Genomic DNA, 56,502 nt, shown 5'->3' with positions numbered 1-56,502 from the left:
GTTGAGAACTTCGAGTGTCACCCCGGCAATACTCCAAACTTGGCAAAGGTAACCTTTGCGTCCTGAATGATCTAATCATCCAAAAGGTGGGCGCCTGTATGGCGCCCATCCTTCTATAATGAGGTGTAAGAAAATGGAAGAAAAGAAGCAGCGTCTTGTGTTGGGAGAAATGGTGTGGCCAGAGGTAGAAAAAGAACTGCCCAACATTAAGGTAGCAGTAATTCCAGTGGGTTCCTGCGAGCAGCACGGCCCCAACACTACCTTCATCACCGACAGTGAGCGGGCCTATGCGTTCTGCAAAATGCTGGGAGACCGGGTGGGAAATAAGATCCTCATTGCGCCCCCAGTGACTTACGGCATTAGCACGCACCATATGCCCTTCCCGACCACCGTCACCCTGCGGATTGAAACAATGATTCACCTCTTGTGCGACATTGCCGAGTCCTTTTCTAAGCATGGGATCAAAAAGATCCTGTTCGTAAACGGACACGGAGGCAACCGCCCGGTTCTGACCTCCGCTGTAACCAAACTACAGTATGAGTACGGAATCGATGCCTATTGGTCCACTATGGGTACCAATTTGGCCAGAGCGCAGATCAGCAAGAAGATGGAGATTCCCTCCATGATCGGCCATGCCTGTGAGGTAGAGACCTCTCAGTGCATGTATCTGTGCCCCTGGGTAGTCCATGAGAATTTGCAGCCAGGCCAGCTGCACACGGAGAGTATGTATTTCCGCAAAGTGCTCAGTGACGGAGCGGGAGCCTGGAACTGGAAGAAGGACGCCTCTGAAAACGGTGCATTGGGAGATGCAAGACGGTCCAGCCGGGAGATCGGGGAAGAAATGACTCAAATCGCCCTGGACTATTTTGAAAAGCTGATTGAGGAGATTATTGCCCGTTAAGAGAGAGGGGGGGGCCAACATGTATCGGTATGTCATTAAGCGAATCCTGATGATGATCCCCGTCATGCTGGGGGTTACGTTTGTTATTTTCTCCATGATGTACATATCAGAGGGGGATCCCGCACGGATGATCCTGGGCGAAGGTGCGCAAGAGGCCGAAGTTGAAGCTCTGAGAGAAGAACTTGGCCTTAACGATCCATTTTTGACCCGATATGTGAACTACATCAAGGGAATTGTCACAGAAGGAGATTTGGGTGTGTCCTATACCACTGGCCGTTCTGTCAGTGAAGAAATTTTTGACCGGTGGCCCACCACAATGCTCCTGGCAGTACTCAGCGTTTTGTTGGCAACAGCGATTGGGGTTCCTACGGGAATCATATCAGCAACAAAACAATATTCAATCTTTGATAATTTGGCCATGGTTTTGGCTCTTGTGGGCGTGTCCATGCCAAACTTCTGGCAGGGTTTGGTGTTGATTTTGGTATTTTCCGTCTACCTGGGTATCCTGCCTCCTTCCGGCTTCTATGGTCCCATGTACTGGATTCTGCCTGCCGTAACCATCGGCACCAGCACGGCGGCTACAATCACCCGTATGACCCGCTCTTCTATGCTGGATGTCATTCGCCAGGACTATATCCGTACAGCCAGAGCCAAAGGCCTCTCCGAACGGGTGACCATTACCCGCCACGCCCTGAAGAATGCGCTGATTCCCATTATTACCGTCGTCGGCCTGCAGTTTGGCCGTGGCCTGGGCGGAGCAATTTTGACAGAGTCTATCTTCTCCATTCCCGGTCTGGGCAAGCTGATGGTAGATTCCATCAAGTCCAGAAACTATCCGGTGGTTCAGGGCGGCGTGCTGTTTATTGCCATCGCCTTCAGTCTGATCAATCTGCTGGTAGATATTCTGTATGCTTATGCAGATCCTAGAATTAAGTCTCAGTATCAAGGACACAGTAAGCGGAAGAAAAAGTCCGCAGGAAAGGCAGGGAAAGCAGCATGACACCCAAAGAGATGATGCGCAGCCGCCGTCGTGCCCAACGCAAAGAAGCTTGGGTTCGGTTGTACCGGAACAAAGCCGCTATGGTGGGGCTGGCTATCCTGCTGATGCTGTTTATCGTAGCCATTTTTGCGCCAATTATTGCGCCCTATCACTATGACGAGCAGAACTATCAAATTGCCAATCAGTATCCCAGTTTTGCCCATCCCTTTGGCACAGATAACCTGGGGCGTGATATCCTCAGCCGTCTGATCTACGGATCCCGGGTCTCCTTGCAGATCGGCTTTATCGCCGTAGGCATCGGTGCGGTAGTGGGAGGCCTTTTGGGTGCATTTGCCGCATTTTACGGCAAAGCAGTGGATAATATCATCATGCGCTGCGTGGATATTGTGTTGGCCATTCCCAGTACCCTGCTGGCCATCTCCATCTCCGCGGCTCTGGGCCCTGGCCTCACCAATGCTATGATCGCGATTGGTATTGGCAGCGCCCCGAACTATGCCCGTATTGTACGTGCCTCGGTACTGACGGTCAAGGAACAGGAGTTTGTGGAGTCGGCCCGCTGTGTGGGTGCAGGAGATCTATACATCATCATCCGCGAGATCCTGCCCAATGCGCTCTCGCCCATTATCGTCCAGGCCACTCTGGGCGTAGCGTCCGCCATTTTGTCCGCTGCGGCGCTGAGCTTTATTGGGCTGGGCATTCAGCCGCCCTCTCCGGAGTGGGGCGCCATGCTCTCTGCCGGCCGGGTATATATCCGTGACTTCTGGCCCATAGTCACGTTCCCCGGATTGGCGATCATGCTTACGATTTTTGCCCTGAATCTGTTCGGAGACGGTCTGCGGGATGTATTGGATCCCCGCCTGAGAAGATAGGGAGGATGCAAGCATGGAAAATCTTTTGACAATCCAAAATCTCTATACAGAATATGCTACCGACCACGGTCTGGTACAGGCGGTAAACGGAGTCTCCCTGACCATCGGCCGCGGAGAGACCCTGGGACTGGTGGGCGAAACCGGAGCCGGAAAGACCACCACGGCCCTGTCTATCCTTAAACTGATCCAGTCCCCTCCGGGGCGAATTAAAAGCGGAAAGATCTTCCTGGGAGACCAGGAGCTGACTGTCTGCTCGGATAAGGAGATGCAGAAGATCCGCGGTAAGCGCCTGTCCATGATCTTCCAAGATCCCATGACAGCGCTGAACCCTGTCATTACCGTGGGCAACCAGATTGCGGAAGTGATCCGGCTGCATGAGAAGTGCTCCCGGGCAGAGGCGGAAGTAAGAGCCAGTGAAATGCTGGAAATGGTAGGAATTCCTGCTGAGCGTTTTCGAGAGTATCCCCATCAGTTTTCGGGAGGCATGAAGCAGCGCGTGGTAATCGCGATTGCTCTGGCTTGTATGCCCGAACTGCTGATCGCCGACGAGCCTACAACCGCTCTGGATGTGACCATTCAGGCCCAGGTGCTGGATTTGATCTCCAAGCTGCAGGAAAAACTGGGAACGGCAGTTTTGCTGATCACCCATGACTTGGGCGTGGTAGCGGAAGTCTGCAAGCGGGTGGCCATTATGTATGCCGGCGAAATTGTGGAGTGCGGGACCACGGAGCAGATTTTCACCCTTCCGACACATCCCTATACAGTGGGTCTGTTCCAATCTATCCCTTCTGTTACCCACCGGGTACGGCGGCTGCAACCTATTGCAGGGCTGATGCCTGACCCCACCGCACTGGGAGAAGGGTGCCCCTTTGCACCCAGATGCCCCCACTGCACACAGCGCTGCCAGGAGAAGCGGCCCCCGATAAAGGACTTGGAAAACGGACACATGGTGAAATGCTGGAAAGAATGGGGGGAGTCCTGTGAGTAGTCCCTTGCTGGAAGTCAACCACTTGAAAAAATACTTTAAAACCCGCTCTGGAATGCTGCATGCGGTGGACGATGTGTCCTTTGTCCTACAGCCTGGAGAGACTCTGGGCGTGGTAGGTGAGTCTGGCTGTGGAAAGTCCACCTTGGGCCGTACGCTGGTGCGGTTGCTGGATCCTACCAGCGGTGAGATCCGGTTCAAGGGTACCGATATCAGCGGCATCAAAGGCAGCCAGCTGAAGGATCTGCGTACTCATATCCAGATGATCTTTCAGGACCCGTTTTCTTCTCTGAATCCCAGAAAGACGGTACGGGAAAGCATTCTGGAGCCGCTGAGACTTAACGGCCGCCACTCCGCGGTAGAGATGGAGGAGCGGGTCAACGAGCTAATGGATACGGTGGGACTGGCGCAGCGTCTGGCATATTCCTATCCCCACGAGCTGGACGGCGGACGTCGACAGCGTATTGGAATTGCCCGGGCATTGGCGCTTCAGCCTGAGTTCATCGTATGTGATGAACCGGTATCTGCCTTGGACGTCTCTATTCAGGCACAGATTCTGAATCTTATGCAGGACGTTCAGGAGGAGCGGAAACTTGCTTATTTGTTTATCACGCACGACCTGTCCGTGGTGCACCATATGGCCAATCGAATTATGGTCATGTATTTGGGGCAGATGGTAGAGCTGTGCAGCGGAGACGATCTCTTTGAACACCAATATCATCCCTATACCCAGGCGCTGCTGTCGGCCATTCCCACGCCCACATTGCACCAGAAAAAACGCATCTTACTCAAGGGGGAGATCACATCTCCCATTGATCCTCCCGAGGGCTGCCGTTTTGCACGCCGCTGCCCCTATGCGGACGAGCACTGCAAGAATGTCACGCCGGAGTGGAGAGAAGTATCGCCTGGACACTTTGCCGCTTGCAACAAGGCAGAAAGTATGTAAGTGAGGGAGAGAAAAGAAATGTCACAGCGACCACTGGTTTTAGTCACACCCTCGGACGTGGTATCCAAGGGCGGATTCCCTGCCCGGTCAGTGAATTGCAACTACCTCCAGGGGGTGGCACAGGCAGGCGGGCTTCCCGTCGTTGTAGCGGAACCCTCCTGTCTGAAGGAGTATATCCAGATTGCCGATGGACTTTTGCTCACTGGAGGGGTTGACATCGATCCTCACTGCTACGGACAGAGTCCCATCGACCCGCCGGAGCACTATGACCAGCCCCGAGACGATGTTGAATTGGAGCTTGCCAAAGAGTTTATCCAGTTGGGAAAGCCAATTCTCGCAATTTGCCGGGGATTTCAGATGATAAATGTGGCCCTGGGTGGGGTGCTGCTCCAGGATATTCCGACTTGGTGCGGTGCAGACCACAGCGGGGGACTCAGACACTCGGTGGAACTGATACCGGGCAGTAAACTGAGCAGCTGGTTTGGAACAGAAATCGAGGTCAACAGCTATCACCACCAGGGAATCCGAGTGGAGGAGCTTGCGCCGCCGCTGCGGTTGAGCGCGTTCTGGGAGTCAAATGAGCAAAAAATTGTGGAGGGGTATGAACATCCGTCGCTGCCGATTTTGGGCGTTCAGTGGCATCCGGAACGGATGTTGGAGGACCCCAAAGCCAATATGTCTGTACTCTTCCGGTGGCTGTTGGAGAACACGCATAGATAATTATATTTCTCGATGCAACATGGTCTCACATCTCAGTAAATGAGGTTCCATATTTATTTAAAATATAACGGGAGAGTGGCATATCAAAAACTAGTACGCAATACAGAGAAAAGGGCACAACCGCAGTATCCTCGCTATTTGCCCTTGTGAGCCGTTGGGCGGCCGCTTTGAGGCCTGGGTGGAGTAGCCGCCCCACGAGGCTAATTGGGGTCGGTGTCGGGCCTAGATAAGGGCGCAAGGCGGAGACGAAAGAAAAGCAGGAGAAAGAGCCGGGGTCGTAAACGCCCCAGCTCGTCCACTTCTGCCCGCAGTGCGGGCAGTTCCAGGCCCTGCGGGGCGGGGTCGTAAAGGACAAAATTTTGCTCTTCCGGGGTCGTGATTCCCTGCGTCCTTAGTGTCAGGGGGATTTGCTCCGGGGTTGGTGCGGAGAGACCTCAAAAATTGCGCCGCAAAACAAAATAAAAGGGCCGTAGAAAATAGTACGGTGTTAACAATGATAAGGCCGAGATCAGTTCAAGAGCGAATTGTTAAGGTTCTGATAACTCTGCCCGTTTGCCCAGGCTATTGTCTGTCAGTTAGGGTATTGTGTGTTGCTGAAAAGGAGGCGACACACAATGAACGATTACATGACCGCTCTGCACCAGCGGTTCTACCGAGAGCCAGACTTCTCAGAACTGGAGGAGGAAATTGAGGAGGCCCGACAAGAGGTGCGGGATTACCTGGACAAGATGCAGTGGCGCAGACTGATGTACCTGGTGGACGTTCAAAACCTGCTGCGGGAGAAAACCTCCCAGGCCAGCTTCACCGCTGGATTCAAGTTGGCCTGGGGGATTGCCAGGGAACTGGAGGGAGATGGCCTGTACTCCTTCCAAAAGGAGGAAGAGCAGCGAGCCTGCGAGACTGTGGAACAGGAGGTGAACAGGGATGGCTAAAAAGCGAGCCAACGGCGAGGGCAGCATTCGAAAACGAAAGGATGGTCGCTGGGAGGGCCGGTACACAGCAGGGCACGACCCGGAGACGGGTAAGGCCATCTACAAGAATGTGCTGGGCAGAACTCAGGCAGAGGTCAAGGAGAAGCTGAAGACTGCCATTAAGGAAACCCAATCTCTGGATCAGAGTAAAGTTGAGAAGTATACTGTAGAGGAGTGGATGGAGGTATGGTTTGAGGACTACGACAAGCTCAAAGTCCGACCCTCCTCCCACCAGACTTACCGGGGCTACATCGACAACTACATCAATCCAAATATCGGGGACATCCCGCTGGAAAAGCTCACCTCTCTGGAATTGCAGAAGCTCTACAAGAAACTGCTGACCAAAGGCCGGGTAGATCGGCTGGAGGCCAAAGAGCAGCCCAAAGGACTGAGCGCCAAGACGGTGCGGAACATCCACCAAATTTCTGTCCTCTGCCTTAAAACTGGCCCAGGAGCAGCGAATCCTCCTCGCCAATCCGGCAGAGAGCTGCGTCCTGCCAAAGGTAGAACACAGAGAAATGAAAACCCTTCCAGTGGAACAGCTTCAATCATTTCTGCGGGAAGCCGGGGAAAGTGGCGTCTTTGAGCTCTACTACCTGGAGCTGGCCACCGGGCTGAGAAGGGGAGAACTCCTCGGCCTCAAGTGGGAAGACATTGATTTGGAACGGGGTGACCTCCGGGTTAAACGGCAAGTGGTGAGAATTAACGGAGTGGTTACCGAAGCACCCCTGAAAACAAAAAACGCCTACCGTACCCTTCCGTTGGCAGAAGATACGGTAAGCGTTTTGAAAGAGCAGAAGAAAAAAGCGGGCAGCAGCCCATGGGTGTTCCCGTCACCCAACGGTGGGCCAATCTCACCGGACAGCGTCCTCCACATGCTCCACCGGGTGCTGAAGCGGGCGGGGCCGCCCAAGGTCAGGTTTCATGACCTCCGACATACCTTCGCTACCCTGGCCCTGCAAAACGGGGTGGACATCAAGACGGTGTCCGGTATGCTGGGTCACTTCTCGGCGGGGTTCACCCTGGATACCTACGCTCATGTGACCAGCGCCGCTCAGCGACAAGCGGCCCAAACCATGGGGAATGTACTCTCCTGCAGTCTCCGAGCCTCTCTAAAGTGATCCAGCCCTTTCCGCTAAAATTTCCCGTATGGGTCACAATCTGGGTCAAAACAAGAGAGGAGAAATAAAACCATCCGAAAAGTGATAAAAAATGAAGAAAGCCGCTGAAACCATGCGATTTCAGCGGCTTGTTGGTTGCGGGAGGAGGACTCGAACCTCCGACCTCCGGGTTATGAGCTGCTGTGGGTTTGTCCATCTGCTGCGGTTCAACGTTTTCCGGGGGTTTTGTGACCTGAAATAGGCCAAACCCTGGAGGTTGTGTGCTTTCTGCTCCGCCCCAGTTTTTCCGGTTCTGGGTCAGATTTTGGGTCAGAAAGGGTGAGAAAAACGGGATACTGGAAGGCACATTTTCCCTTACAATTCCCATTACTAAGTAGTTTCTTTGTAGCCGTTTGAGTGGAGTAAGTGGATCGTTTGCCTTGCCGCAGACAGCCGCCACCACAATTTTTAGGCAGAGGCTGGGGCCCGGGGGTGTCTTCAGTCCCGACAACTCCATGACCTGTGTGGGAGTACCCCAGAGATCCTCGTTCTGCAGAGGGATAAGAACACGATAATCCTCCGCACCTTCCCGGATGTATCCATCTGGGCCTCACTTCTTCTGCCAGTATTCGCGCGGCACTGCGGCCAGGCCGCCAGGCTACACGTGAGAGAATCATTCAGCCGTCTACTTCTTCCAAATTGAGCGCCCGCAGTTTCTCATTCACCCAATCCAAGCTGCATTTTCCATTTTGATAGTTGACCCGCTTTTGCTGCTCCGCCTCCAGGATGGCCCGGGCCTCCCGGGCAATGGCAGAGGCGTCATCAGGCCGAATCACCACAACACCATCCTCATCGCCAACCAGAATATCCCCAGAAAAGATAACCTGATGGCCCACTGCAACAGGGAGCCCAATCTCACCCGGGCCGTTTTTATATGGGCCATTGGGGGTAATTCCCCGGGCATAACAGGCAAAATCCGTCATCCCGGCAAAACTCTCCAGGTCTCGGACGCAGCCGTCGATCACAAAACCGCGGATTCCCTTTTGACGGGCCATGGTGGCCATCAGCTCCCCACACAGAGAGCGGGTCATGTCGCCAAAACCATTGATGACCAAAATATCTCCTTCCTGGGCCATTTCCAGCGCCTTATGAAACATCAGGTTGTCTCCGCCAGGCACCTTGACTGTCAGGGCAGCTCCCAACAGGGGCGTGTGGTTCAGCGGACAAATTTCAGTATCAATACAGGAAATCCGCCCCATACAGTCGGCAATGTTGGCGGTGGGCAGACCGCGAAACTGTTCGACCAGCTCCCGACTTGGACGGGTAAAATTGGAATAGATGCGTTTTCCCACGGGCATAGGTATCTCCTCCTCATTGTATGTGTTTATCGATTGCACTGAATCCGGGTTCGAATCCCTGTATTCAGGAGCTCCTCATCTTTGCCGATGACAAAGCAGTGCACCCCCATTTGTTTCAGCGCATGGATTCGCTCTGGAGTGCTGGCTGTAATAACCGGAACCTTGTGGTGCTCCAAAGCTCTGCGGATGATAAAATTTTCCGCCTCGATGACGTCCGGATGCTCTTTCTGTCCAGGCACTCCCAACTCCTGAGAGAGGTCCGCCCGGCCGGTGGCCACCATATCAATGCCGGGAACAGAGAGTATTTCGTCAATATTTTCCAGGGCAGCCCGGCTCTCCAGCTGAACGATTAGATTTAAATTTGTCTGAGCGTAGGACATATACGCCTCCCTAGTCATCCCTTCACAGCGCATACGGCGGGTATTTCCATCCATTCCCCGCCGGCCCAGGGGAGCAAAGCGGCAGGCCTCCGTTAAAAAGCGGGCGTCGGACACCCCTTCCACATGGGGAAGCATGATCCCGGCGGGCTCCTGTCCCAGCAGCGGCGTTATGGACGCCAGATCCGGCACCCGCACCTGGCAGGGGATCCCCAGCAGCCGCGCTGTCTGCAGCATGGTACGCAGTTCCGACGCATCCATCATCGCGTGCTCACAGTCGATGCGGATAAAGTCATAGCCCGCCAAGGCCGCCAGTTCCACGACCGAAGGACAGGGCAGGACCACAGCCAGTCCAAAGCTATCGAGCCCCGCGTCTGCTCTGGCACTGATCGACTGGGGCGGCATCATAGCACATCCTCCACCCGGGCAGGGAGGAAGTAAAACGGCTTCTCCATCTCCTCCTTGATGATGACCCGGGGCGCCAAGGTCTCCATGTGCCCCCGAAACTCCTCTAGGGCGCTACTGCCCGTAGGGTAATGGGTTGGGATCACCACATCCGGCCCCACATAGGAGACCGCATAAGCGGCCTCCCGCGGTGGCATCTCACAGGGCGGGTAGGGCTCCTTGAAGCGGGAGATCCCCACCGTCATCACATTGGGGTGGTACAGTTCCCGGTACATTCGCATATCGCTGAACAGGCAGGTATCCCCAACATGGTAATAGGTGACCCCTGGCTCCACCTCCACAATAAACCCGAAGGCCGGGTGGGAGGCCTCCACCCCATCGGTGCTCTCCTTCGAGCGGTGGATGGCTTGAACGGTGTGGAACACTGTCTGGTCGTCCAGAGCCCTGCAATCCCCATAGATCGTGCCATACCAGCGCTCTCTTGGGAGCTTTCCCAGTTTCTGCACATGGCGGTTCACATCCTTGCCGCTGATTAGAACTGCTTTGGGCGCATTTTGCATGATCACATCCGCATCCCCAAAGTGGTCCCCGGCGTTGTGGGTGACGAACAGATAGTCAATGTCATAGAAGGTCTCCAGCGGGACTGTGGTCTGGGGATTCCCGGAAATATAGGGGTCGAACAGCAGCTTCTTCCCGTCGCTCCGCTCTACCAGCACACACATGGCGCCAAAGAAAGTGAATTTTACAGGCATAGTTTCCCTCCTCACTGCCGAATCAGGCGCAGGATCGAATTGTCATTTTTTCGGTTAGTAAAGACATAGAGATCGCCGTTCTTGTCCGCCGTCAGGCCATGGGCGTGAATGACAGACCCTCTGCAGCCCAGCTGTGCCTTCACCTGCAGCTCCATGTCTAAAATAGTGACGCCGCCGTCCAGCTCTCCAATGTAGGCATACTGCCCGTCCAGCCAGACAGAGCCGATGCGCATCAGATCTCCGCCTATCACAGCCAGCAGCTCCCCATCCCGGGTAAAGATCTGCACCCGGCAGTTCTCCCGGTCGGACACCCAGATCCGTCCCAGGGGATCCACCCGCACGTCGTGGACCAGCCGAAACTTTCCCGGCTCGCTCCCGGGGCCGCCCCAGGACATGTCGTAGGAGCCGTCAGGGTGGAAGCGGTGGACAGCGGCGTTTCCATAGCCGTCGGCGGCAAAGTACTCTCCCGCCTGGTTCATGACCATGCTGCAGGGTCGGCAGAAGGGGGTGCCCATTTTTTTCACGCTGTCCAGACGGGCGTTGGCCTCCGCCCGCTTGTTCCAGACCGGATCAGCAGGCACCCGGCCCTCCCGCTCCAGCACCTCCAGATAGTTGAAGTCATAGCCGGAGTCCCCCGGCTGTCCCATGGTCCCAAAGTCCCGCACCAGCACTCCGTCCAGTGAAATTTCCCGGATGACATGGCAGTTCTTGCTGGAGTCTGCCACCAGGATCGTGTGAGACGGCGTCAGGAAAATACTGTGTGCCTTTTCGAAAAGGCCCCCGCCGATACTCCTTTGAAATGTCCCATCGGGAGACAGCACCACCACCGGGTGTTCTTTATTCTCCGTGGCCACATACAAATTCCCGTCCTGGTCAAAGCTGCCATTCAGGGTATGGACCCCCTCCAGTTCGGCGGGCCACTTGGCCCAGCCGAATTCCAGCCGGTAGGAGAAGTCTCCGTCCCGCACCTGGTCCCCGATCTCAGCGGGGCGCTCCCGGTCGCAAAGGATCGTTTTCATACGTTTCTGCACCTACCTCTCGGAGCCGAACTGCTCCACGCTGGGGACAGAATCGGTAAACAGCATCCAAACGGGTGTGGGGGTGTCCAGTACCTTCCCAGTATCCACCAGGGCGCCGGTCTCCGCATCGATTCGGAAGAGGGTGATGGTGTCGCTGGACTGGTTTCCGTTGAACAGGTAGTTTCCGCCCGGCTCGATGGCGAAGAACCGGGGCTTCTTCCCGCCGCAGGGCACCCAGCCCACCGGGGTGAGGCGACCGGTTTCCTGGTCGATGGAGAAGGCCCCCAGGTTGTTGACCCGGCGGTTGGAGATGTAAAGATACTTGCCATCGGGGTGGACCACCAACTCTGAGGTCATGGTGTTCACGTCAAAGTAGTCATCCGGCAGGGCGGAGACCACCTGGAAGGGCTCCAGAGTCCCCTGTTCTTCATCATAGCGGCAGGCTATGATGGTGGAGGTGTACTCCGTGTTGATATAGGCCCACTTCCCGTTGGGGTGGAACCACAGGTGGCGGGGGCAGGAGGCACCGTGGCATTTAAGCTGCTGCACCAGGGACAGCTTCCCGGTCTCTCGGTCCAGGCGGTAGCTGTGTACCAGGTCTAATCCCTTATCCGCAATCAGCACAAATCGGCCGTCTGGGGAAAAGGGGAGGTGGTGGGGCCGGGACCAGGGCTGGATCTTCTCATTCAAAGGCCCCTTCTCCCCGGGGAGTACAAAGCTGTCCGTCTTCTCCCCAATAGACCCGTCCCCATTCAGGCGAAATACATTGACAATCCCCTTGTGGTCCCCAGTGACCATAAACTCCCCAGCTGGGTCCACAGACATGATCATGATGTTTTTCCCATCGGTCATGGCCTGGTTGATTTCGGTGAGGGTTCCCCGCTCTGGATCTCTGGCATAGGCGGTCACGCCGCCGCTGTTGCTGTTGACGCAGTAGATGTACCGCTGTTCCTTGCCATACTGGAGAACAGCAGGGTTCAGGGTGGGAACCTCCTGTACCAGTGTCCACCTGCCGCTCTCCCGGTCAATCTGATACACATAGATGCCTACACCGTGGGCGTTCCGATTGCCCTTTGAATTCTCAGTGGTATAGGTACCGATATAGACAAATAACGGTTTCTGACTCATACAAACTTTCTCCTTCTTTTGATATCGGACTGACCAACTTACAGGGGGACCTTAAACGACACCTTCTGGACTTCTTCTGCACATCCAGCGGCAGCCAACTTCGACATGTGGGCCTCGCCGGGGAACAGAATGATAAAGTACCCCTCAGGTACCAGAATGCGGTCCCCGTCACCGTCGTGAAGGATCTGGTCCTTGCCCTCCTGCTTTACAGCACTGACCATGTGCTCGGCATTGTTAAAGCCAATGCGCTCTGAACCGCGGCTCATGTACTGTACATCTGTATACTTCACATGGGATTCCCACTTCCGGGAGCCTACCACCGTGCGGTAGGACAGATACTTCATAGAGATCTCATCTGTGAGTTGGACCGGCCCCAGGGGATGCGCGGTTAGCTCTTCCTTATGCTCCTGCAGGAAGCGGAGCACATGCTCCAGCTTAGGATGAATGGCATAGTAGCGGGATGCATTTTCCAGCTTATCAATAATCATAAAAATTCTCCTTTTGACTCACAATCTGAACTCCGTCTGGTCTGCACAAGGGATGGGAACGGGTCATCCAATGGGGACAACGCCGCAGAGCACGCCGACTACCATCTCTACAAGGAACAGGCCCAAAACTACCGGGAAAGCCATTGCGATTCCGTTTTTAAACTCCACACCGCACATACCGGCAGTCATCCAAGAAGTGGCCTGAACCGGACGGAGCTGAGAGACCACGTCGGCACCCATACACATTACGTACACCAGGCCGGCAGGAGCAAAGCCGAAGGTGGCACCTGCACTGATCAGCAGGGGCATCATGCCGTAGTGGAAGCCATCTGCACCCAGCAGGATGGAGAACACGAAAGCGATAACACCACAGATAATCGCAAACAGGGGCGCCATACCGGCGGGAATCAGGCTGGTGACTACATTGGACATATTGGAGAGCATGTCGCTGTTATTCAGAATCCCGGCGAAGAAGCCGGCGGCAAACATCACCAGGGAGGTGCGCAGGGCGTTTTTGGCATACTTGTCAATGATCGCATTCCACTCTTTTACCGAGCGATAGTTGATGACTAGGGCACCCACCACCGCAATGAAGAAGGTGATGTAGCCAGAAATTTCGGTGGCCAAGAACAGCATAGCGACGATGATCAGGGTCCAGGCCAGGTTGATCCAATACTTCAGGTTCAGCTTGGTGTCCCGGTTCTCCTCCACCACCAGGCCCACATCGCCGCTGTCCGCGCCCTCGCCGGTATCCAGAATGCCAGCGGCGATTTTCTTCTGGGCCCGCTTGCCGTAAATCCAGGCGGTGACCATGTTATAGGCAAATCCAGCCACCAGACAGGGCGCCACAGCCACCGTGATGGTGGCCGGATCCATACCGGTCACCGCGCAGGAGCGGGTGATCGCCCCGCCCCAGGGAAGCAGGTTCATCACGCCGATGGCCTGAACAATGACCAGGTACAGGTACTTCCGGTCAATCCCTAAGCGCCGGTAAATGGGCAGCATGGAGGGAATTGTAACCAGCAATGTGCTGGTAGTGCCGGTATCCAGATGGGAGAAGTGGGCCACAATGGCGGAGATGACGGTAATCACGGCCACGTTGTTTCCCGCCTTGGAGACCAGGAAATTTACAAATGGGTCAAACAGGCCCTGTTCCGTCATAATACTGAAGAAAATGATGGACAATAGGGCCAGTAGCGCGGTGCCCATGGAGGAGGATACGCCAGCTTGAATAAAGCCATTGACCTCCTCAATGGAGTACCCCGCCACCAACGCGACGATGGGGGGGATTATGACGAAGGCGGTAATCGGCGTCGCCTTGTTGGTCAGAAGCAGCACCACGATCAGCGCAATCATCAGATACCCTAGGATTGCATAGCTCATAAAATTTTCTCCTTTCCGTTTTTCCCGAGACCGCACCCAGAAAACCCCGGTCACGGGCTGTTGTCCCATATGAAAAGCAAATTCCGTGCCAACCTGTCAAACCGCATAGAAAAAACATCAGCATGAAAAAACACTGATAAATCAAGGGAAAAAATATCTTGCCTCACAGGCATTGCCGGGGTAAACTAGAAACAGGGCTCGCAAGAATGAAATAATTGAAATTTTCTAATTCATTTTTGACCATATGGAGGAAATATGAACGATAAAATACTGTTTGCCCTGCGAAGAAATTATCACTGTGTACAAACCAGGAAGGTGCTACGGCAGAATGCACTCTTCTATCCCGTATACGAGATTGGAGAGGAAGAGGAATTTTTCTCTTTTCTGGACCGCGCCGTTCAGCAAGGAACTGAAATTTTGATTACCGGGGATGTATATGCAGGAAAACTCCTGAACTGTCTGGACCTCTCTGTGGTCACCATCCGCCGCAGTAAAATTCCGTTTGCGGAGGTGATCCAAAACACACTCCGCTTTTCAGACCGGACAGCCATCGTTTGGCGTGAGACAGACAGTCCCACCATTCAGAGGCTGTGCAGAAGCTATGGAAATGCTGTCTCCTATTTTCCGTATCAACGGCAGGAGGAGCTGGAGGCAGTCCTGCAGAAGGTAGATGCAGAGGGGTTCCGCACGGTCATCGGCGCCGGTGTTGTAAATCCATATGCCGAAAAATATGGGATCCGCGTGGAAAATGTCCCCTATGACGAGTCGGACATTCTCTCCGCGGTACGGCTGGCTGAGCACAACCTCCACGCCTTGGAAGAGCGGCAGGAACATGCGGAAATTTTGAACACCATTCAGGACAATATTGCCGAGGGCATCGTGGCCCTGGACCGGGACGGAAAAATTCAGAGGATGAACCGGCCAGCCTCGGATATCCTCTCCATTGATCCCCGGACCATCAGCAGTATGTCCGTCCAGGAAACTGCCCTGTACTGCCCAGAGCTCCAGCGCCTTCTCCAGTCTTTCGAGGCATTTTATGCCAAAACGCTAGAAATTAATGGAAAACTTTTTGTCCTGGAGGGGCGCCCGGTCTTTGTCCACGCCATCTTTAAATCTGCTATTTTAACTCTGACGCCAGTGGAAAAGCTGCAGGACACAGAGCAGCAGGTGCGCCGCCAACTGCTGAAGCACCACCGTACTGCCGCCATCTCCTTTCGGGACATTGTGGGGGAGAGCCCTGCCCTGACAGACTGTATCCGCACAGCCCAGCAGTATGCCCGCGTGGATAGCCCTATTCTGATTTACGGCCAATCGGGAACAGGCAAGGAGATGTTCGTCCAGAGTATTCACAACGCAAGTCAACGCAAAAACGGCCCCTTTGTCGTCATCAACTGCGCCGCTCTGTCGGAAAATTTGATCGAGAGCGAGCTGTTCGGCTATGAGAAAGGCGCCTTCACCGGGGCACTGAGCAACGGGAAACAGGGGCTATTCGTACAAGGGCACCAGGGGACCGTCTTTTTGGATGAGGTCAGCGAGATGCCTCTCTCCGTACAGGCGCGGTTTCTCCGCGTCCTGCAGGAACATGAAGTCATGCCCGTGGGCAGTCTCAAAGTGATTCCGGTGGATATCCGCGTCATCGCAGCGACCAACAAGGACTTGAAAGCCATGGTGGAGCAGAAAAAATTCCGAGAGGACCTCTACTATCGAATCAGCGTACTTACCATGCGTCTTCCCTCGCTGAAGGAACGTGGGGATGATATTCACCTTCTGATTCAGCATTTTCTCCGGGAAAAAAGCCGGGAACTAGGACTCCAGGTTCAGGATGCAGAGCCGGCGGCAATCCAATACCTCGCCTCACTCCCCTACCCGGGGAACATCCGGCAACTCTCCAACCTGGTAGAGCGCGCCATGGTACTGTGCAAGGGTCCCGTGCTGGATTTAGGCGCTGCCGTCCACGCAGTACGTATGTCCGAGAGCATAACAACCGGTGCAGCGGCAGAGCAGCAGGGCCATCCAGCTCGTGCCTCCATGGCAAGCCTCCAGGAGGAACTCATCCGAGAGGCATTGGAGCGCAACAGCTGGAACCAGGCAAAGACAGCCAAGGAATTGGGCATCAGTCCCAGCACATTGTACCGCAGAATGCAAGCGTTTGGTATTCGTCGCCCTTGAATTCAAAGCTGTCATAAGTTGATATCCTTTTTATAAATTTTCTTTTTCCGGGAGAACTTAGAGAGTTTTAAGAGAGTTAAGGCTATAGATTTATAGTTTTGTGCCGAAAATACTCATCTCTAAAATGCAGTTCTCCGGTTCGAAATGAAATCCCACTGCGCTGGCCGATATGAGGCAACTGCGTGTAGGGGCAGTCAAATTTAGCGCAAGGATAAATCCGTATCCACAACTCACCGCAGTGTGGAACACCACTTGAAACCGTTTTCAGGAGCGGGTCGGGAGAACGATTTTACCCACCCTTGGGTGGGGCAAGCAGAGCGTCTGGCTTGCCGCGAGCGGCAGCCGGACGCCTTGTTGCGGGCAGAAGCCCGGACCCACTTTGCGACCAGAGGCCGAATGACAGAGAGAAGAAAATCGGTTCTGCGATTGCCGGGATTGAGATGCCGTTGACAAAGAGGAACCGCTCTGCGTCAAATGGAGTGAGAACAAATACAAGAACAGCCCCTGTCTGGGCCGTGTGAGCCCCTGTGTGGCCCAATCACGGAAGAGGCAGGATTCCTACCCCTCCCAAAGTCTCCAGACCGGATTTTGGCCGCTGTTCCCGAGAATGCGGAGAGGGGATTCTCGTCTTCCGGCCACTTTTCGGAGGACGAAAAGAAAAGCAGGATAAAGGCCGGGGTCGCCGTTGGCGCCTCCGGTCGATCACGTCTGCCCGCAGTGCGGGCAGTTACGGGCAGTTTCCGGTGTATCAAAAGTGGGGTCAAAATCCGGGCAGTGCTGTCATTTCTGGGGTCACGATTCCCGAACTCATACTGCCGCAACAAAAAACAGGGGTCAATCAAGTCTCCTCCTCCATGATGAGCTTACTTTTGGATGGGATCCCACCCACCTCAGGAATTGCACCGCATGAAACAAAGATAGAGGCTCTTCCCCAAATCGGAAAATGCGACGCTTAACAAAGAAAAGGACAGAAACCGGGAAATGTGAATTGTTTGATAACTCTGCGCTGTGCGCCTGGCCATTTTCTGTTTCTGTGGTATTGTATGTCGTTGCAAAGGAGGCGGCATAACATGGCAAAACGCAGAGCCAACGGGGAGGGCAATCTCCGAAAACGCAAGGATGGCCGCTGGGAGGGCCGGTATACCGCCGGTCACGACCCGGAGACGGGCAAGGCTATCTACCGGAACGTCCTAGGTCGGACCCAGGCGGAGGCCAGAGCCAAACTGAAGCAGGCTATTGAGGAAGCAAAGATCGTAGATCAGACAAAAGCCAAGAAATACACCGTGGGGGAGTGGATGGACGTCTGGTTCGAGAATTACGCCAAAGTGAAAGTCCGTCCCTCGTCCCACCAAACCTACCGGGGCTACATTGACAATCACATCAAGCCCGACATCGGCAAGATCCCGCTGAGTAAACTCCCCTCTCTGGATTTACAGAAATTCTATAAGAAACTGCTCAGCAGCGGCAGAGTAGAACGGATTGAAAGCAAAAAACAGAGCAAGGGCCTGAGTCCAAAGACCGTACGGAATCTCCACCAGATCATCGCCTCGGCGATGAAGCTGGCCAAGGAACAGAAACTGATTCTCTCCGACCCAACGGAAGGCTGCGCCCTGCCTAAGGTGGAGCACAGAGAGATGAAAACCCTGCCGGTGGAGCAGTTGGCCTCCTTCCTGCGGGAGGCGAAAGAGAGCGGTGTATTCGAGCTCTACTACGTGGAGCTGGCCACCGGCCTGCGGCGGGGAGAGCTGCTGGGCCTCAAGTGGGAGGACCTTGATTTGGACCGAGGTGACCTCCGGGTACGGCGGCAGATCGCCCGCATCAACGGCGAGGTGGTAGAGGCCCCCCCGAAAACAAAAAACGCCTACCGCACCCTGCCTCTGGCAAAGGATACAATAGACGTTCTGGATCAGCAAAAAAAGAAAGTCGGGTCAAGTCCTTGGGTATTCCCAGGTCCCACAGGCGGCCCCATGTCCCCAGACAGCGTGCTTCACATGCTCCACCGGGTGCTGAAGCGGGCGGGACTGCCAGGGGTCAGGTTCCACGATTTGAGGCACACTTTCGCAACCCTGGCCCTACAAAACGGAGTGGATGTGAAAACCGTCTCCGGCATGCTGGGCCACTACAGCGCCGGGTTTACCCCGGACACCTACGCCCATGTGACCACCTCGGCCCAGCGGCAGGCGGCGAAAGCCATGGAACATGTCCTCTCCGGCAGTTTATAGCCCTCTCCAGTCCGGAAAAATTCCCGTATGGGTCAGAATCTGGGTCAGATTTAAAAGCCACAAATAAACCTCACGAAAAAGTTACAGAAAACAAAAATAATCCGCTGGAATCAGGTGATTCCAGCGGATTTCTGGCAGGGGGTAACAATTCCAAACCTCTCAAGCATTTTAGCTCTTCCGTGACCACATACAACTGACTTGCTGGTTGGTGTCACTTATGCGCCATGATTTTTCCTGCTGTATTGCGGCGAAAGGTTACACATGGACAGCCCTGCCAATCCTGAGCATTCAAACTCTAAAGAACGGAATAAAGAATGAGAAGAATCAAGGGTTTTATTGCTCTTGAGTTTCTATTTCTTTTCGCTTACTGCTAAGTTTTTTCATTATTCTGTTAGCCTCGACTGAATACAGTGAGAGAAATTTTATTATAAGGCTCAAGAAGCACAAGGTAGCACCACCATTACCAATGCTTGGCCCCATAAGCCCATGTGCATTTATATTTCGAAGATTTGCACCAGCACGTTCGTCCATAATGGACTGAAAAGTAAAAATTATATCTTCATCATAGCATTCATGCAATTTATCTGACTTAAATAATTGTGAAAGAGGCTTATATTCCTCACAGCCATCTTTTATAAACGAAACAGTATCGCCACATAATGCAACCAGATTGCGGATAATATGTTCCATTTGCGGAAGCAAAATATGCATTGCCGCATAAAGTTTTCCGCTCAACCCCCAATAAAGTCCGAATTTTATGATCTCATTTCTTCCGCTGGGTATTACTGCATTCTTTTCTGTTAAAAAGGAAAGATCATCAAGAGATACTTGCCCTGCATTTTTGACGAAACCATATGCAAATTGAAGGCAAATAGTTTCATCCAAGTTTCTGCTCTCTGACACATATTTTACCATGTGTTTGAATAGTGTCTCTGGATCACCTTCTGGGTTTTGTAAATCAAGCGGCGGAATCACTTCGATGGTATGCCCTTCATCATTTAGTTTCTTATTTGTAAAGAGGGATGTTGATAAAAACTTATGTTGATTATCCAAGATCTGCTTTTTCACATCCTCTTTTCTATGGATCATGGATACCAAACCAAATTGAACAATTGTTTCCCTTAATGACAGCTCCTCAAATAATTGAGAAATACGGGTATTAATTGGTTTTGCATCAAATTCAAAGGGAATTGATGCCATATTTGACAAAGCTCTATGCTGATACTCACTAATACAGGCCCTTAAATCCAAAACTGTTTGTCTGTCTGTGGATTTGTTGTATAGCCTACAGGCTTTTTGGAGCAAATCTATTGCGCGGTGTATTCTGGAAGGATCTCCGTTTGCCAGTTGTTTGCCGCGCATCGCATAATATTGTGCCATTTCAGTAGACGCCAATTGAAGTTCCGTTGTGCGCTTCGTTCTTTTTAGAAGTCGGCATAATAATTGGAAAGATGCCTCTGTAATATGGATATGTTTTTCGTTTGCGTAAGATTTGTTGTGCTGATATATCTTCTGAGCAAGAAACAGATATAATGTTTGCTCGTCTGATTCGGCATCATTGTACGAAAGCTCAATGAGCTTTATGGACAGAAACAACGGATCATTTCCGTCCATTTTTTAAGCGCAGAATTAATGGTTTCTCGCACTTGCAAAAACGAAGTAGATTTTTTCCCTAACCTAATGGAAATATCATAAGCATGTTGAATAGCCTCAAAGCAACCCACCCAATTCTCTGCATCAAAAACATTTTCAAACACTGAGATGTATTCTCTTGTGGCACATTCTGCATAGCTGTGGTCAGATGTTTGAATCCATATGATATCTGATAATTGCGCCCGCATCCAATCTGGAGATATCACATTAACTGCCTCTTTAAGTATCTCAATGGCCCCCGAATCAATGTCCTCCATTGCATACGAACGATGACCATCAGATAATTGAATCAGCGGACGGTAATTGCATTCAGAGTGATTATACCCCAGTGAAAGAGCGCCTCCGATGATTGTAAGGGCAGCTTTATCTTGCTCGTTGGATGCTTTTTCAGCCGCATCTTTTAATTGAGATAATACTACATATTTATTGTCATGTCTTATATCTCGTAGCTCCTCCAATACAGCTAAGACTTTTTTTGTGAACAGACAAATCCCTCCCTTAAAGGGTCAAAGGTGTTAAAAAAATACTTGTTTATATTTGTTTATATTATATCTCTTAGAACTATTTTTCGCAATTGCTATAATAGGTTCATATACAAAGGAGGTCGAACCTATGCCGTACACCTACCCGCTGGAGTTCAAAATCAAAGCTATCCGCCGCTATGAAAAAGGTGAGTCCATTCAATCTCTGTGCCAAGAGTTACATATTGCTCAAAGCACACTGTACCACTGGCGAAAGCAGTTTTGCTCCATCACGACTCCGCAGAGATCATACACGCCTAAAGAATTTGATGCTATTTCACGTCAGCTTCAAAAGCTGGAACATATGATAGATGTGATTCGGTTGTCCGGCTTTATCCCAGCCGTGCCGCTTCAAAAACGGCTTGCTACACTGGAGCATCTCTATCATCAACCGGACAACCCTTTTAGTGTACATGAGCTATGCGACGCTCTGGGCGTTGCAAGGGGAACCTTCTATAACCACATTTTCCGTCGTGCAGACCGAAGTAAATATCAGGAGGAACAGAAACAGCTCGAATTAAAAGTGAAGCAGGTATTTGATGACAATGATCAAAGATTCGGTGCATCAAAAATCCGTATGATATTGGCAGAAAGCGGAATCCGTGTCAGTGCTAAGCGAGTCTCTGCCATTATGCAGGAACTGGATCTGCACAGTGTTCGTACCGATGCTAAGAAATTATATAAGGCAAAGCAGCAACGGCAAAAACAAAACTTGCTGGAACGGGTGTTCACAGCAAGTCGACCAAATCAAATCTGGGTAAGTGACCTTACATATTTTAAAGTCAAAAGCTATTGGGTATATCTGTGTGTGATCCTGGACCTTTATTCCCGCAAGGTGATTGGGTATAAGGTATCTCGCCACATGAGCACACGGTTGGCTACATTAACATTTCGGCAAACATTTGAAGAGCGAGGCCGGCCTGACAACCTGACCTTCCATAGTGATAGAGGCTCACAATACATATCTAAGACATTTTCTGAACTTTTACAGCGGTGCGGAGCCAAGCAGTCCTTTTCGGCCAGCGGGCGGCCATTGGATAATGCGGTGGCTGAAGCGTTCTTTTCTTCCTTTAAGCGTGAAGAAGCCTATCGCCGAGAATACACATCAGAAAAACATTTTTGCAGATGTGTTGCAGAATACATTACGTTCTACAATGAGGTGCGTCCCCACCTAACGCTGAGATACCAGACACCGCAAGCCTTCGAGGAGGCTTATTACTTGTCTTATATCAAAAAGTCATGTTCAACTGACAGTGAACCGTAAAAGTTTTGTATTTGCGTTTGACAAGTTTTGATTCATATCAGAAATCTATATAAAAACGAAAGCCTTGATATGTCAAGGCTTTTTACAACGGAGAACCCCGCTTTTCGATAAAAATGTTCGAAAAGCGGGGTTCATTCATTTTGGTTGCGGGGACAGGATTTGAACCTGCGACCTCCGGGTTATGAGCCCGACGAGCTACCAGCTGCTCTACCCCGCGAAATCTTGGTGCCGGAGACCGGGGTCGAACCGGCACGGGATCACTCCCACGGGATTTTAAGTCCCGGGCGTCTGCCAATTCCGCCACTCCGGCGCTTTTCCGCTCTCCGCTTGAAGCTTATCTAGCTTATCATGCTATCGTAAAAATGTCAATAGTTTTTTGAGGGGCGGCAAATATTTTTTCAGTCTCTTAGCGTTAAAAATAAAAATGTCTACCAAAAGTCTACCAAAAAAGGGCGTCGGGGGCCTGGAGTTTCAGGGCCTCGCCGCCCCTTCTGTTTTCATGTGTCTACCAAATGTCTACCAGGGAAACTTTTTGGGTAGAATCTTATGGATTTTTCCATTAATCTTCCCCTTTTTATAACCAATTCCTCCTGTGTCAGAAGTGTTGTACAGGCATAGTGGGCCGAAATGTTCTGGAAAAGGCCCGGTTTGTCAGAAAACAGCGACTTTTGTCAATATAAAAAGGAGGAATATCCAATGAGAAACCTGAAGCGTGCTCTCAGCCTGGCTCTGGCTTCCGTTATGCTCCTGGGCATGATGGTCGTGGGCTCCAGCGCTAAGGGCCTTGACGACTTCAGCGACAACGCTGAGATCGTCAACAAGGACGCCGTGGCGGTCACCTCTGCCATCGGCCTCTTTGACGGCTACGAGGACGGGTCCTTCGGCCCCGAGAACGTAGTCACCCGCGCCGAGATGGCGGTCATCATCACCACCATGCTCTACGGCGCTGGGTTCAACGTGACTCAGTTCGCTGAAACCAGCGTGTTCACCGACGTCCCCGCCTGGGCGGAGGGCTATGTGAACCTGTGCTCCAGCCTGGGCATCGTGGCCGGCGTGGGCGACGGCAAGTTCGACCCCAACGCCACCGTGACCACCGCGCAGGCCGTGCTGATGCTGTGCCGCGCCCTGGGCTACTTCCAGAGCGCCGCTGACTTCGGCAGTGACTGGATGCTGGCCGCCACCGCCAAGGGCACCGCTCTGGGCCTGTACGGCGACCTGAAGCTCGCCGCCAACGAGGGTCTGACCCGCGACAACGTGGCTGAGCTGGTGTTCAACGCCCTGACCAAGGCCGTGCCCGTTCAGTACAACGAGCTGCTGGGTGTGTACTACAACGAGAACCAGGGCATCACCTACTCCCTGGAGTTCAACTACCTGGAGACCCTGGGCTACAAGAACTTCGACCTGGTGTACCGCACCGGCGACCGGGGCGACTATGGCCGTCCCGCCACCACCTGGGGCACCGGTTCCTACATCAGCGACAAGACCACCACTGGCACTGGCAACAAGAACAGCAATCTGACCGACGACGGCGGCCTGCTGCCCGGCCAGGTCAAGATGCTCTCCTCCGATGAGATCATCTCTGTTCCCGAGCCCGCTGACTTCACCTACACCAAGGCTGTGAAGGAGAAGGACCTGTACAAGGAAGTCGGTAAGACCGTGGCCGGCTATGACTGGTACGCTTACAGTGACGGCGAGGAGCTGGAGGACGTGGACGCCCCCAGATCCAACAGCTCCGACAACTACGGCGAGACCGCCAAGGCTGTGGAGACTGAGGTCTACATCGACACCGACGAAGAGACCGTCACCATGATCTACATCCACAACTATCTGGCGGAGGTCTCCCGCGTCGGCGACGACGAGGACGGCGATTATATCACCGTGAAGGTGCCTTACCGCTCTGTGGATGAGGATACCATTTACACCACCGGTTATGATGAGGGCGAGTATGTGGTCGTCACCGTAGACGTGGACGACGACGGCGACTCCTTCATCGCCACTGTGGCCGCTCCCGAGACCGTGGAGGGCAACGTGGAGGCCGTGGAGCGTTCCACCCAGACCAAGGACACCGGCTATGCCGTGATCGATGATGTGGAGTATCAGTACAGCTCCGTCACCATCGGCGACGTGACCGTGGCCGCCCGTGAGAACTTCCGCGACGACCCCGAGCTGAACACCAATTACCGCCTGTACATGGACCGCAACGGCTATGTGATCGGCTACATCGCTACTGAGGACGTGTCCAAGAACTACCTGGTGGTTCTGGACTCCGATATGTACATGAGCACCGGTGAGGCTAAGGTCATGCTGGCTGACGGCACCATCGAGACCGTGAAGCTGAAGGACACCTACAAGGGCAAGGTCGGCGACGTGCCCACTGATGCTAAAAACGGTGGTCTGGAGCGCGCTGTGTTCTCCTACACCGTGGACAGCAAGGGCGTCTACACCCTGGGCATCCTGGACGAGCGCACCGCCAAGGGCGAGACCGGCGTGGCCTTCTACTATAATGGTTCCACTGAGAGCGTTCAGGACTATGACCTGCCCACTCATCCCGCTGATAGCTTTGGGGACTATACCCATTACAACGACGGCACCGTTCTGGACATCGAGAACGAGACCGCCAACATGAAGGATTCCAGCGGCGCCAAGATCCTGGTGGACCTGAAGACCGTGTTCGTGGACGCCGAGGACGAGGTCATCTACACCGGTTATGACGAGGTCCCCAGCTATGACAATGCCAACGCCGCTGTGGTCTATGACAACAAGGACAACGTGGCCGACATCGTCTTCATCTGGGACTACCAGTACAAGTACAACACCGACGACACCTACTTCATGGTCGCCAACTGGACCAAGTACCGCACCTATGACAACGACGGCGAGTACGTCATGCGCGATGTCTATGTGGACGGCACGGCCCAGAAGATGGAGCTGGCCGCGGACGCCGACGCTGAGATCGTGACGGTCGATGGCAACGGCAATAAGAACGGCGGAGCCGGCAACGGCCTGTACCAGGTCGTGAAGATGGACGGCGACCGGGTCGTGGAGATCGAGCCCGTTGACGCGGACGAGAACTCTGCCGGCATCCAGAGCGCTGCCAACACCTACTACGTTGACAAGGGTGACAAGGGCTCCAAGTCCTTCGAGCTGACCAAGGCCGCTGACAATAACTACTTCGGCCGCTACACCTGGGACGACGGCACCATCTTTGTGACCGCCACCCAGGACGGCAGCAACTGGAAGGTCTCCGACGGCTCCTCTTCCGACATCTGGGAGCTGGAGGACGGCAACACCGCCAACGTGGACGAGGGCGACAAGTACAGCTACGTCTATGTGGCCAAGGCCAACAGCAAGGACGAGGCTGAGCTGGTCTACATCTTCAACTACACCAAGGGCGCTGTGGTGAAGATCGACTTCGATATGGATGTGCCCAGCAACATCAGCACCATCAAGGTGAATGATACCCTCGTGACCGGCACCGATATTTCTATCGCTAAGGGCAAGGACGCCGTGGTGGAGATCACTGCCGGGACCAACTGCGAGGTCACCAAGGTCCTGGTCAATGGGGACGAGGTCAAGGTCCGCGAGAAGAACGGCGTCTACACCTTCACCATCGACAATGTGAAGAAGGACACCGACGTGGAGATTGTCACTGCGAACTCCAACGACTTCGGCATTGCCTCTACCTCTACCCACAAGTATGAGAATGGTACCGATGTGCCCGCCGCCAGCCAGGCTGTGATTTACGTCAATGACGTGGAGGACGGCACTGTGAAGTACGGCGAGACCGCAATCGTGGTGGTCGATGGTCAGAACGTCAAGTCCGTGACTGTCGACGGCACTGCCGCCAAGGTCAACCGCGACGGCGACTTTACCTCCACTGTGAAAAACGTTACCGCTGACATCCAGGTCCACGTAGTCTACTTCGATGTCGAGGCGACTGCTTCCGTGGAGATGGACCTGACCAACGCTGTGGTCGAAATCAACGGCAAACGCTATGCTGACGGCGCCGCCATCACCGATCTGGCGGTGGGCGACTCCCTGACCTTTAAGCCCGTGCCTCAGACCCACATGGAAATCACTTCTGTGACCTTCAACGACACTTCTGCCGGAGCTGACTTCGCGGGCGAGTACACTGTGACCCTGGTCGCTGGCGTGAACACCATCAAGGTCGAGGCCGACTACCCTGTGGCTACTTTAAAACTTGATGGCGGTGCGACTCTGCCCAGCAACTATAGTATGGAGACCAGCCTGCCGATGAACGTCCGTGGCGGCAAGCCTGTGGAGCTTACCCTGAAACAGGATGCTGGTCACGGGGCTCCCATCAGCATCAGCAAAGTTACTGTGAACGGCACTGAGGTCGACTTCGAGAAGGTTGACGGTGTCACTGCTGACTCCGATACCTATAAGTCTCATACATTTAACTCCATCAGCGCGTTTGCTGACGCGCTGGAGAAGGGCACATATTACACGGATACTAGTTGTTCCGTTGAGGCAACGCTGGATAGTTGGACTTCTACCAGCATCACTGTGTACCAGCCCTTCACTCCTGTGGTGGAGAAACTTGGCGCTGTCACCATTACTGTGATCATGCCCAACACTGGTGACCTGGAGATTACCAATATCGCTTTTGCCTGATTCAGAAGACTGGATTTGGGAAAAATGTGAGAGCACACTCCCCCGGGTATTTTGCCCGGGGGAGCTCTTTCATTCATTTTATCCTCTGTTCAGAACGAAAAGTCTCACCCAGTGGATTAGAATACTGAACGCCCCTGAATGTGAACTGCGGTCAATCTGTTGCGTTCAGGGCTTACTTTTTCAAGCCATACAGGCTTATGGAGCTTCCGGCGGCCAGCGTGCCGGGCTGTCCTTCCTCGTCAAAGACAGAGACCAGGACGCTTTGAATCTGGACAAACTGGAAGTCTGTGCTACCGGTGGCCCGGCTGGTCATCACACTGTCATATCCGTAGTAGTGTCCTATGGAGAGAACAGAGACGCCGCCGTCTCGGTAGTGGTTCGGGTAGATGCGGGCCACGCCGGAAAAACCCCGGCTGGATTCAAATAAGGCGGCATAGGGTACTCCACGTCCGTTGGGGCCGGAAAAGCTGTGCAGGCCCTCATTGAACTGGAGCCCCGGGGTCCCGTTTTCCGCATAGGTAAGCGCCCCACTCAGCTCCAGCGCCCGGAATTTGGATAGATCGACCCCGGACAGATCAAAGTTCATCTCCGCCTGCTCGGCAGCGAGTGCGGCTGTCCCCAATTTTACCCAGCAGTTTTCGCTCCGCAGGGCCTCCGTGTCTGCGTCATGGGACTGGCTCAGGGCCCTGATCTGGGCGGCCAGCTCCGTCTTGTCAGCCTTTCCGCTCTCCAGGGCGGAGATGCGCCCCTCCGCCGCCGAGAGGGCGGTCTCGTCCGCCTTCTGGCTCACTACGGAGGACAGGTTGGTCACCGTGGATTTGTCAGCTTTTCGCCCCGCCTGCTCCGCCAGGGTGTGGAGCGCTCCGTCCACCCTGGCGTTGTCGGAGTTGAAGTCCACCCGCTCCACCTTGTCCGCGGCCTCCCACTGGGAGAGCCCATAATACTGAGTCTGTCCGCTTGCCATAAAAAATCCCTCCTGTCCTGACTGGGCCCGGCAGATCCGGACCCGCTCAAAACCGGAGGGAAAAGCTGTTTTGTGAGACGTTTCAATACAAATTATGGAAGTGAAGCGGAACTGTGCCCATTTCTGCCCCGCCTGTGCGGAAGCCCCGGTATTGAGAGAGGCGGCCCGATGGCGGCAGCGGTGTGAGACGCTGGTCAGTGCGAAAACCTTGCCTTGCCGTGCCGGTCAGGTCCAGGAGAGCTCCGCTCGGTGACTCCCGTACCGGGGGTCTGGGAAAGACGGAAGAACACCCCATCATCTGTCACGGCTTCGCCATGAAACCTTCCCCCTAAGGGGAAGGTTTTGGGCATGTGCCGGGATACCCGCTTCTAAAGGGAAGGGCCCTCCGGGCGTCCCTGGGACCCGTCCCCGCAAGATACGCCCCGTTTGAACAAGATGCATAAAAAATAGTTAAACTTTAAGTATGCGCCAATATAGCTTATAATTATTCATAGAATATGCACACATTTAAGGGAAAACTGTCGAAAATAATCGTATGACTTGACTCTTTCCTTTTATATTGCACCCCACTATAATTTTCCATATCGTATATTTAAAAGGGGGTAAAACCTTATGAACTTCTCAGAGCTGGATTTTGAGGCACTGGAGGACATCCCGCCGCTGCGCCGGCATTATGATGTCCCCCGGATCTCCATTACAGAAAAGGGAATGGTCTCGATGAACGGAGCCTTGAAAAGAGGGGTGGGTGCACAGAGAGAATTTCGTGCAAAAACTAGCCCAGACGGCCGCTACTTGCTCCTGTGCTCCGAGGAGACGCCCAACATCTGTTTTTCCGCCAAAGGAGGAAATGTGCTCCATCTTGACTTCAAACAGTACCTGGAAGCAAAGGGGATCTCCCTGCCTGCCCTTTACACGATGGAGTGGTGCCAGGAGCGGCGGGCCTGGATCGGCTGCTGTCAGGACCTGCCCGAACCCCCGGCCCTCTCTGCGCTGGATCAGCCCAAGAAAGTCCGAAGATCTGCGGCGAGGAGGAGCAGATGAAACGTAAAAAACGAGATTTTTCGCCCCGGGAACGCCGGCTGATCGATGGATTTATTAAAGATATCTGCCGGTCCATAGGGCTCCCCCAGGGGATCAGGGATCTGCACCAGTGCGCGTGGGAGGCATTTCTCTCAGTCTACCGGGACGCCCCCTTCGCGTTCTGCGGGGACGGCATTTCGGGTTGGAAAAGGGCTTACCTTATCATTCGGGAGGCCCTCCTTCAGGAGAAACGAGACCTCGATTTCTGGCTCTATGAGCAGGAGTCCCTGGATATCCCGGTGAGTCCGGAGATCCCAGTCCCACGGCTCGAGCTGCTGTCCATGCCCCACGGTGATTTTCAAAACAGCGTCTGCCTCCATGACTTTCTACACCGTATAAAGTCCCGGGATACCCGTCTTATGGCCTACGACTTGATGGCTGGAGATACCATCGACGAGATCCGGACATACCGCCGCTGGAGCAGGGATCACACCTATCGAACTTACAACAGACTGAGACTGAGAATGGAGGAGTATTTGAGCATATGAATCTGAAAAAAGAGAAGAGAGACGAAACAACGGCCAGCAGGCACATGAGCTACCTCACTATCCTGGGGACCTATATGACCATCTTTGGGACGGTACTGGGTCTGGTGCTGACGGTACTGGGTCTGGTGCTGTCCTGGGGCCAGCTGCGCCTGGCACACATCGAGTCGGAACGGGCCAGACGGGCCGAACCGTTGTCGTACTCTTTAGAGGCTGTAGACACCCATTACCAGTATGAGATCCAAAAAGATGGGGCGCCCATGTCCATCCCAGCCCCCTCCACCCGCCTACAGGTCAGCCATGGCAGCCTCCACTCCATCACTGCCATCTGTTTTGATGGGACGACCATGCATGAGCTGGCGCAGCTTCCCATCCAGGACAGTTGGGATGGGTGCGTTGTGGATGTCACTATGCCTCCAAAGGCCGTGATCCCAGAGGAGGGGCTGATCCATGACTATTTCTTCCTTTTCCTGGAGCCCACAGAGGGAGAGGGACGGCTGGATCTGATCTGCAATACCATTTCGCTGGAGACGCAGGAGGTGCAGAGCAGGGTATATCACCCCATCTCCCTAATCCAGCTGGGCTATCTCCCCGAGGGGCCGGTGCGGGAAATGCTCTCCGCCTATGCCGTGCTTCAGGAGAGGCTGGGAGATCTGGGCCTAATATCGGCCTGAAAAACAGCACAGGATCGAAGCGCGAGCCCAACAGGACGGGGGCCGCAGGACCAGTGCCGGCTTGCCGGTGGACGGCAAAGCCCCCGAAGGAGGCCGGCGAGCTGTATGGAGAAGGGGTAAAACCGATAGTTTGGCATTCCGAAACGGCGGCAGGAGGACTGCCCAACCGGCCGGCGCATGAATTCGGTGCAAAGCGGTGAGTTGCCCGGGGGCGGCTTTGCCGCCCCCGGGCATTGAAGTCACGAAGGGTGGAGCGACTAAAGGGCGCGAAACTCAAAAGAAAATGCGACTTGTCAAAACAAGCCGCATTTTCTTTTGCAAAGAGCGGTTAAAACCAATATTTCTGCCAGAAACGAAAAATAGCCGCCCGCAGGGCCGCCCACCACCTGCGAGCCCAGCGAAGCGGGTCGCAGGTGGAAAGGAGGAGCAGCAAAATGAGCGCGCTCTGACTTTTCGTGCGAAGCATAAAAAGTCGGAGCAAGCGATATGACGCTTGCTCCGACGTGGCAAGGGGTAACAATCCAAATCCTCTCAGGTCGTTTGCAATTTTTCTTGAGAAGCATCCAACCGGCCTTCTGGCCGGCGGCGCCTTTGCGCCGTACAAGCGTTTTGCCACAGGCAAAACCTTGGCACAGGGCGAATTCACTTCGCCCGAGCATTTCAATCACCGAAGGGTGGAGCGACCAGCGGGAGCGAAACCCAAAAGAAAATGCGACTTGTCGATACAAGTCGCATTTTCTTTTGGTGGAGGCGGGGAGAGTCGAACTCCCGTCCGAAAACGCTTCCCCAGGAACTTCTCCGGGCGCAGACGGTTATTTTGGGAGTCTTGCTCTCCCAGTTCCCTTTCCTGCCGGCAAGCCGTCACGCCGACGGGTCAGGTGAGCTTCATCGTTCATGGCCGGTTCAAAGCTTTGCCGGCGCACGTGCACCACGAAACGACGCCTGTTCCCGGGCCGTGGTCCTCCCGGGTCAGACGACCGCTATTTAAGCAGCGGCGAGAACGGTATCGTTATCGTTCTTTAATTTATAAGTTGCCCGTTTTCAGGTGGTCAGGCGCCACCGCCCGCTATTCCTGCTTCCGCGTCCCCGTCGAAACCGGTACGCCCCCTCGTCGTCACAAAGTCTGCTCAGCTCCGTTTCCGCCTGGCGGCGAAAGCTGCGCTGGCTCCCTTGCTCCTCCTCACCGAACCGGACCCGCTTGCGCTGGGCTCCGCTTCGGATGGCGGCTGCGCCGCCGGGCGAGGAGTTCATATTTTAACCCTGCGGGGCATTCCGCCCCGCAGGCTTAAAATTAAATCAGCACTTCTCCGGCTCGGGATAGTCCACACCGAAGGTCTCCACCGTGACCCGCTTCATGCGCTGGGGGTCACGGGGCTTGTCATTCCAGTCCCGCTTGGCGGAGACAATGGCGTCGGCCACCTCCATGCCCTCGATGACCTTGCCGAAGGAGGCGTACTGGCCGTCCAAATGCGGGGCCTGCTCCACCATGATGAAGAACTGGCTGCCGGCGGAGTTGGGGTCCATCGCCCGGGCCATGGACAGGACGCCCCGGTCGTGCTTCAGGTCATTGGGGAAGCGGTTTTGAGTGAATTCCCCCTTGATCTGCCAGCCAGGGCCGCCCATGCCGCTGCCGTCAGGGCACCCGCCCTGGATCATGAAGCCAGGGATGACCCGGTGGAAGATCAGGCCGTCATAAAATCCCTTCTGGATCAGGTGGATGAAGTTGTTCACGGTGTTGGGCGCGATCTCGGGGTAGAGCTCCGCCTTGATAACGCCGCCATTTTCCATTTCAATGGTGATGATGGGATTGCTCACTGGGATCATATCCTTTCTTATCCCCGCGGAGGGGGTCATCGGTTTCGGCTCTTGATAGCCCGGTCCATCTCCCGCTTGGCGTCCCGCGCTGCGGCGGAGTCACGCTTGTCATAGAGCTTTTTGCCCTTTGCCAGCCCCAGCTCCAGCTTGACCCGGGGGCCCCGGAAGTAGATGGACAGAGGGATCAGGGAGTAGCCGTCCTGCTTGATGCGGGCAAACAGCCGCAGGATCTCCCGCTTGTGCATCAGCAGGCGGCGCTGGCGCATGGGGTCCTTGTTGAAGATGTTCCCCTTCTCATAGGGGCTGATGTGCATCCCGATCACGGACATCTCTCCGTCCTTGACGACGCAGAAGGAATCCTTCAGGTTCACATGGCCCAGACGGATGGACTTGACCTCGGTGCCTGCCAGTTCGATCCCGGCTTCGTATTTATCCTCAATGAAGTAGTCGTGGTAGGCTTTGCTGTTTTTAGCCACGACTTTGACGGAATCGGCCACAGGAACACCTCCTCTCCATCTGCGCCTCCAAATACCTGGGGAGAATATAATGTACCACAGCCGTGGGGAAAATACAAGTGGAATCTGTGAACAGAGGGCCTTTTATTTATCCTTTCCCTGCTTGTCCCGCACATAGATGTCGGTGTTGTTGTCACCCACCTGGCGCACATCCACCTCGAAGCGGTCCAGAGATTTGATCATCTTGCTCAGCTTGGAGAAGCCGTAGTTCCGGGGGTCAAAGTCGGGCTGCTTCTTCATCAGCAGATTGCTCAGCTTGCCCATCAGCGTGTAGCCGTCCTCATCACACAAGTTCTCTAGGGAGTCGGCGATCAGCTCCACCATGTCCTGAGGCACCGCGCTGGCGGCAGGAGCGGAAACCGCCTGCTGGGCCGCCTTCTTGCTGCTCTTCTTGGAGCTCTTCTGGGGAACGGATTCCTTCTCCTGCTGGGCCGCCTGCTGGGCCGCGGCCCGGATGACCTCAATGTAGACAAATTTGTCGCAGGCCACGATGAAAGGCTTGGGCGTTTTTTTCTCCCCCATGCCGTACACCTTCATCCCCGCCTCCCGCAGGCGGGTGGCCAGCCGGGTGAAGTCGGAGTCGCTGGACACCAGGACGAAGCCATCACAGTTGCCGGAGTAGAGGATGTCCATGGCGTCGATGATCATGGCCGAGTCGGTGGCGTTTTTTCCGGTGGTATAGCTGTACTGCTGGATGGGGGTAATGGCGGTCTCCAGCAGGATAGACTTCCAGGTGGACATGTTGGGACTGGTCCAGTCGCCGTAGATGCGCTTGATGGTGGGGGTGCCGTAGACGGCCACCTCAGCCATCACATCCTTCATGGCGGTGCGGGAGGCGTTGTCCGCATCGATGAGCACGGCCAGCCTCAGGTCCTTCTCGCTGCTCTGGTCAGGCATGGGGGAGCTCCTCCCTTATAACAAAATAGTATTTCATTGCAAATTGCTCCTTTTCAGTCGCTCCACAGGGTGGGAAGCAGGTCATCCAGGGTCCCCCGGTCCTCCCAGGCCACCAAAAGGGAGCCCTCCTCCACGGAGATCCGGGCGGGCAGGCCCACGAACTCATTGCTGACCCCCAGGGGGAAGTCGCTGGTGAGCTCCGCGTGGTCCAGGGGGTATTTCAGACCCTCCAGGGTGACGCCCCGGGCAGTACCGCCGGCGCAGAACACGGAGACGAAGCCCTCCATGGAGGCGGGGAAGGAGAGCGTCCCTTCAGTGACCACGGCTGCCGCCTCGCCTTCTCCCAGCAGAACGCCCTGGGCCCCTTGGGCGGAGAGCCAGGAGAGCAGCTGAAGATTGGCCACCGTGTGGTCCAGACGCCCGCCCAGACAGCCCAGCAGCACAAAGCGCCGGTATCCCCGTTTCAGCCCCTGGCGCAGGGCGAAGCCGGTGTCCGTCTCGTCCTTGATCCTGGGGAGGCGGAGGACCTGGGGATGGTCTGGGACGGAGCCCAGCGAGTCGAAATCCCCTACTACAAGGCCGGGGTGGACGCCCAGCCGGGACAGGGTCTCATAGCCCTTGTCGGCCGCAATGACCAAGTCGCCAGGGACAGGCGTGAGGATGAAACCGGGGTCCAGGGGCATGGCCCCCACCACATAGCAGAGCGATGCATCGTTTGTCATATGGGTCTCCCTTCCGTGGACAGCAGAGCTGAGATGGGTGCCGGCCCCCAGGCAGGGATGGCGCTGGCAAGCTGAATGAGATCACGTTTTTTCTATTATAACATAAAATTTCCCCTTGTGGAGAAAAACATATACAGAAGGGGCGGAGAAAAGGAAACAGAAGGACATGCGCCCCGCAGAGGAAGAACGAGGCTGGGTCAAAAAATACGGGGCGCACGATGTGCGCCCCGCAAAGCTCCCGGCAACAGGGGTGGGGGGGGGGGGGGGGGGGGGGGGGGGGGCGGGGCGGCCGTACAGGGCCGCCCCGGACTCACCGATTGAGATCCGAACTTATTTTTTCCGTTTCCGCTTGTCAAAGAAGCCCTTGAGCCCCTCTTCCTCCTCCTGCGCAGGGATCTCTCCCATAGCGGCGGCGAAGGCCCTCAGGGCCTCCTTCTGCTCTCCATTCAACCCAGTGGGCACCGCCACCCGGACGGTGACGTACTGATCGCCCCGCCCGCGGCCCCGAAGCTCCGGGATGCCCTTTCCTCTCAGCCGGAAGGTGGTGCCGGTCTGAGTGCCGGCGGGCAGGTTGTACTTTACCTTTCCGTCAATGGTGGGGATCTCCAGCTCAGCCCCCATGGCCGCCTGGTAGAAGGAGATGGGCTGCTCATACAGCACCGTGGTCCCGTCCCGCTGGAACTGGGGATGGGGCTGGATATGGACGCCTACGATCAAATCGCCGGCAGGACCGCCGTTCTTGCCTGCATTCCCCTGTCCGCGCAGAGAGACAGCCTGGCCGTCATCGATGCCGGCGGGGATGGTCACAGCGATGCGCTTCTGCTTCCTCACGCTGCCCGCCCCCCCGCAGGCCTTGCAGGGGCTGTGGATGATCTTGCCGGTCCCCCGGCACTTGGAGCAGGGCGCCGTACTGGTGAAGGCAAAGCCGCCCGCCCCCCGCTGGATGCGGACGGTCCCGGTGCCCCGGCAGTCAGGGCAGATCTCCGCTGTGGTCCCTGACTCACAGCCGGAGCCGTGGCAGGCGTCACACTCCTCGGTGCGGTTCAGGTTGATCTCCTTCTCGCAGCCGAAGGCGGCCTCCTCAAAGGTGATGGTGAGGCTGGCCCGCAGGCTCTCTCCCTTCTGGGGGCCATTGCGCCGGCCAGCGGAGGACCCGAAGCCCCCTCCGCCGAAGCCGCCGAAGAAGGAGCCGAACAGGTCGCCCAGGTCAATGTCTCCAAAGTCTCCAGTGAAGCCGCCCCCGCCAGCGCCGTAGTTGGGGTCCACCCCGGCGTGGCCAAACTGGTCATACCGGGCCCGCTTCTCCTTGTTGGACAGGATCTCGTAGGCCTCGTTGACCTCTTTGAACCTGGACTCCGCTTCTTTGTCCCCCGGGTTCATATCCGGGTGGTATTTTTTGGCTAGCTTCCGGTAGGCCTTTTTGATCTCTTCGTCAGAGGCCCCTTTGCTCACGCCCAGGACCTCATAGTAGTCTCGCTTCTGTTCTGGCATAGTATCACCTCTATTCAGAGTGAAAAACGGAGCTGGGAAGGTGGAGATGAGCTCCTGCCTCCCCAGTGAAACGGGGTGCTCATCTCTTCACTCGCCACACTTCGCTCTTCCCTCTTATGGAAACGCAAGGGCGCGCAGGCGGGGCGATGCCCCGCCCGCGCGGACCATGAACGTTTTTATTTCTTGTCGTCGTCCACGACCTCATAGTCGGCGTCCACCACGTCGGGTCCGGCGCCGCTGCCGCCCGCCTGGCCGCCGAAATTGGCGCCGCCCATGTCCGGGCCGGGGCCGGCCTGACCGCCGTTCTGCTGATACAGCTTCTCGCTGACGGCGTAGAACGCCTTCGTCAGCTCCTCGGTAGCCGCCTTGATGGCCTCCACGTCGCTGCCCTTCTGGGTCTCCTTCAGGTGGTTCAGTGCGCTCTCCACGCTGTTCCTGTCGGACGCGGGGATCTTGTCGCCCATGTCCTCCAGGGTCTTTTCCGTCTGGAACACCATCTGGTCCGCCTGGTTGCGGATGTCGGCCGCCTCCCGCTGTTTCTTGTCCTCGGCGGCGAACTGCTCCGCCTCCCGCACGGCCTTGTCGATGTCGTCCTTGGACATGTTGGTGGAGGATGTGATGGTGATGTGCTGCTCCTTGCCGGTTCCCAGATCCTTGGCGGACACGTTCACGATGCCGTTGGCGTCGATGTCGAAGGTGACCTCGATCTGCGGCACGCCCCGGCGGGCGGGGGCGATGCCGTCCAGGTGGAAGCGGCCCAGGGTCTTGTTGTACTGGGCCATCTCACGCTCGCCCTGGAGCACGTGGACCTCCACGGAGGTCTGGTTGTCGGCGGCGGTGGTGAAGATCTGGCTCTTCTTGACCGGGATGGTGGTGTTGCGCTCGATCAGCTTGGTCATCACGCCGCCCATGGTCTCAATGCCAAGGGACAGGGGGGTGACGTCCAGCAGCAGCAGGTCCTTTACGTCGCCGGTGAACACACCGCCCTGAAGGGCCGCGCCCATGGCCACGCACTCATCGGGATTGATGCCCTTGAAGCCCTCCTTGCCGGTGAGCTTCTTCACCATCTCCTGCACGGCGGGGATACGGCTGGAGCCGCCCACCATCAGCACCTTGTGGATATCACTGCCAGACAGGCCGGCGTCGTTCATGGCCTGACGGACAGGGCCGGCGGTGGCCTCCACCAGGTGGGCGGTGAGCTGGTCGAACTTGGCCCGGCTCAGGGTCAGGTCCAGATGCTTGGGGCCGGTGGCGTCGGCGGTGATATAGGGCAGGTTGATGCTGGTGGAGGTAACGCCGGAAAGCTCGATCTTAGCCTTCTCGGCGGCCTCCTTCAGGCGCTGCATCGCCACTTTGTCGCCGGTGAGGTCGATGCCCTCGGTCTTCTTGAACTCGGCGGCCATCCAGTCCATGACACACTTGTCGAAGTCATCGCCGCCCAAGCGGTTGTTGCCGGCGGTGGCCAGCACCTCGATGACGCCGTCATCGATGTCCAGGATGGATACGTCGAAGGTGCCGCCGCCCAGGTCGTAGACCATGACCTTCTGGGACTCCTCCTTGTCCACGCCGTAGGCCAGGGCCGCGGCGGTGGGCTCGTTGATGATCCGCTTCACATCCAGGCCGGCGATCTTGCCCGCATCCTTGGTGGCCTGGCGCTGGGCGTCGGTAAAGTAGGCGGGGACGGTGATGACCGCCTCGGAGACTGTCTCACCCAGATAGGCCTCGGCGTCCGCCTTCAGCTTCTGAAGGATCATGGCGCTGATCTCCTGAGGGGTGTACTTCTTGCCGTCGATGCTCACCTTGTAGTCAGAGCCCATCTCACGCTTGATGGAGATGATGGTGCGGTCGGGGTTGGTGATGGCCTGACGCTTGGCCACCTGGCCCACCATACGCTCGCCGTCCTTGGAAAATGCCACTACAGAGGGGGTGGTGCGGTTGCCCTCTGCGTTGGGGATGACGACGGCTTCGCCGCCCTCCATGACAGCCACACAGCTGTTTGTCGTACCTAAGTCGATACCAATGATCTTGGACATAATTTCGTTCCTCCAATATGAAAAGATTTGTATTTACAAGGTCAAAAGATGAAAGAGAGCAGATAAAAGACAAAAGAGAACAGGAAGCACATGCTGGCCGTCAGAAACAGGGCGTAGACGGCCGGGTCCAGGCAGAGGCACTGCCGGCAGGCTTTTTTCCGGATCATGGGATCTCTCACTGAGCTGTCTCCTCCATTCTGTTTTTCGTCAGTTGGCGACCTTCACCATGGCAAAGCGGACCACCTTGTCTCCCAGCCTGAAGCCGGCCTGGAACACCTCGGCCACGGTATTTTCTCCAAAATTCTCATCTTCAATGTGCATTACCGCGTTGTGAAGGGCGGGGTCAAAGGGCTGTCCCAGGGCCTCGATCTCGGTGATGCCCAGCTTTTCCAGCACAGTCTTCAGCTGGTTCATGGTCATCTCCACGCCCTTTTTATACGCCTCGTCTGCAGTCTCCTGCTTCAGGGCCCGTTCCAGATTGTCGTACACCGGGAGGAATGCCAGCGCGGCGTCCGCCTTGGCGTCGTTCCAGATGGCCTCCTTCTCCTTGGCAGTCCGCTTGCGGAAGTTGTCGTACTCCGCCGCCAGCCGGAGATATTTCTCCTCCTGCCGGGCCGCCTGGTCCTTCAGCGCCTCCAGCTCATCCATCAGAGGGTCGGGGGCCCCGGCCTCCGCTTCGGCCGGCTCCTCAGCCGCTTCCTTCGCGGCCGCCTCCTCCAGCTGATCGTCCAGCTCGGGGGGCGTCTTGTTCTTTTCTTTCTGACTCATGGGCTATCCTTTCCTCCTATTCCTGCGCCTGCCCGTCCCCGTCCCCGTCTCCGGAAGGGAGCTCTCCCTTGCCGAACATCCGGGTCAGGCTGTCGGCGAAGTAGGACAGGCGGGCGGTCACCTTTGCATAATCCATACGGGTGGGGCCCACCACACCAATGACGCCCCGCATGTTGTCGCCGATGTCATAGCTGGCCATCACCACGCTGGTGTCCTTCAGGGCCTCGTTCACATTTTCCGGGCCGATAAGGATGTTCATGTTCCTGCCGCCGTCCAGGGCGACCGGCAGCTTGGATGCCTCCGACTCCTCTGAAAGATAGGTCATCAGCGGCTTAGCCTTGTCCAGGCTGTGATACTCCGGGTGCTCCAGCAGGTGGGTGATCCCGGCGGTGTGTACTGTCTTGCGGCTCTGCTCCTCCAGGATCTCCATGGCAAAGTCCACCACCAGGGAGATCATCTCAAAGGCACCTGGGGCGGAGTGGGCCTCCATCTTTTCCAGTGCCTCCAGCATCTCGGCCAGTTCCAGCCCCACAAAGGAGCTGTTGAGCACGGCGGAGAGCAGCTGGAGCTGAGTCTCGGACAGCTCTCCCGGCACCCGGATGATCTTGTTTTTCACCACGCTGGTGTCGGTCATCACCACCACGATGAAAGCGCCCTTCTCCACCATCAGCAGATCGTACCGCTTCACTGTCACCCGCTCTGGGCCGGCCGCGATGGAGAACACCGGGTAGTCGCTGATCTGGGAGAGGACCTTGCCGGCCTGGTCGATGACCCGGTCCAGCTCCTCCATCTTCAGGTTCAGCGCTCTGTTGATCCGCTCCGTCTCCTGAAGGGTCAGCTGGTGCTGCCCCATCAACTCGTTGACATACAAACGGTAACCTGCGGCGGAGGGGACCCGCCCGGCGGAGGTGTGAGGCTGTTCCAGCAGCCCCATCTCGGTCAGGTCTGCCATCTCATTGCGAATGGTGGCGGCGGACACATCCAATCCAGCCAGCTGGGCGATGGCCTTGGAGCCCACCGGCTCGGCGGTGTTGATATAGGTCTCCACGATGGCCCGCAGGACCCGCTTTTTCCGGTCGGTCAGTTCCATTGCACGCTCACCTCGGTGTTTTTCTAATTTTAGCACTCATATTCCATGAGTGCTAACGATAGAGTACCACCGGACCTCCAAATTGTCAATAGTTACTTTATGAATTTATTTTGAACAAACGGAAGAAGCCCTCTGCAATCTGTTTTTTGCAGAGGGCTTCTGAAATTGCTAATGAGTCCGTCCAAACATGGACGATATCCCGCTCCTTAAATACCCAGCCGCATTCCGCCGGTGAGGGGCTCCACCCGGTCCCCCAGCTCCTCCTTCAGCAGTGCAAAGGCGGCAGGACCAGTGCAGTGCCCCGTCCACAGGTACTCCACACCCAGCTCCAGCAGCGCGGCGGCCACCTGGCGGACATAGTCCGGGGGACAGTTGAGCGCATTGGCCCCAGGACTGAGCATATGCAGGCCGCCCAGCAGGGCATACACCCGCTGTCCCGGGAACTGGTCCAGCACGCCCTTCACGATGTTTACCACACCCCCATGGCAGCAGGAGTTGAGCACCACCAGCCCCCGCCCGGTCTCCAGCACCATGGACTGCTCGTGGGAAAAGTCGTCGGGCAGGAGCCGGTCCTCCCCCACCTTGCGCAGCAGATTGGGCTCCCGGCTGGCAAAGGGCCCGCCCCGGACGGTCTCCGGCGCCAGCCAGGCCCCGGGGCAGAGGGGGTACAGCCCATCCACCGGCACGAAGCGGTCCCGGAAGCCCTCCCAGATCTCCCGATGGATGCCCACAAATCTGGGGGAGCCTCCCGACTTGGAGTAGTAAGCCTCCCCCGCCTGGGGCCGTATATACACCGGGGCCCTGTCATTGAGGGCAAAAAAGGCCCGCAGGCCGTCGGCATGGTCGTAGTGTCCGTGGGACAGAGCCGCCAGTTCGACCCCATCCAAGTCCACCCCCAGCTTTTGGGCATTGTCCGCAAACCGGCCGGAGGAGCCCGCATCCAGCAGAAAGCGCCTGCCCCGGTACTCCAGGAAGAAGGACAGGCCGTGCTCCGCCTCCAGCCCCTCCCGGGCCGTATTTTCCATCAGGACCGTGATCCGCAGTTCCGGTGTCATCCCGCTCCACTCCTTTATTCTTTATTTGTTTTCTTCTGTGTCTGACGCTCCCCTCAGGACAAACTGGTGAACAGCTGGGCCTGAGCCTCCTTCAGCCCCTGGACCAGGGCGTCCACGTCCTCCCGGGCGGTGTCGTAGGAGAAGCTGATCCGCAGTATGCCGTCCAGCTGGGGTTTGGGCAGCTTCAGGGCCGCGTACACATGGCTGGGCTTGCCCTTGTGGCAGGCGGAGCCGGAGGAGACATAGATCCCCCTGTCGCTGAGGAAGCGGAGCACCACCTCGCTCTTGTAGCCGGGCAGGGTGACAGGGAGGATGTGTGGGGCGGTCCCCGCCCCGATCAGCTCCAGCCCCGGCACCTGCTCCCGCAGGGTGCGGGCGGCGTAGTCCTTCAGTTCCCGCATGTGGGCCAGGTCCCGCTCCAGGCTGGCCCGCCCCGCCTCCACCGCGGCGGCAAAGGCGGCGGTCTGGGCCGTGGGCTCCGTGCCGGAGCGCAGTCCCTCCTCCTGTCCGCCCCCCCGGATCAGCGGCGGCAGCCTCAGCCCCCGGCGGATATACAGGGCCCCGATGCCCTTGGGAGCGTGGACCTTGTGCCCGCTCACCGCCAGGGTGTCCACCCCCAGCCCCTCCGGGGTGAAGGGGACCTTCAGAAAGCCCTGGACCGCGTCACAGTGGAGCAGGGCGGGGCAGCGGGCCGCACGGATGGCGCGGGCGGTCTCGGCCACCGGGAGGACGGTGCCCAGCTCGTTGTTCACCAGCATCATGGCCACCAGGATGGTGTCCGGGCGCAGGGCCGCCTCCACCTGCTCTGCCGTGATGATCCCTTGCTGGTCCGGCTGGAGCCAGGTGACCTCATAGCCCTGCCGTTCCAGCTCCCGGATGGGCTCCAGCACCGCGGCGTGTTCGATGGCGGTGGTGATGATGTGTTTTCCTTTCCGCCGGTTCTTCTCCACTGCGGCGGCAATGGCCCAGTTGTCCCCCTCAGTGCCGCAGGAGAGGAAGTACACTTCCTCCGGGCGGCAGCCCAGGCCGGCGGCCACTTGTGCCCGATGCTCCTTCAGCCGTCCCGACGCCTCCTGGCCGAAGGCGTACCGGGAGGATGGGTTGCCCCACTCCTCCGTCATGGCGGTCACAGCCGCCTGAGCGGCCTCCGGCCGGGTCTGTGTGGTGGCGGCATTGTCCAGATAGTGAAACATGGTTCTGATTTCCCCCTGACGATCAAGTATTTTTCATAATATGCCCACTTCTGCGGAAAGTCAAGAAATCCCGCCTGCTCCGGCCTGACAGAAAAGCGCCCCAGTCCTTCCCCTCCAGAGGAGAAGGACTGGCACTGCCTCGCCCCTTTTCCCAAATTCATCCATTTGATAAAATATTCCTCCGGTCAGAGAGCGGGCTTTTTTGACCGGGCGGTAAAGATTCCGTGACCAAAGTGTGAAGGTTGGGGAAAATTCCTTGACGGCGGAGGCGGATGTGGCTATGATAGCCCCAATCACTCCAGAGCGGAGTGAAAGACCCAAGGCCATCGTGGAAAAGGAGGAAACGATGAAAAAGCTAGTACCTGTATTTTGTGCCGGAGCCCTGCTGTTTAGTCTGGCCGCCTGCGTCGGAGGCGAGACGCCGACAGGGAGCGCGTCCGGGAGCCCGGACCCCGGCACCTCCGCCCAGGAGCCGGCAGGCTCCCAGTCCTCCGCCGGCAGTTCCAGTCAACAGGCGGACGGCTCGGCCGGCGGGAGCCAGGCCCAGCCCCAGGGGACAGAGTACACCCTGTACATCGGCATGGATGGGACATTTCAGGAATACCCTATGACCTATGAAGGGGAGCTGGACGAGCAGGGCCTGGTGCCCGCGGAGGCCATGATCGCCGGTATGGCGGAGCTCACCGGCTGGAACCTGGATCTGGCGGACGAGATCACCAGCGGTCCGGGCGGCATGACGGTGTCTTTTGCCGACACCTGCTCCATCTTTACCGGTCCGCCGGACCCCCAGAAGGAGGAGTTCCACGTGTATGACGCGGGGGAGCTGGCGGCCACCATCCTGGACAGCATCCAGCATACCCTCCAGTACAACTTTGTGGACCCGGAGAAGGGGGAGCCCTCTTCCCTGGACATCTACTACTGTGACGCCGCCGGGGAGAGCATCACCATCCCAGGCCTGGACGTGACCATCCCCATGGACACCCCTTACTCCGGGCTGGCGATGGCATGAGACGGTCGAAAAAGCGGCAAAGCCGCTTTTTCGAGAAAGATGCAGTCTGCCGCGCGCAGGCGCGAACTCTGCGAGGCTTTTTTCGGCAAACTGAGGCTCCCTGTCTCCCCCTTTGGGAACAGGGAGCCTCTTTTCTTTTTTATGCATGGGTCCATCCCATCGTTTCATGGAAAGTAAGCGGACGGTCCCTTGCACTTTTGGAAGGACTGTTTTATAATACGCATAGAAACGCTCCGGCCGCGGGAAGAGAGAGAAGGACCTGCGACCGGAAATCGAAGAAGAAGGAGAACGTCATGACAGCCAGTGAGAAAAAGCAACTGATGGCCAACGCCTGCAAGGTGCGCATGGGCGTCATCGAATCCACCTATGGCGCCAAATCCGGCCATCCCGGCGGAAGCCTGTCCGCCTCGGATCTGTTTACCTATCTGTACTTCCGGGAGATGAAGGTGGACCCCGCCGACCCCAAGTGGGAGGAGCGGGACCGCTTCGTCCTTTCCAAGGGACACACCGCCCCCGGCCTGTACGCCGCCCTGGCCCTGAAGGGCTTCTTCCCCTGGGAGGAGCTGAAGACCCTGCGCCACATCGGCAGCCGCCTCCAGGGACACCCCAACATGAACGAGACCCCCGGCGTGGACATGTCCACCGGCTCCCTGGGCCAGGGTGTGTCCGCCGCCGCCGGCATGGCCCTGGCCGCCAAGTACCAGGGGAAGGACTGCCGGATCTACACCCTGCTGGGTGACGGCGAGATCGAGGAGGGCCAGCCCTGGGAGGCCTTCATGTTTGCCCACCAGTATAAGCTGGACAACCTGTGCGTCATCATCGACAATAACAACCTGCAGATCGACGGGAAGATCACCGACGTGATGAGCCCCTACCCCATCCCGGAGAAGCTGCGGGCTTTCGGCTTCCAGGTCCGGGAGATCGACGGCCACGACTTCGAGCAGATGGAGTCCGCCTTTGACGAGGCCAGAGCCACTAAGGGCGTCCCCTTCGCCATCATCATGACCACCATCAAGGGCAAGGGGGTCTCCTTCATGGAGGACGTGGCAGGCTGGCACGGTAAGGCCCCCAACGACGAGGAGTACAAGACCGCCATGGACGAGCTGAAAGCCCGCCTGGCAGAAGTGGAGGGGATGTAAGATGGCAGATGTGAAGAAGATCGCGACCCGGGACAGCTATGGCAGCGCGCTGGCTGAGCTGGGCGCCTCCCATCCCGACCTGATCGTGTTCGACGCCGACCTGGCCGGCGCCACCAAGACTGCCGTATTCAAGAAGGCGTTCCCCGACCGCCACTTTAACTGCGGCATCGCCGAGGCGGATATGATGTCTGCTGCCGCCGGCGCCGCCGCCATGGGATTGGTCCCCTTTGCCTCCAGCTTCGCCATGTTTGCCGCCGGCCGCGCCTTTGAGCAGGTGCGCAACTCCATCGGCTACCCCCACCTGAATGTGAAGATCGGTGCCACCCACGGCGGCATCTCCGTGGGCGAGGACGGGGCCTCCCACCAGTGCTGTGAGGACTTCGCCCTGATGCGCACCATCCCCGGCATGGTGGTCATGTCCCCCTCCGACGACGTGGAGGCCCGGGCCATGGTGAAGGCGGCCTATGAGCATGAGGGCCCCGTGTACATGCGCTTCGGCCGCTCCGCCGTGCCGGTGTTCCACGAGGAGGATGGCTTCACCTTCCAGATCGGCAAGGGCGAGGTGCTCATGGACGGCTCCGACGTGGCTATCATCGCCACCGGCCTGCTCTCCTATGAGGCGCTGGAGGCGGGCAAGGCCCTGAAGGAAGCCGGGATCAGCGCCCGGATCATCAACATGGCCACCATCAAGCCTCTGGACGAGGAGCTGGTGCTGAAGGCGGCCCAGGAGTGCGGAAAGATCATCACCTGCGAGGAGCACTCCGTCATCGGCGGCCTGGGCGAGGCGGTGTGCGCCCTGCTCAGCGAGAAGCGCCCCACCCTGGTGCGCCGCATCGGTGTCAACGACGAGTTCGGACACTCCGGCCCCGCCGCCGACCTGCTCAAGCAGTTCGGCCTGAGCGCGGAGCATATCGTGGAGGTCGCCAAGGACTTCTGCGGCAAATAAGCGGACTGCGGCCCCCTGTTCCCCCTCGGGACAGGGGGCTTTTATTGGGCAAAAATATAATTATCGCCAGATAGTGATCATTGCGCCATAGCATTTGCTGTGATCGAGAAAATCGCAATAGCAATAATTTGAAAGGAGCGATTATGGCAAAGCTGATACAGAACCTCAGCATCGGCAGGAACCTGCGGAAACTGCGGGAGGCCCGGGGGCTGACCCAGGAGGATGTGTGCGCCAGGATGGCACAGCTTGGCAGGCCCATGCTCCAGTCCGCCTATTCCCAGATCGAGACCGGGCGGAGAAATCTGTTCGTCAGCGACCTGATTGCCCTGAGGACCGTGCTGAACGCCCAGTACGACGATTTTTTCCGGGGGCTGGTGCCCATCGACCGGTACAAGGATGAGACGCAGACGTGAGAAAACCAGGTGCCGCCCCGGGGGCGGCACCTGGTTTTTTAGTCTTAAAAGGGACCTTTGTCATTTTGCCCGCAGCATCCGGCTGGCGTTGAGGATGGCCAGGACCGAGACGCCCACGTCGGCGAAGACGGCCCACCACATGCCCACATAGCCCAGAGCGGACAGAACCAGCACCAGCCCCTTCACCGCCAGGGCGAAGACGATGTTCTGACGGACGATGGACAGGGTCTTGCGGGCGATGCGCACCGCCTGGGCCAGCTTGGAGAGGTCATCGTCCATAAGCACGATGTCCGCCGCCTCGATGGCCGCATCAGAGCCCAGCGCTCCCATAGCCACACCGATGTCCGCCCGGGAGAGGACGGGGGCATCGTTGATGCCGTCCCCCACAAAAACAAGATTTTCCTTGGGCTGCTTCTGGGCCAGCAGGCGCTCCACCTGGTCCACTTTGTCTCCGGGCAGCAGCTCGGCGTGGAACTCATCCAGACCCAGCTCCCGGGCCACGCCCTCGGCGGCGCTCTGGGCGTCGCCGGTGAGCATGACCGTGCGGCGGACTCCGGCGGCCTTCAGGTCAGAAAGGGCCTGGGCGGCCTCCGGCTTGGGTTGGTCGGAGATGACGATGTGACCGGCGTATTCCCCATCCACCGCCACGTGGATGATGGTGCCCATGTGGCGGCAGCGGTCCTCAAAGGAGATCTGGAACTGGTCCATCAGTTTCTGATTGCCGGCCAGCACGGTCCTGCCATCCACCACGGCCTGGACGCCCCGGCCGGCGATCTCCTTGACGTCGGTGACCCGGGCCGGGTCTGGGGCGGGCCGGCAGGCGGCCTGGATGGACAGAGAGATGGGATGGGTGCTGAAATGCTCCGCCAGGGCGGCCAGCTCCAACAGTTCCTGTTCGCTGAGCTGCTGGGGGTGGATCACCGTGACCTCGAAGGTGCCCCGGGTGAGGGTGCCGGTCTTGTCAAAGACCACGATGCCTGCCCGAGCCAGGGCCTCCAGGTAGTTGCTGCCCTTCACCAGAATGCCATGCTTGGAGGCACCGCCGATGCCGCCGAAGAAGCTGAGGGGGATGGAGATCACCAAGGCGCAGGGGCAGGACACCACCAGGAAGTTCAGCGCTCTGGGGACCCACACGCCCCAGCCTCCCTCAAGCAGCAGGGAGGGGATAACGGCCAGGGCCAGGGCGGCAAAAACCACGGCGGGGGTGTAGTACCGGGCGAATTTAGTGATAAAGTGTTCCGCCTTGGCCTTCTTTTCGCTGGAATTCTCCACCAAGTCCAGGATCTTGGCCACGGTGGATTCCCCAAAGGGCCTGGTGACCCGGACATGGAGCAGGCCGGACAGGTTGACACAGCCGCTGATCACCTCGTCCCCGGCGGCTACGTCCCGGGGAAGGGATTCCCCGGTGAGGGCGGCGGTATCCAGCGCGCTGTTTCCCTGGGTGACTATGCCATCCAGGGGGACCCGCTCGCCGGCCTTGATGACGATGGTGTCTCCCACCGCCACCTCATCCGGGTCCACCTGGACCAGCTGGCCGTCCCGTTCCATATTGGCATAGTCGGGACGGATGTCCATCAGGGCGGCGATGGACTGCCGGCTGCGCCCCACAGCCACGCTCTGGAAGAGCTCGCCCACCTGATAGAAGAGCATGACGGCCACGGCCTCGGGGTACTCCCCGCAGCCGAAAGCGCCGATGGTGGCGATGGACATGAGAAAGTTTTCGTCAAAGACCTGGCCGTTGCGGATGTTCTTCACCGCCCTCCACAGTACATCCCAGCCGATAACAGCATAGGGGATGAGGTAGAGCAGGAGACGGACCACCCCCTGGGCGGGGACGGTGTAGAGGAGCAAAAAGAGGACGGCGCTGATTAGGATGCGGGAGAGCATTTTTTTCTGCTTTTTTGTCATGGCGGTTCCCTCCAGAGGCGGGGACAGAGGGGGAAGCTCCCCTCTGTCCTGTTTTATTTCACCAGGATCTCGCAGTCAGGCTCCACTTTTTTGCAGACCCTGACTGCCTCCTTCACGATCTCATCAAAGCGGGCGTCATCCCCCTCGATGGTCATCTTCTGGGCCATAAAGCTGACGGAGGCGGCGGTGACGCCGTCGATCTTCTGGACGGCGGCCTCCATTTTGGCGGCGCAGTTGGCACAATCCAGATCTACCAGTTTGAACGTCTTTTTCATCTTCAACACTCCTCAAAACTTTTGATGGGTCATGGTCTCATTACCGCTGAGTCCACCGGGATACAGCTGGACGGGACGGAACACGGTTGGAGGGAGGCACCGCCCCCTCCAGAAAGGCGCAGCAGGCTGGCACGGCGGTCTCCTCCGCCACCGCCCGGCGGTCCCCCTCTTCGGCCAGGGCATAGGCAAACGTGATCCGCAATGAAGGAAAGCCACCGCTCACTCTTCCACGTGTTCCATCCCCTGGCTGATGATGCGGCAGACGTGCTCGTCGGCCAGGGAATAATAGAGGGTCTTGCCATCCCGGCGGAATTTGACCAGCTTGCTGCTCCGCAGGACCCGCAGCTGGTGGGAGATGGCGGACTGGGTCAGTCCCAGCAGATCAGCGATGTCGCACACGCACAGCTCGGACCGGAGCAGGGCGTAGAGGATCTTGATCCGGGTGGAATCCCCGAAGATCTTGAACAGGTCGGCCAAGTCGCTGAGCACCTCATCCGGCGGCAGGACCTGACGGACCTGGTCCACCGCGCCCTGGTGCACCTGGGTGATCTCACAGTGATCGACGAATTCCATAGCGGTCTCCTTTCTAACGTTTAAACATATGAGCGCTTGTTCATATATTATACTATGACAAGGGAGCCCATTTGTCAAGAGGAATTTTTAAATTTTCCAAATACCGGTGGAGATTTGGAAAAAAGGCTGATATAATGAGGGCTGCCCCCGAAAAAGGGCCAAAAACGGACGCCGGGGACAGAATGACGGAGAAAAGGAGCATGTTCCATGAATGAGATGTTGAAGCTGATGCACGACCGACGCAGCACCCGGGCCTACCGTCCCGAGCCGCTGCAGGAGGCGGTGATCCAACAGATCCTGGAGGCCGGCCGTTTCGCGCCCAGCGGGATGAACAAGCAGCTGAACCATTTTTATGTGATCACGGATCCAAATTATTTGGCAGACCTCACCGCTCTGGTCAGCCGCAAGATGGAGAACTACCGGGACAAGGACTTCCGCTATGGAGCCCCGGTGCTGGTTCTGGTGACCAACCAGAAGGAGAGCACCACCTGCGTCCAGGACGCCTCCTGTGCCATGGAGAACATGATGCTGGCCGCCTTCTCCTTAGGAGTAGGCTCCTGCTGGATCAACCAGCTCTACCGCACCCGGGAGGACCGGGAGGTCCAGGAGAAGCTGGCGGAGATCGGCGTGACGCCGGAGGAGATGCCGGTGGCCGCACTGGCCCTGGGCTGGCCCGCCGTGGACTTCCCCGGCCCCCGGGAGAAGACCGGGAACCTGGTGTCTTGGGTCCGCTGAGGCGGGGAACAAAAATTTTTCAGATCAGGGGGAACTTTTTGGGCAGGACCGTCGTCCAATGTAGGGTAAGACGATCCCAGGCGGATCGATCCCCCTAAAAAGGAGTTTGATCTGAAATGATGAAGCATCGCACCTTTGCCCTGTTTTTGGCCCTTGGCCTTTCCCTCTCCCTGCTCTCTGGCTGCGGCCCCAAGGAGAGCGGCAGCACCTCCCAGCCTGGCGGCAGCACCTCCTCCAGCCAGGGGAGCCCCGACGCCTCCCAGCCCGACGTCTCCCTGCCGGATGCCAGCGCCCCGGACACGAGCGCACCGGGGGAGAGCGCACCGGAGGCCCCCCAGCCTCCGGTGGACGAGCCGGAGGCGGTAGCGGCGCTGGCGCTGGATAAATCCGACTTTTCCCTGTTCAAGGCCGGGAGCAGCTATCAGCTGAAGGCCACAGTGTCCGGGGTGGATGCCCCCAAGGTGACCTGGACCTCCAGCGATGAGACGGTGGCGGCCGTGTCCCAGGACGGCACCGTCACCGCAGTGGCCCGGGGCACAGCCACCATCACCGCCGCTGTGGAGGGGACGGAGCTGCGTGCCTCCTGCACCGTCCGCTGCAAGCTGCCGGAGGATCAGCCCGTTTCCGGCGGCGGGAACAGCTCCTCCCAGGGGAGCGGGAATGGAGGCAGCTCCTCCCAGGCGCCCGCGGCGGACCAGGCAGACCTGTCCGCTTTTTATACCCAGCTGTCCGGGGACTATGAGTTCCCCTCCTTCATGCAGCAGGCCGACCAGGAGCTGATGGATATCTTCTACCCCGGCCTGAGCGCCGTCTCCTCCCAGCAGATGCTGGTCTATGTGAACCAGATGAGCATGAACATGGGGGAACTGGCCCTGATCGAGGTTACGGACAGCAAGGACGTGGATGGGGTGAAGGCCATCCTCCAGGCCCGGATCGATGGCATGATCAACGGCGGCGCCTGGTATCCCGAGCCCACCCGTATCTGGACCGAATGCTCCCGGGTGGTGTCCAACGGAAACTACATTTTGATGGTGGTCCATGAGCAGTGCGATGCCATCGCAGACGACTTCAACGCGCTCTTTTGAATCTGAAGCACCCATTCCGCAGGCGGGCGAGCTTTCGCCCGCCTGCGCTTTGAGGAGGACTCTCTTATGGTATTTTCCACCCCCCTGTTTCTGTTTGTCTATCTGTCACTGACCTTGCTGCTCTACTATGCGGTCCCGCTGAAGGGGCGGAATTTGGCCCTTCTGGCGGTAAGCCTGTTCTTTTATGCCTGGGGCGAGCGGATCTATGTGGTCATCATGGTAGCTTCCACCCTGATCGACTACACCCATGGGATGCTGGTGGAGCGATGTAAGGCCCGGGGCAACGACCGAGGCGCCCGCTGGGCGGTGGCGTCGTCGGTGTTTTTCAACCTGGCGCTGCTGGGCTTTTTTAAATACTGGGACTTTTTGGCCGCCTCCTTTCAGGCGGTGGGGCTGAACTTCATGCCGGTCCTGAACGTCCATCTGCCCATCGGCATCTCCTTTTACACCTTCCAGACCATGAGCTACACCATCGATGTCTACCGGGGGGACGCCCGGGCCCAGCGGTCGCTGGTCAACTTCGGCACCTTCGTTACCCTGTTCCCCCAGCTGATCGCCGGCCCTATCATCAAATACAAGGATCTGGGAGATCAGATCGACAGCCGGACCTGCACCGTGGAGAAGTTTGCCTCCGGCGTCCAGATGTTCGTCATCGGCCTGGGAAAAAAGGTGCTCATCGCCAACAACGTGGGCATGCTGTGGGAGAGCTACAAGGCCATGGCGCCGGGGGACCTGACCGTGGCCGGGGCCTGGCTGGGCGTGCTGGCCTTTGCCATCCAGATCTACTTTGACTTCTCCGGCTATTCGGATATGGCGGTAGGCTTGGGACGGATGCTGGGCTTTGAGTTCATGCGCAACTTCAACTACCCCTATATCTCCAGGAGCATCACCGAATTCTGGCGGCGGTGGCACATCTCTCTGTCCACCTGGTTCCGGGAGTACCTGTATATTCCTCTGGGGGGCAACCGCTGCTCCAAGGGGCGGTGGGTCCTGAATCTGTTCCTGGTGTGGGCGGCCACCGGCATCTGGCACGGGGCCAGCTGGAACTTCGTGCTCTGGGGATTGTACTTTTGGGTACTGCTGCTGGTGGAGAAATTTGTCCTGCTCCGGTGGCTGAAGCGGGCCCCCGGTGCGGTAGGCCACCTCTACACCCTGTTTTTTGTGCTGGTGAGCTGGACCATCTTCGCCATCGAGGACTTCGGACAGCTGGGGGAGTACCTGAAGGTGATGTTCGGTCTGGGAGGCGTGCCCCTGATCGATGGGGCTTTCAAGTACTACGCGGCCAACTATCTGCCGGTCCTCTGCATCTCTGCCCTGGCGGCCACCCCGCTGGGGGCGGCGGTCTACCGCAGGCTGAATGTCCGCACGGCCCATATCCTGGGGGCGGTACTGATCCTGGCAGGGCTGTTGTTGTGCACTGCCTATCTGGTGGACGGGACCTATAACCCCTTCCTGTACTTCCGGTTCTGAGGAGGAGATATCATGACCAAAGCGTACAGCATTTTTCTCACCGTGCTCTTCACGGTGTTCATAGGGGGCGTCCTGGTGATCAGCGCCCTGCTGCCCAAGGAGGAGTTCTCTGAGATGGAGAACCGCTTCCTCCAGAAGCCGCCGGAGCTGAGCATAGAGACCGTGAAAAATGGGAAATTCATGGAGAATTCAGAGAAGTATGTCAGCGACCACATCGCAGGCCGGGACCTCTGGGTAGCCGCAAAGGCGTGGGGGGAGCGGCTCAGCGGCAAGCAGGAGAACAACGGGGTCTATTTTGCGGCCCAGGACACCCTGATCAACCGAGTGGAGGAGCCTGACGGGGAGACCTGGGAGCAGCTGGACCAGAATCTGGAGTATCTGGACCAGCTGGTGAGCAACGCCGGGGTGCCGGTTTACTTCGGCCTGATCCCCTCCGCCGCCCAGGTGTGGCACGACCGGCTCCCTGACGGGGCCCCCACTGCCGACGAGGCGGCCATCATCGAGACCCTTTACAGCCGGACCGCGGCCCGCACGGTGGATCTGCTCTCCGTCCTCTCCGCCCACAGCGGGGAGGAGCTCTACTACCGCACCGACCACCACTGGACCAGCCTGGGCGCCTATTACGGCTACACCGCCCTGATGGAGGCCATGGGGATGGAGCCGGTGGATCTGGCGGACTATGAGAGGACGACTGTGACCGACCAGTTCTATGGGACCATCTTCTCCGCCTCCGGGGTGCGCTGGGTGGCCCCGGACCGGATCGACACCTACATCCCGGCGGATGGGGTGAAGGTGACCTCCTATTTTGACGGGACCCCATCCCAGGGAAGCCTCTATGTGGACAGCTATCTGGAAGTAAAGGACAAATACTCCTACTTTCTGGGGGGTGTCCAGCCCCTGTGCGTGGTGGAGACCGGCCTGACCGACGCCCCCCGCCTGCTGCTGATCCGGGACTCCTACTCCGACAGTCTGACCCCCTTCCTGACTCAGAGCTTCTCCCAGATCCACCTGTTTGACCCCAGGTATAACCTGAGCAGCATCCAGGGCTATATCCAGGACAACGGCATCGACGCGGTGGCGGTGCTGTACAGCATCCCCAACTATATCGCCGATGAGTATCAATTCGTGCTGTCCCGCTGATGCCCGGAAGAAAAGGGCACATGAAAATTTGGAAAAACGATTGTAATTTTCCAAAGAATCGTGTACACTAGAGACACGAATCACCGGAAAAGGAGGCATCCCGTTTATGAAGGTCGCCCGTTTCGTACTGAAGATCGTGGCCCTGTCGCTTACCACCGCCGCCGTGGTATGCGCGGTCATCGCCTACTGGGATAAGGTGGCGGAGTTCTGCGGCTGCGCCGGAGAGAAGCTGAGAAAGAAAACCGGCTGTCCCTCCGAGTATGACGACTACGTAGAGGAGTAAAGAACATCGGCTGAACTTTTCAAGTTCAGCCGATCTTCTTTTGCGCTTGGGAGGGGGCGCATGGCGTGCACACCCCACGGCGGCATTGCGCCTGCCCTGGCAGAACAGGGGGCGGTAGGAAGCTGGCGGGCTCGCAATGCGCGCCCCTACGAAGTGACTGAAGGTGCCATATAAGGGCGGCTCCCAGAGCTGCCCTCAAGCCCCTCCCCCCCCCTCCTGGGGGAAGGTGGCACGGCGTGAGCGGTGACGGATGGGGGGCCTTTCCCCGCGCCGGACCGAAACCGGCGTGAAGGACCAAGTCTGTCCCTGCGCGAGCATCAAGAGAGGACAGTCCTGTAAGACCATGTCCCCGTGACGTCCTGCAAAAAACAAAATACTCTCTTCCTCCGCCGCGATAAAAGTCCGGTTTATAGGACTTCTTTTCCGCTATACTGAGAGCACAGAAAACGGAAAGGAGCAAGACAGTATGGATTATAACATCGTATGGGTAAGGGGCCACGTGGAGGTCTACGACTGGGCCGGCCGGTTTTGCTTCTCGGCCGACAATGAACGGGAAGCGCTGGAGGAGCTGGAGCTGACGGCGTAAAAATCACAGTAAAAGAGGCTGTCCATACCCCGGCGGGATGGACAGCCTCTTTTATTGCATGGGTGCAGGGCCGGACAACACCTCAGGAGTCGATGAAGCTGCGGATACGCAGCTTCACCCCCAGCTCAGCGGCGATCTGCCTGCAGGTCTCGATCTCCTCCGAGCTCTTGTCCTTGTCCACAATGGTAAGCACCACATGGGGGACATACCGGGTGGCCTCCCGGGCAAAGTCCAGCATAGCCTGATAGGCCGCCTCTCCCTGAGCAGGATGGCACAGAGCCGTATATTCTGCAGCAGTGACCGCATTGAGGGAGATGGAGAGAGTGTCGATGCGGCCCTTCAGCTCGGGCACCACGTCCCGCCCGAGGATCAGGTTGGCGTGGCCGTTGGTATTGATGCGCACAGGTGGCAGCCTTCGGCCGAAACGCTCCTTCAGCTGGTCTACCAGCCAGAGGATATCGTCCAGGCGGTAGGTGGGCTCCCCATAGCCGCAGAAGACGATCTCCCGGTAGGAGCAGACGTCCCGGCTGAGGAAGCTGTCCAGCGCCTCCTCCCGGGTGGGCTCCCGTTCCAGCCAGAGGGAGTCCTCCGTATAAATGGAGCCTTCCTTCCGGCCGTGACGCAGGCAGAATTCGCAGTTGCAGTTGCACTTGTTGGTGAGATTCACATAGAGGGCGTCTTCATACTCGTAGGTTATGGTCATGAGAAAACATCCTTTTTTTAAAATAGCCCAGGGGCCGCCGTTCTGGCGGCCCCTGCTTGATGCGTCACCTTAGGAAATGCCAAAAAACCGCCGGCCATTTTCCAGCGTCACCGCAGCGACCTCCTCCGGGGGGACCCCCTTCACCTGGGCGATGGCCTCTGCCACCAGATGGACATAGCCGGAGTCGTTCCGCTTGCCCCGGAAGGGCTCGGGGGTCAGATAGGGGGAGTCAGTCTCGATCATGATCCGGTCCATAGGGAGCCAGTCGATGACCTCCAGGGCCTTTCGGGCGTTCTTGTAGGTGATGACTCCCGTAAAGGAGAGCATCCACCCAAGCTTGACCAGCACCTTGGCATCCTCCAGGCTGCCGGAATAGCAGTGGTACACCCCGGTGACCTGGGGATGCTCCCGCACGATGGAGAGGCAGTCCTGGTGGGCCTCCCGGTCGTGGACGATAACGGGCAGGCGGAGGGACTGTGCCAGCTCCAGTTGGCGGTGGAACACGTTCTGCTGGAGAGCCCGGGGCGGGTTGTCCTTCCAGTAGTAATCCAGGCCGATCTCTCCGATGGCCCGCACCTTGGGGCGGGAGGCCAGCTGCCGCAGCTCCAGCAGGGTCCCCTCCCCCCATTCTCCGCAGTCGGAGGGGTGGACCCCCACCGCGGCGTAGACATGGGGAAATTCCTCTGCCAGGGCCACTGCGGTGCGGGAGCTCTCCAGGTCGCAGCCCGGGTTGACGATCAGCTCCACCCCCTTCTGGGGCATAGAGGCCAGAAGTTCCTTCCAGTCGGCGTTGAAGGCCCCGGAGTCGTAGTGGGCATGGGTATCAAAATACATGAAATGATTCCTTATTCAGCGGTAAAGTACACCACATACAGATCACCGACGGACTCATCCTCATAGTACTCCTCAAAGCCGAGAGCAAAGTCCTTCTGATCAGAGGGGACCTCAAAGACCAGAGAGCCTTCCGCACTGCCGGCAATGGGAATCTCATACTCATCAGCCAGTTGGGACTCACAATACTGGTTCAGAGGATAGGCAAAGTCCTCATCTCCGTCACCCCAGGCGATCATAAAATCATATTGTCCCATTGGCATGGAATAAGTCTCGGTGTTCTTGATAGTCAAATCGGCCACCACCAGCTTATAGCCGTCCTGGGCAGTGTAACCCTCATGATCGGCGGAGGCCACGGCGCTGTTGACTGTAAAATCAAAGAAAGCGGTGGAAATGGTATCGCCTACATGGTAGGTGCCGTCGCTGCTGCTGGCACTGCCGCCGGAGGAGCTTCCCCCCTCCATGCCGGGGATGGAGCCGCAGGCGGAGAGCAGGAGCAGAATACTTGCCATAAGGGAAAAAACGATTCTCTTTCTCATAATTACAACACCTCAATTTACATACGTCGTTGCGGGGGGAGGATACTGCGCTCATTATACCAGAGGAAGAGAGGGAACGCAAGCATGAACGGGAGAAAGAGAAGATGCTCAAAGTGCTTCCAATAAGTTTAATTTGGAATATTCCTCATCGCTGACCGGCTCACACCATTCATTGCGGGTGCCTTCCCCTGGGACCTCCACTGCCAGATGGATGAACCAGCTGTCCGCTTCCGCCCCATGCCAGTGTTTGACGCCTGCTGGGATATGGACCACGTCCCCGGCACGCAGCGCGCGGGCGGGCTGCCCTTCCTCTTGGTACCACCCCCGGCCGCCAGTGCACAGCAGGATCTGTCCCCCCCCTTTGGAGGCATGGTGGATGTGCCAGTTGTTACGGCAGCCGGGCGCAAAGGTTACGTTGCCGATGGCTACTCCCTGGGTGGAGAGCATATTCAGATAGCTCTGTCCCACAAAATACTGGGCAAAGGCAGTATTCTCACCGCCGCGTTCAAAAATTGTGTGAATGATCTCATGTTTCATAGGGATGTCCTCCTGCATTTTATCCAGTTCCAGGTTTAGTCTGGCCGGGACTGCTGCGACTGGAGATGACGGAGCAGATGCTCCTTGGTCATCAGCCCCTGATCGTACCGTTCGATTTTGTCATTCAGCCGGTCCAGAGAGCGCTGCATCTCCGCCATCCGCTCCACAAGCTGATCGCGCTGTTCTATCAGCAGAGCCTTGCGGGCACCGATGGTCTCATCCCCCTGCTGGAACAGGGCGACATATTCGATCAGAGCCTCGATCTGTACCCCGGCGGAACGCATGCACTTCATCAGCTCGACCCACTGGCAGGACTCTGTATCGTAGTCTCGTATCCCGCTTTTATTGCGGGGAACAGGGGGAACTAGGCCGATTCGTTCATAATAGCGCAGTGTATCTGCGGACAGCTCATATTTTTTGCTGACCTCCGCAATAGTCATAGAAACCGCCTCCTGCTGCAATTAGACAGCGGCTCACGCAGGACCGCCTGATAACAGATTAGCACCTGGAGTCCACTCCATGTCAAGTACCCCCTGAAAATTTTTTGATCCATGGCTGCTGAGAACTGCCGGCAAAGCAGGGGGGTATCCCGGAGGGAAGTGCCGCAGCGGTGAAATGTAAAAAAGCAAAATGTCTACCAAAAGTCTACCAAAAAAGGGCGGCGGGGGCCTGGAGTTTCAGG

The 56,502-nt window shown here is 57.2% G+C and carries 57 protein-coding genes, 2 tRNA genes and 1 other RNA gene (1 of these 60 only partly in view); 26 read left to right on the top strand and 34 right to left on the bottom strand.

From position 1 onward, the window contains the following. From NE584_RS07290 to NE584_RS07245, 10 genes are all read left to right on the top strand, one after another. Positions 1-66, top strand: partial view of an ABC transporter substrate-binding protein gene (locus NE584_RS07290; RefSeq protein WP_256182508.1) — the end only. 1,470 nt of this gene lie to the left of the window's left edge; 66 of the gene's 1,536 nt are visible here — the last part of the coding sequence; the start codon falls outside the window, past its left edge; it ends in the stop codon at positions 64-66. Positions 67-133: 67 nt separating this feature from the next. Next, complete coding sequence (locus tag NE584_RS07285; protein ID WP_256182506.1) at positions 134-901, top strand: creatininase family protein; 768 nt, start codon at positions 134-136, stop codon at positions 899-901. Between the two features lie 19 nt (positions 902-920). Next, entirely contained in the window at positions 921-1,901 is a 981-nt protein-coding gene (locus NE584_RS07280) for an ABC transporter permease (RefSeq protein ID WP_256182504.1), read from the top strand. Beyond that, positions 1,898-2,770, top strand: a complete 873-nt coding sequence (locus NE584_RS07275) for an ABC transporter permease (protein WP_337542297.1) — start codon at positions 1,898-1,900, stop codon at positions 2,768-2,770. Before NE584_RS07280 ends, NE584_RS07275 begins: the two co-directional genes overlap by 4 nt. A gap of 13 nt (positions 2,771-2,783) precedes the next feature. Then, the gene (locus NE584_RS07270) at positions 2,784-3,758 is read left to right on the top strand and encodes an ABC transporter ATP-binding protein (RefSeq protein ID WP_256182501.1); all 975 of its coding nucleotides are present in this window, start codon (positions 2,784-2,786) and stop codon (positions 3,756-3,758) included. 52 nt (positions 3,759-3,810) lie between these two features. Continuing rightward, complete coding sequence (locus tag NE584_RS07265; RefSeq protein WP_256182557.1) at positions 3,811-4,701, top strand: ABC transporter ATP-binding protein; 891 nt, start codon at positions 3,811-3,813, stop codon at positions 4,699-4,701. Positions 4,702-4,719: 18 nt separating this feature from the next. Then, positions 4,720-5,421 carry a gamma-glutamyl-gamma-aminobutyrate hydrolase family protein gene (locus tag NE584_RS07260; RefSeq protein ID WP_256182496.1) on the top strand — a complete coding sequence of 234 codons (702 nt, stop codon included), beginning with the start codon at positions 4,720-4,722 and terminating at the stop codon, positions 5,419-5,421. A gap of 614 nt (positions 5,422-6,035) precedes the next feature. Further along, positions 6,036-6,353: a hypothetical protein gene (locus NE584_RS07255; protein ID WP_256182494.1), complete on the top strand. Its 318-nt coding sequence runs from the start codon at positions 6,036-6,038 to the stop codon at positions 6,351-6,353. A gap of 217 nt (positions 6,354-6,570) precedes the next feature. Next, complete coding sequence (locus tag NE584_RS19845) at positions 6,571-6,978, top strand: N-terminal phage integrase SAM-like domain-containing protein (RefSeq protein WP_368670712.1); 408 nt, start codon at positions 6,571-6,573, stop codon at positions 6,976-6,978. After that, positions 6,926-7,513 carry a tyrosine-type recombinase/integrase gene (locus NE584_RS07245; RefSeq protein ID WP_256182491.1) on the top strand — a complete coding sequence of 196 codons (588 nt, stop codon included), beginning with the start codon at positions 6,926-6,928 and terminating at the stop codon, positions 7,511-7,513. Before NE584_RS19845 ends, NE584_RS07245 begins: the two co-directional genes overlap by 53 nt. A 656-nt stretch (positions 7,514-8,169) precedes the next feature. Here NE584_RS07245 and NE584_RS07240 read toward each other — a convergent pair. From NE584_RS07240 to NE584_RS07210, 7 genes are all read right to left on the bottom strand, one after another. Further along, positions 8,170-8,850 (bottom strand): RraA family protein, encoded by a 681-nt coding sequence (locus NE584_RS07240; RefSeq protein WP_256182490.1) that lies wholly within the window; start codon positions 8,848-8,850, stop codon positions 8,170-8,172. 26 nt (positions 8,851-8,876) lie between these two features. Continuing rightward, on the bottom strand, positions 8,877-9,635 hold the full coding sequence (locus NE584_RS07235) for an HpcH/HpaI aldolase/citrate lyase family protein (protein WP_256182488.1): 759 nt from the start codon (positions 9,633-9,635) through the stop codon (positions 8,877-8,879). Beyond that, positions 9,632-10,384: an MBL fold metallo-hydrolase gene (locus NE584_RS07230; RefSeq protein WP_256182486.1), complete on the bottom strand. Its 753-nt coding sequence runs from the start codon at positions 10,382-10,384 to the stop codon at positions 9,632-9,634. Before NE584_RS07230 ends, NE584_RS07235 begins: the two co-directional genes overlap by 4 nt. An 11-nt stretch (positions 10,385-10,395) precedes the next feature. After that, positions 10,396-11,403: a hypothetical protein gene (locus tag NE584_RS07225; protein ID WP_256182484.1), complete on the bottom strand. Its 1,008-nt coding sequence runs from the start codon at positions 11,401-11,403 to the stop codon at positions 10,396-10,398. A gap of 12 nt (positions 11,404-11,415) precedes the next feature. Beyond that, positions 11,416-12,531: a lactonase family protein gene (locus NE584_RS07220; RefSeq protein WP_256182482.1), complete on the bottom strand. Its 1,116-nt coding sequence runs from the start codon at positions 12,529-12,531 to the stop codon at positions 11,416-11,418. Between the two features lie 38 nt (positions 12,532-12,569). Then, positions 12,570-13,019 carry a YhcH/YjgK/YiaL family protein gene (locus tag NE584_RS07215; protein ID WP_256182480.1) on the bottom strand — a complete coding sequence of 150 codons (450 nt, stop codon included), beginning with the start codon at positions 13,017-13,019 and terminating at the stop codon, positions 12,570-12,572. A gap of 63 nt (positions 13,020-13,082) precedes the next feature. Further along, positions 13,083-14,402 (bottom strand): SLC13 family permease, encoded by a 1,320-nt coding sequence (locus NE584_RS07210; protein WP_256182478.1) that lies wholly within the window; start codon positions 14,400-14,402, stop codon positions 13,083-13,085. A gap of 255 nt (positions 14,403-14,657) precedes the next feature. Here NE584_RS07210 and NE584_RS07205 point away from each other — a divergent pair, with 255 nt between their 5' ends. Then, positions 14,658-16,571 carry a sigma 54-interacting transcriptional regulator gene (locus NE584_RS07205; RefSeq protein ID WP_256182476.1) on the top strand — a complete coding sequence of 638 codons (1,914 nt, stop codon included), beginning with the start codon at positions 14,658-14,660 and terminating at the stop codon, positions 16,569-16,571. 1,070 nt (positions 16,572-17,641) lie between these two features. Next, positions 17,642-18,793: a site-specific integrase gene (locus tag NE584_RS07200; protein ID WP_256182474.1), complete on the top strand. Its 1,152-nt coding sequence runs from the start codon at positions 17,642-17,644 to the stop codon at positions 18,791-18,793. Positions 18,794-19,126: 333 nt separating this feature from the next. Here NE584_RS07200 and NE584_RS07195 read toward each other — a convergent pair whose 3' ends face one another. Further along, positions 19,127-20,173 carry a DUF4209 domain-containing protein gene (locus tag NE584_RS07195; protein ID WP_256182472.1) on the bottom strand — a complete coding sequence of 349 codons (1,047 nt, stop codon included), beginning with the start codon at positions 20,171-20,173 and terminating at the stop codon, positions 19,127-19,129. A gap of 200 nt (positions 20,174-20,373) precedes the next feature. Beyond that, positions 20,374-20,904 (bottom strand): hypothetical protein, encoded by a 531-nt coding sequence (locus tag NE584_RS07190; RefSeq protein WP_256182470.1) that lies wholly within the window; start codon positions 20,902-20,904, stop codon positions 20,374-20,376. A gap of 154 nt (positions 20,905-21,058) precedes the next feature. Between NE584_RS07190 and NE584_RS07185 the strand changes: the two genes are divergently transcribed. After that, positions 21,059-22,231, top strand: coding sequence for an IS3 family transposase (locus tag NE584_RS07185; RefSeq protein WP_256182468.1), 1,173 nt, complete (start codon positions 21,059-21,061; stop codon positions 22,229-22,231). 141 nt (positions 22,232-22,372) lie between these two features. On the opposite strand, the gene NE584_RS07180 is transcribed toward NE584_RS07185, so the two are convergent. Together NE584_RS07180 and NE584_RS07175 are read right to left on the bottom strand one after the other, a co-directional pair. Next, positions 22,373-22,448: transfer RNA gene (locus NE584_RS07180), tRNA-Met, on the bottom strand. 6 nt (positions 22,449-22,454) lie between these two features. Next, a tRNA-Leu gene (locus NE584_RS07175) sits at positions 22,455-22,541 on the bottom strand. Between the two features lie 386 nt (positions 22,542-22,927). Here NE584_RS07175 and NE584_RS07170 point away from each other — a divergent pair. After that, positions 22,928-26,866, top strand: coding sequence for an S-layer homology domain-containing protein (locus NE584_RS07170; RefSeq protein ID WP_256182466.1), 3,939 nt, complete (start codon positions 22,928-22,930; stop codon positions 26,864-26,866). Positions 26,867-27,038: 172 nt separating this feature from the next. Here NE584_RS07170 and NE584_RS07165 read toward each other — a convergent pair whose 3' ends face one another. Beyond that, a complete protein-coding gene (locus NE584_RS07165) occupies positions 27,039-27,830 on the bottom strand; it encodes a hypothetical protein (RefSeq protein ID WP_256182464.1) in 792 nt (263 codons plus the stop codon). Positions 27,831-28,442: 612 nt separating this feature from the next. On the opposite strand from NE584_RS07165, the gene NE584_RS07160 reads away from it, so the two are divergent. From NE584_RS07160 to NE584_RS07150, 3 genes are read left to right on the top strand one after another with little or no spacing between them, the layout of a single operon-like run. Beyond that, on the top strand, positions 28,443-28,871 hold the full coding sequence (locus NE584_RS07160; protein ID WP_050622768.1) for a hypothetical protein: 429 nt from the start codon (positions 28,443-28,445) through the stop codon (positions 28,869-28,871). Then, on the top strand, positions 28,868-29,398 hold the full coding sequence (locus NE584_RS07155; RefSeq protein WP_050622769.1) for a hypothetical protein: 531 nt from the start codon (positions 28,868-28,870) through the stop codon (positions 29,396-29,398). Before NE584_RS07160 ends, NE584_RS07155 begins: the two co-directional genes overlap by 4 nt. Continuing rightward, the gene (locus tag NE584_RS07150; protein WP_256182461.1) at positions 29,395-30,069 is read left to right on the top strand and encodes a hypothetical protein; all 675 of its coding nucleotides are present in this window, start codon (positions 29,395-29,397) and stop codon (positions 30,067-30,069) included. Before NE584_RS07155 ends, NE584_RS07150 begins: the two co-directional genes overlap by 4 nt. Before the next feature lie 293 nt (positions 30,070-30,362). Here the strand turns inward: NE584_RS07150 and NE584_RS07145 are convergent, their stop codons facing one another. From NE584_RS07145 to NE584_RS07085, 13 genes are all read right to left on the bottom strand, one after another. After that, positions 30,363-30,797, bottom strand: a complete 435-nt coding sequence (locus NE584_RS07145; protein ID WP_256182458.1) for a hypothetical protein — start codon at positions 30,795-30,797, stop codon at positions 30,363-30,365. A gap of 14 nt (positions 30,798-30,811) precedes the next feature. Continuing rightward, positions 30,812-31,177, bottom strand: a transfer-messenger RNA (tmRNA) gene (gene ssrA / locus NE584_RS07140). A 188-nt stretch (positions 31,178-31,365) separates the two neighbouring features. Continuing rightward, entirely contained in the window at positions 31,366-31,893 is a 528-nt protein-coding gene (locus tag NE584_RS07135) for a peptidylprolyl isomerase (RefSeq protein WP_050625366.1), read from the bottom strand. A gap of 26 nt (positions 31,894-31,919) precedes the next feature. Next, positions 31,920-32,381 (bottom strand): SsrA-binding protein SmpB, encoded by a 462-nt coding sequence (gene smpB / locus NE584_RS07130; protein WP_050622771.1) that lies wholly within the window; start codon positions 32,379-32,381, stop codon positions 31,920-31,922. Between the two features lie 102 nt (positions 32,382-32,483). Continuing rightward, a complete protein-coding gene (locus NE584_RS07125) occupies positions 32,484-33,296 on the bottom strand; it encodes an NYN domain-containing protein (RefSeq protein WP_050622772.1) in 813 nt (270 codons plus the stop codon). A 53-nt stretch (positions 33,297-33,349) separates the two neighbouring features. Then, the gene (locus tag NE584_RS07120; protein WP_242850264.1) at positions 33,350-34,018 is read right to left on the bottom strand and encodes a thiamine diphosphokinase; all 669 of its coding nucleotides are present in this window, start codon (positions 34,016-34,018) and stop codon (positions 33,350-33,352) included. A 330-nt stretch (positions 34,019-34,348) separates the two neighbouring features. After that, on the bottom strand, positions 34,349-35,509 hold the full coding sequence (dnaJ, locus tag NE584_RS07115; RefSeq protein WP_050622773.1) for a molecular chaperone DnaJ: 1,161 nt from the start codon (positions 35,507-35,509) through the stop codon (positions 34,349-34,351). 176 nt (positions 35,510-35,685) lie between these two features. Then, positions 35,686-37,542, bottom strand: coding sequence for a molecular chaperone DnaK (gene dnaK, locus NE584_RS07110; protein ID WP_050622774.1), 1,857 nt, complete (start codon positions 37,540-37,542; stop codon positions 35,686-35,688). 41 nt (positions 37,543-37,583) lie between these two features. Further along, on the bottom strand, positions 37,584-37,721 hold the full coding sequence (locus NE584_RS07105) for a hypothetical protein (RefSeq protein ID WP_154669718.1): 138 nt from the start codon (positions 37,719-37,721) through the stop codon (positions 37,584-37,586). Positions 37,722-37,749: 28 nt separating this feature from the next. Continuing rightward, positions 37,750-38,310 (bottom strand): nucleotide exchange factor GrpE, encoded by a 561-nt coding sequence (gene grpE / locus NE584_RS07100; protein WP_256182452.1) that lies wholly within the window; start codon positions 38,308-38,310, stop codon positions 37,750-37,752. A gap of 16 nt (positions 38,311-38,326) precedes the next feature. Further along, positions 38,327-39,400: a heat-inducible transcriptional repressor HrcA gene (gene hrcA, locus NE584_RS07095; protein WP_256182450.1), complete on the bottom strand. Its 1,074-nt coding sequence runs from the start codon at positions 39,398-39,400 to the stop codon at positions 38,327-38,329. A gap of 206 nt (positions 39,401-39,606) precedes the next feature. Continuing rightward, positions 39,607-40,455 carry an MBL fold metallo-hydrolase gene (locus NE584_RS07090; protein ID WP_256182448.1) on the bottom strand — a complete coding sequence of 283 codons (849 nt, stop codon included), beginning with the start codon at positions 40,453-40,455 and terminating at the stop codon, positions 39,607-39,609. Positions 40,456-40,508: 53 nt separating this feature from the next. After that, entirely contained in the window at positions 40,509-41,648 is a 1,140-nt protein-coding gene (locus tag NE584_RS07085; RefSeq protein WP_108979951.1) for a cysteine desulfurase family protein, read from the bottom strand. 346 nt (positions 41,649-41,994) lie between these two features. Between NE584_RS07085 and NE584_RS07080 the strand changes: the two genes are divergently transcribed. The 4 genes from NE584_RS07080 (at position 41,995) to NE584_RS07065 (ending at position 45,155) form a co-directional block, all read left to right on the top strand. Continuing rightward, positions 41,995-42,657, top strand: a complete 663-nt coding sequence (locus tag NE584_RS07080) for a hypothetical protein (RefSeq protein WP_256182445.1) — start codon at positions 41,995-41,997, stop codon at positions 42,655-42,657. Positions 42,658-42,950: 293 nt separating this feature from the next. Then, positions 42,951-43,796 (top strand): transketolase, encoded by an 846-nt coding sequence (locus NE584_RS07075; protein ID WP_050622780.1) that lies wholly within the window; start codon positions 42,951-42,953, stop codon positions 43,794-43,796. A gap of 1 nt (position 43,797) precedes the next feature. Continuing rightward, entirely contained in the window at positions 43,798-44,742 is a 945-nt protein-coding gene (locus NE584_RS07070) for a transketolase family protein (RefSeq protein ID WP_256182442.1), read from the top strand. Positions 44,743-44,885: 143 nt separating this feature from the next. Continuing rightward, complete coding sequence (locus NE584_RS07065; RefSeq protein ID WP_256182440.1) at positions 44,886-45,155, top strand: helix-turn-helix domain-containing protein; 270 nt, start codon at positions 44,886-44,888, stop codon at positions 45,153-45,155. A 60-nt stretch (positions 45,156-45,215) separates the two neighbouring features. On the opposite strand, the gene NE584_RS07060 is transcribed toward NE584_RS07065, so the two are convergent. From NE584_RS07060 to NE584_RS07045, 4 genes are read right to left on the bottom strand one after another with little or no spacing between them, the layout of a single operon-like run. Further along, positions 45,216-47,063: a heavy metal translocating P-type ATPase gene (locus NE584_RS07060; RefSeq protein WP_050622783.1), complete on the bottom strand. Its 1,848-nt coding sequence runs from the start codon at positions 47,061-47,063 to the stop codon at positions 45,216-45,218. Between the two features lie 53 nt (positions 47,064-47,116). Then, positions 47,117-47,338 carry a heavy-metal-associated domain-containing protein gene (locus tag NE584_RS07055; protein ID WP_050622784.1) on the bottom strand — a complete coding sequence of 74 codons (222 nt, stop codon included), beginning with the start codon at positions 47,336-47,338 and terminating at the stop codon, positions 47,117-47,119. A gap of 40 nt (positions 47,339-47,378) precedes the next feature. After that, entirely contained in the window at positions 47,379-47,540 is a 162-nt protein-coding gene (locus NE584_RS07050; protein WP_157954672.1) for a hypothetical protein, read from the bottom strand. A 17-nt stretch (positions 47,541-47,557) separates the two neighbouring features. Continuing rightward, a complete protein-coding gene (locus NE584_RS07045) occupies positions 47,558-47,911 on the bottom strand; it encodes a metalloregulator ArsR/SmtB family transcription factor (protein ID WP_050622785.1) in 354 nt (117 codons plus the stop codon). A gap of 207 nt (positions 47,912-48,118) precedes the next feature. Here NE584_RS07045 and NE584_RS07040 point away from each other — a divergent pair, with 207 nt between their 5' ends. From NE584_RS07040 to NE584_RS07020, 5 genes are all read left to right on the top strand, one after another. Then, complete coding sequence (locus NE584_RS07040; protein ID WP_108979955.1) at positions 48,119-48,646, top strand: nitroreductase; 528 nt, start codon at positions 48,119-48,121, stop codon at positions 48,644-48,646. Positions 48,647-48,762: 116 nt separating this feature from the next. Further along, positions 48,763-49,731, top strand: coding sequence for an Ig-like domain-containing protein (locus tag NE584_RS07035; RefSeq protein WP_256182435.1), 969 nt, complete (start codon positions 48,763-48,765; stop codon positions 49,729-49,731). A gap of 66 nt (positions 49,732-49,797) precedes the next feature. Beyond that, a complete protein-coding gene (locus tag NE584_RS07030) occupies positions 49,798-51,201 on the top strand; it encodes an MBOAT family protein (RefSeq protein ID WP_108979957.1) in 1,404 nt (467 codons plus the stop codon). Between the two features lie 12 nt (positions 51,202-51,213). Continuing rightward, complete coding sequence (locus NE584_RS07025; RefSeq protein WP_256182432.1) at positions 51,214-52,341, top strand: DHHW family protein; 1,128 nt, start codon at positions 51,214-51,216, stop codon at positions 52,339-52,341. A 106-nt stretch (positions 52,342-52,447) separates the two neighbouring features. Further along, positions 52,448-52,624: a hypothetical protein gene (locus NE584_RS07020; protein WP_170116196.1), complete on the top strand. Its 177-nt coding sequence runs from the start codon at positions 52,448-52,450 to the stop codon at positions 52,622-52,624. A gap of 668 nt (positions 52,625-53,292) precedes the next feature. Here NE584_RS07020 and NE584_RS07015 read toward each other — a convergent pair. The 5 genes from NE584_RS07015 to NE584_RS06995 all read right to left on the bottom strand — a co-directional run bounded on the left by NE584_RS07015 (position 53,293) and on the right by NE584_RS06995 (position 56,260). Then, a complete protein-coding gene (locus tag NE584_RS07015; RefSeq protein ID WP_256182429.1) occupies positions 53,293-53,913 on the bottom strand; it encodes a TatD family nuclease-associated radical SAM protein in 621 nt (206 codons plus the stop codon). Between the two features lie 69 nt (positions 53,914-53,982). Beyond that, a complete protein-coding gene (locus tag NE584_RS07010; protein ID WP_256182427.1) occupies positions 53,983-54,747 on the bottom strand; it encodes a TatD family hydrolase in 765 nt (254 codons plus the stop codon). 11 nt (positions 54,748-54,758) lie between these two features. Further along, positions 54,759-55,283 carry a DUF4352 domain-containing protein gene (locus NE584_RS07005; protein WP_082203469.1) on the bottom strand — a complete coding sequence of 175 codons (525 nt, stop codon included), beginning with the start codon at positions 55,281-55,283 and terminating at the stop codon, positions 54,759-54,761. A gap of 108 nt (positions 55,284-55,391) precedes the next feature. Continuing rightward, complete coding sequence (locus tag NE584_RS07000) at positions 55,392-55,820, bottom strand: cupin domain-containing protein (protein WP_256182424.1); 429 nt, start codon at positions 55,818-55,820, stop codon at positions 55,392-55,394. 35 nt (positions 55,821-55,855) lie between these two features. Continuing rightward, positions 55,856-56,260 (bottom strand): MerR family transcriptional regulator, encoded by a 405-nt coding sequence (locus NE584_RS06995; protein ID WP_050622794.1) that lies wholly within the window; start codon positions 56,258-56,260, stop codon positions 55,856-55,858. Positions 56,261-56,502 lie beyond the last annotated feature (242 nt).

Origin of the sequence: Clostridium sp. DFI.5.61, from assembly GCF_024462915.1 — a bacterium.
GTDB classification, from domain to species: domain Bacteria; phylum Bacillota; class Clostridia; order Oscillospirales; family Oscillospiraceae; genus Lawsonibacter; species Lawsonibacter asaccharolyticus.
Note: the sequence above shows the minus strand (reverse complement) of the source record. Positions and strands in the feature narration are given on the sequence as shown.

Excerpts from the sequence above, each read along its gene's own strand:
- NE584_RS07285 (WP_256182506.1), top strand. The coding sequence starts at position 134 with ATGGAAGAAAAGAAGCAGCGTCTTGTGTTGGGAGAAATGGTGTGGCCA.
- NE584_RS07280 (WP_256182504.1), top strand. The coding sequence starts at position 921 with ATGTATCGGTATGTCATTAAGCGAATCCTGATGATGATCCCCGTCATG.
- NE584_RS07275 (WP_337542297.1), top strand. The coding sequence starts at position 1,898 with ATGACACCCAAAGAGATGATGCGCAGCCGCCGTCGTGCCCAACGCAAA.
- NE584_RS07270 (WP_256182501.1), top strand. The coding sequence starts at position 2,784 with ATGGAAAATCTTTTGACAATCCAAAATCTCTATACAGAATATGCTACC.
- NE584_RS07265 (WP_256182557.1), top strand. The coding sequence starts at position 3,811 with ATGCTGCATGCGGTGGACGATGTGTCCTTTGTCCTACAGCCTGGAGAG.
- NE584_RS07260 (WP_256182496.1), top strand. The coding sequence starts at position 4,720 with ATGTCACAGCGACCACTGGTTTTAGTCACACCCTCGGACGTGGTATCC.
- NE584_RS07255 (WP_256182494.1), top strand. The coding sequence starts at position 6,036 with ATGAACGATTACATGACCGCTCTGCACCAGCGGTTCTACCGAGAGCCA.
- NE584_RS19845 (WP_368670712.1), top strand. The coding sequence starts at position 6,571 with ATGGAGGTATGGTTTGAGGACTACGACAAGCTCAAAGTCCGACCCTCC.
- NE584_RS07240 (WP_256182490.1), bottom strand. The coding sequence starts at position 8,850 with ATGCCCGTGGGAAAACGCATCTATTCCAATTTTACCCGTCCAAGTCGG.
- NE584_RS07235 (WP_256182488.1), bottom strand. The coding sequence starts at position 9,635 with ATGATGCCGCCCCAGTCGATCAGTGCCAGAGCAGACGCGGGGCTCGAT.
- NE584_RS07230 (WP_256182486.1), bottom strand. The coding sequence starts at position 10,384 with ATGCCTGTAAAATTCACTTTCTTTGGCGCCATGTGTGTGCTGGTAGAG.
- NE584_RS07225 (WP_256182484.1), bottom strand. The coding sequence starts at position 11,403 with ATGAAAACGATCCTTTGCGACCGGGAGCGCCCCGCTGAGATCGGGGAC.
- NE584_RS07220 (WP_256182482.1), bottom strand. The coding sequence starts at position 12,531 with ATGAGTCAGAAACCGTTATTTGTCTATATCGGTACCTATACCACTGAG.
- NE584_RS07215 (WP_256182480.1), bottom strand. The coding sequence starts at position 13,019 with ATGATTATTGATAAGCTGGAAAATGCATCCCGCTACTATGCCATTCAT.
- NE584_RS07210 (WP_256182478.1), bottom strand. The coding sequence starts at position 14,402 with ATGAGCTATGCAATCCTAGGGTATCTGATGATTGCGCTGATCGTGGTG.
- NE584_RS07205 (WP_256182476.1), top strand. The coding sequence starts at position 14,658 with ATGAACGATAAAATACTGTTTGCCCTGCGAAGAAATTATCACTGTGTA.
- NE584_RS07200 (WP_256182474.1), top strand. The coding sequence starts at position 17,642 with ATGGCAAAACGCAGAGCCAACGGGGAGGGCAATCTCCGAAAACGCAAG.
- NE584_RS07195 (WP_256182472.1), bottom strand. The coding sequence starts at position 20,173 with ATGGCACAATATTATGCGATGCGCGGCAAACAACTGGCAAACGGAGAT.
- NE584_RS07185 (WP_256182468.1), top strand. The coding sequence starts at position 21,059 with ATGCCGTACACCTACCCGCTGGAGTTCAAAATCAAAGCTATCCGCCGC.
- NE584_RS07170 (WP_256182466.1), top strand. The coding sequence starts at position 22,928 with ATGAGAAACCTGAAGCGTGCTCTCAGCCTGGCTCTGGCTTCCGTTATG.
- NE584_RS07165 (WP_256182464.1), bottom strand. The coding sequence starts at position 27,830 with ATGGCAAGCGGACAGACTCAGTATTATGGGCTCTCCCAGTGGGAGGCC.
- NE584_RS07160 (WP_050622768.1), top strand. The coding sequence starts at position 28,443 with ATGAACTTCTCAGAGCTGGATTTTGAGGCACTGGAGGACATCCCGCCG.
- NE584_RS07155 (WP_050622769.1), top strand. The coding sequence starts at position 28,868 with ATGAAACGTAAAAAACGAGATTTTTCGCCCCGGGAACGCCGGCTGATC.
- NE584_RS07150 (WP_256182461.1), top strand. The coding sequence starts at position 29,395 with ATGAATCTGAAAAAAGAGAAGAGAGACGAAACAACGGCCAGCAGGCAC.
- NE584_RS07135 (WP_050625366.1), bottom strand. The coding sequence starts at position 31,893 with ATGATCCCAGTGAGCAATCCCATCATCACCATTGAAATGGAAAATGGC.
- NE584_RS07125 (WP_050622772.1), bottom strand. The coding sequence starts at position 33,296 with ATGCCTGACCAGAGCAGCGAGAAGGACCTGAGGCTGGCCGTGCTCATC.
- NE584_RS07120 (WP_242850264.1), bottom strand. The coding sequence starts at position 34,018 with ATGACAAACGATGCATCGCTCTGCTATGTGGTGGGGGCCATGCCCCTG.
- dnaJ (WP_050622773.1), bottom strand. The coding sequence starts at position 35,509 with ATGCCAGAACAGAAGCGAGACTACTATGAGGTCCTGGGCGTGAGCAAA.
- dnaK (WP_050622774.1), bottom strand. The coding sequence starts at position 37,542 with ATGTCCAAGATCATTGGTATCGACTTAGGTACGACAAACAGCTGTGTG.
- grpE (WP_256182452.1), bottom strand. The coding sequence starts at position 38,310 with ATGAGTCAGAAAGAAAAGAACAAGACGCCCCCCGAGCTGGACGATCAG.
- hrcA (WP_256182450.1), bottom strand. The coding sequence starts at position 39,400 with ATGGAACTGACCGACCGGAAAAAGCGGGTCCTGCGGGCCATCGTGGAG.
- NE584_RS07090 (WP_256182448.1), bottom strand. The coding sequence starts at position 40,455 with ATGACACCGGAACTGCGGATCACGGTCCTGATGGAAAATACGGCCCGG.
- NE584_RS07085 (WP_108979951.1), bottom strand. The coding sequence starts at position 41,648 with ATGTTTCACTATCTGGACAATGCCGCCACCACACAGACCCGGCCGGAG.
- NE584_RS07080 (WP_256182445.1), top strand. The coding sequence starts at position 41,995 with ATGAAAAAGCTAGTACCTGTATTTTGTGCCGGAGCCCTGCTGTTTAGT.
- NE584_RS07075 (WP_050622780.1), top strand. The coding sequence starts at position 42,951 with ATGACAGCCAGTGAGAAAAAGCAACTGATGGCCAACGCCTGCAAGGTG.
- NE584_RS07070 (WP_256182442.1), top strand. The coding sequence starts at position 43,798 with ATGGCAGATGTGAAGAAGATCGCGACCCGGGACAGCTATGGCAGCGCG.
- NE584_RS07065 (WP_256182440.1), top strand. The coding sequence starts at position 44,886 with ATGGCAAAGCTGATACAGAACCTCAGCATCGGCAGGAACCTGCGGAAA.
- NE584_RS07060 (WP_050622783.1), bottom strand. The coding sequence starts at position 47,063 with ATGACAAAAAAGCAGAAAAAAATGCTCTCCCGCATCCTAATCAGCGCC.
- NE584_RS07055 (WP_050622784.1), bottom strand. The coding sequence starts at position 47,338 with ATGAAAAAGACGTTCAAACTGGTAGATCTGGATTGTGCCAACTGCGCC.
- NE584_RS07045 (WP_050622785.1), bottom strand. The coding sequence starts at position 47,911 with ATGGAATTCGTCGATCACTGTGAGATCACCCAGGTGCACCAGGGCGCG.
- NE584_RS07040 (WP_108979955.1), top strand. The coding sequence starts at position 48,119 with ATGAATGAGATGTTGAAGCTGATGCACGACCGACGCAGCACCCGGGCC.
- NE584_RS07035 (WP_256182435.1), top strand. The coding sequence starts at position 48,763 with ATGATGAAGCATCGCACCTTTGCCCTGTTTTTGGCCCTTGGCCTTTCC.
- NE584_RS07030 (WP_108979957.1), top strand. The coding sequence starts at position 49,798 with ATGGTATTTTCCACCCCCCTGTTTCTGTTTGTCTATCTGTCACTGACC.
- NE584_RS07025 (WP_256182432.1), top strand. The coding sequence starts at position 51,214 with ATGACCAAAGCGTACAGCATTTTTCTCACCGTGCTCTTCACGGTGTTC.
- NE584_RS07020 (WP_170116196.1), top strand. The coding sequence starts at position 52,448 with ATGAAGGTCGCCCGTTTCGTACTGAAGATCGTGGCCCTGTCGCTTACC.
- NE584_RS07015 (WP_256182429.1), bottom strand. The coding sequence starts at position 53,913 with ATGACCATAACCTACGAGTATGAAGACGCCCTCTATGTGAATCTCACC.
- NE584_RS07010 (WP_256182427.1), bottom strand. The coding sequence starts at position 54,747 with ATGTATTTTGATACCCATGCCCACTACGACTCCGGGGCCTTCAACGCC.
- NE584_RS07005 (WP_082203469.1), bottom strand. The coding sequence starts at position 55,283 with ATGAGAAAGAGAATCGTTTTTTCCCTTATGGCAAGTATTCTGCTCCTG.
- NE584_RS07000 (WP_256182424.1), bottom strand. The coding sequence starts at position 55,820 with ATGAAACATGAGATCATTCACACAATTTTTGAACGCGGCGGTGAGAAT.
- NE584_RS06995 (WP_050622794.1), bottom strand. The coding sequence starts at position 56,260 with ATGACTATTGCGGAGGTCAGCAAAAAATATGAGCTGTCCGCAGATACA.